Raw genomic sequence first — 55,637 nt, forward strand, 5'->3', positions numbered from 1 at the left:
ACCCGGCCTACGCCGACGACGCCGGCTACGACGGGGATTCCGCCTATGCCGACGACGGCGGGTACGGCGGCGGGTACGGGGACGACGACGGCGCGGGCCGCCGGGGAGGCCGCGGGCATCCGGAGGCGTCCGGTGGGCACCGGCCGGCGCGGGCGCTGCCGAAGCTGATCGGTGTCCTCGTGGTGGTCGCCGCGCTGCTCGGCGCGGGCATCTTCGGCATCGGCAAGGTCATCGGCCGCGTCGGCGGGGAGCCCGCCGCCGACTACTCGGGCATCGGTGAGGGCATCGTCGTCGTCCAGATCCCCGCCGGCGCCACGTCCTCCGACATCGGCACCGCACTGGCGAAGGCGGACGTCGTCGCCAGCGGCCGGGCGTTCGTGAACGTCGCGACCCGGGACAGCCGGGCGCTGTCCATCCAGCCCGGGACCTACCGGCTGCGCTCGAAGATGAGCGCGGCGTCGGCGCTGGACGCCCTGCTCGACGACGCGTCCTCCGCGCTGTTCCGGTACACCATCAGCCCCGGGGACACGGTCCGCACGGTGCTGCTGGCGCTGTCCGAGCGGACCGGCACTCCGTTGGCCGAGCTCGAGGAGCTGGCCCGGGACCCGAGCTCGCTGGGTCTGCCCGACTACGCCGGCGACAACCTCGAGGGCTACCTGTTTCCGTCGACGTACGACGTGGCGCCGGACACCGACCCGGTCGACATCCTGAAGGAGGCCGTGGCCCGCTTCGGCGCCTACGCCGACGAGCACGACCTCGAGGGCCGCGCCCGTGCGATGGGCCGGGAGCCGGGCGCCATCGTGATCGTGGCCTCCATCATCGAGAAGGAGGTGGCGAACGAGAGCGAGGGGCCCAAGGTGGCCCGGGTCATCTACAACCGGCTGGCGGACGACAGCGGCCGGTTCCGCCGCCTCGACATGGACTCGACCACCCGCTACGCCACGAACGAGTACGAGGGGCCACTCACCCGGGAGCAGCTGGACGACGAGAATCCGTACAACACCCGCGCCGTCCCGGGCCTGCCGCCCGGGGCGATCGCGAGCCCGAGCCCGTGGGCGCTGGAATCGGCGTTGAACCCGGCGGACGGGCCCTGGTTCTACTTCGTCTCCATGCCGCAGACCAGGGAGACCGTCTTCGCCGCCAACCAGGCGGAGTTCGACGAGGCGATGGCGGAGTACTACCGCCAGGGAGGATCGGAGTAGGCCGTGGCGATCAGCTCAGGCGACCACACGGAGCCGGTCGGGCCGGGTCCGGCCGTCCGGCGTGCGGCGGTGCTGGGCGCACCGGTGGGGCACTCCCTCTCACCGGTGCTGCACATGTCCGCCTACGCGCGCCTGGGGTTGGCCGACTGGAGCTACACCGCGATCGAGTGCGACGAGGCCGGGCTGCCGGCGATGCTGGACCGGCTGCGGACCGAGCCCGGCTGGGCCGGCGTCTCGCTGACCATGCCGCTCAAGACGGCCGTCGTCGACCTGCTCGACGAGACCGACCCGACGGCGGCGCTGCTCGGCGCCGCGAACACGGTGGTGGTCCGGCCGGGCGGCCGGCTGGCCGGCTTCAACACCGACGTCGACGGCGTCGGCTACGCGCTGCGCCGGCTGCTGGGCCGCGCCGTGCCCGTCCAGCCACTGGTGCTCGGGGCGGGCGGGACGGCGCGGGCGGCGGTCGCGGCCCTCGCCCGGGCGGGTGCCGGCCGGGTCGCGATCGTCGCCCGCCGCCCGGGCTCGGTCTCCGAGCTGGTGGGGATCGGCGCCCGGCTCGGGGTCTCGGTCACCGCCCTGCCGTGGGGGATCCTCGCCGGTGGGATGCCCGCCGGTCCCGACCTGGTGATCTCCACCACGCCGGCCGGGGCGACGGACATCCTGGCCCGGCATCCGTGGCCGGTCACCTGCCCGCTGCTGGAACTGCTCTACCACCCCTGGCCGACGGCCCTGGCCGCCGGCGCCTACCGGTCCGGCGCCCGGGTGGTCGGTGGCCTGGAGGTCCTGGTGGGGCAGGCGGTCGGGCAGGTCCGCCACTTCACCGGGCGCGCGGTGGACGAGGGCGCGCTGCTCGCCGCCGGACTGGCGGCACTGTCGTCGCGCCGCACCGGCCGCGTGGAGCTCGTGAGCGGCCCGGCCGCGGCGGGGGCGACGGGGTCGGCGGTGGATCCCGTGGTGACGGGACCCGGCGGATGAGCGCCGGCGGATGAGCCTGGTGACGGCCGCGGTGACTGCCTTGGCCGTCGGCTGTGCGGCGCTGCCGGTCGCGGCGCTGCCCGGGGTCGTCGGTTCCTTCGAACCGGCGGACGGCCGGCCGCCCCGGCGGGCGGTGCCCTCAGGTCCCGCGCTGGCCGCGATCACCCTGGGCCTGCTCGCGGCCGTGGCCGCGGTGATCTACCCGCATACCGGCCGGCTGCCCGCCTACCTGTACCTGACCGTCGTCGGCGTGCTGCTCGCCGCCGTCGACCTGCGGGTGCACCGGCTGCCCGACCGGATCGTGCTGCCCTCCTACGCCGTGCTGGCCGTCCTGCTCGCGCTGCCCACGCTGGGCGAGGACGCACCGGGGCGCTGGTCGCGGGCGGTGGTCGCCGGAGCGGTGGCCTGGCTGTTGTACGGGGGGCTGCGGCTCCTCCCGGGCGCCGGGCTCGGGCGCGGGGACGTGAAGCTCGCCGGGTTGCTCGGCATGGCGGTGGGCTGGCTGGGCTGGCCGGCCGTCGCGGTCTGGTTCGTCGCGACGACCCTGCTCTCCGGGCTGGTGGCGATGGCGCTGCTGCTCCTGCGCCGGGTGTCCCGGCGTGATCCGATCGCCTACGGCCCGTTTCTGCTCACCGGTGCTCTGGTCGCGGTGCTGTGCACGGGATGAGTGAGGGATGAGCGAGGAATCACCGGGATGACCGGGATGGCCACGACCGCCGCTGGCCCGCTGTGGGTGGGCCTGGGTCGGTTTGGGCTGGCCTGGCCGGTCGATCCGCTTCGGTGCGAGGTCCGGCGGTCGTGCGGGGGCTGCCCGCCGTGAAAGACTGGGTGACATGGTGCGCTGGTTGACGGCGGGGGAGTCGCATGGTCCCGCTCTGGTCGCGACGGTCGAGGGGCTGCCCGCGGGCATCGCGGTGACCCGGGCGGAGATCGGTGCCGAGCTGGCCCGTCGCCGTCTCGGCCATGGCCGCGGCGCGCGGATGAAGTTCGAGCGCGACGAGATCGAGCTGCTCGGTGGAATGCGCCACGGCGTGACCATCGGCGGCCCGGTCAGCATCGTCGTCCGCAACACCGAGTGGCCCAAGTGGGATCGGGTCATGTCGCCCGATCCGGTCGACGCCGAGGAGCTGGCGGGGCTCGGCCGCAACGCGCCGCTGACCCGCCCGCGGCCCGGCCACGCCGACCTGGCCGGCATGCAGAAGTACGGCTTCGACGACGCGCGGCCGGTCCTGGAGCGCGCGAGCGCACGGGAGACCGCCGCCCGGGTGGCGCTCGGCACGGTCGCCAAGGCGTTCCTGCAGCAGGCGTACGGCATCGAGATCGTCTCGCACGTCGTCGCGATCGGCGCGGCCGAGGTGCCCCCGGGCACGCCTGCGCCGGTGTCGCTGGCCGCGGTCGACGCCGATCCGGTGCGCTGTGCCGACCCGGCCGCGAGCGCACGCATGATCGCCGAGATCGACGCTGCCCACCGCGACGCGGACACGCTCGGCGGCATCGTCGAGGTGCTCGCCTACGGCTGCCCGCCAGGGCTGGGGAGCTACGTCCACGGTGACCGCCGGCTCGACGCGCGGATCGCGGCCGAGCTCATGGGTATCCAGGCGATCAAGGGCGTCGAGTTCGGCGACGGCTTCCTCACCGCCCGGCGGCGCGGCTCGGTCGCGCACGACGAGATCGAGCCCCTCGACGGGCCGGGCATGCGGGTGCGGCGGTCCAGCGACCGCGCCGGCGGGGTCGAGGGCGGCATGACGACTGGTGAGCCGCTGCGCGTCCGTGCCGCGATGAAGCCGATCTCCACCCTGTCACGGCCGCTCGCGACGATCGACGTGGCCACCGGCGACCCGGCTGTGGCCATCGCCCAGCGGTCCGACGTCTGCGCCGTTCCCGCGGCCGGAGTCGTGGCCGAGGCCATGGTCGCCCTGGTGCTCGCCGGCTCGGCGCTGGAGAAGTTCGGCGGCGATTCGGTCGAGGAGTCCCGGCGCAACTGCGAGGCCTACCTCAAGTCGTTGGCGGTGCGCTGACCATGCGGACCGGAAACAACGCGCCGCACGCGCCGCACGCGCCGCACGCGCCGGGCGAGGCGCTGCACCCGGTGGCCGACTCGTCGCGTCCGGTCGACTCCGCGCCGCGGATGCCGCGGCCGGAGGCGGGAGTCGGCCCGGCCGCCGTGCTGGTCGGCGCGCCCGGGGCGGGCAAGAGCACGGTCGGCATGGCCCTCGCGCAGCGCCTCGGGGTGGCGTTCCGCGACACCGACGCGGACGTCGAGGCGACCCTCGGGATGAGCGTCTCCGACGTCTTCCTCGAACACGGCGAGGAGTACTTCCGCGCGGCTGAGCGCACCGCGGTGCTGGTCGCCCTCGACGAGCACGCGGGAGTGCTCGCTCTCGGCGGCGGCGCGGTGCTCGACGCCGAGGTACGCGCGGCCCTGGCCCGGCACTGGGTCGTCTATCTCGATGTCAGCGCGTCCGACGCCGCGCGGCGGGTCGGGCTGGCCCGTGACCGGCCGCTCCTGGTGGAGGGCCCACGCACGCGGCTGGCCGCCCTGCTGAAGGCCCGCCGCCCGCTCTACGAGGAGGTTGCCGCGATCACGGTCGACACCGGCGCCCTCGGCGTCGAGGAGGTCGTCGCCCAGATCCTGGTCGAACATGCGGGAAGGGCGAGCCGCTGATGTCGGCGACGAAGGTTTCCGACGTGGTCCGGATCCGGGTCGCCCCGGCCGGTGACCGACCGTACGAGGTTGCGCTGGGTGAAGGCGTGCTCGGCGAGCTGCGGCCCCTGGTGGCGGGGCGGACCCGTGTGGCGGTCATCCATCCGCGGGCGCTGCGCACCACCGCTGCCTCGGTCGTCGCCGAGCTGCGCGGCGACGCCGGCGTCGAGGCCCACGTGATCGAGGTCCCCGACGGTGAGGAGGCCAAGCAGCTGCGGATCGCGGGCACCTGCTGGGACACGCTCGGCCGGCTCGGTTTCACCCGGGACGACCTGGTCATCGGCCTGGGCGGCGGCACCACCACCGACCTCGCCGGCTATGTCGCCGCCAGCTGGCTGCGAGGCGTCGACGTCATCCAGGTGCCGACAACGCTGCTCGGGATGGTTGATGCCGCCGTCGGCGGCAAGACCGGGATCGACATCGACGCCGGCAAGAACCTGGTCGGTGCGTTCCACCAGCCGCTGGCCGTGCTCTGCGACCTGGCCGTTCTGGGCTCGTTGCCCGCGGTGGAGGTCCAGGCCGGTCTCGCCGAGGTCGTGAAGGCCGGGTTCATCGCCGATCCGCGCATCCTTGACCTGCTGGAGGCCGATCCCACCGGGGCGGCGCACCTGCCGGAACTGGTGGAGCGCTCGATCAGGGTCAAGGCGGAGGTCGTCTCCGGCGATCCGCGCGAGGCGGGCCGTCGCGAGATCCTCAACTACGGTCACACGCTGGCCCACGCGATCGAGAAGGTCGAGAAGTTCACCTGGCGGCACGGTGCCGCGGTGTCTGTCGGCCTGGTGTTCGCGGCCGAGCTCTCCCGCCGGGTCGCGGGCCTGGACAACGCCACCGCCGCCCGGCACCGCGACATTCTGCGGGCGATCGGCCTCCCCGTGGAATACCGCGAGGACCGCTGGCCACAGCTGCTCGACGCCATGCGGGTGGACAAGAAGACGCGCGGGCGGCGCCTGCGGTTCGTCGTCCTGGAGTCGCTGGGGCAGACCCGCGCCTTCGACGGCGCGGAGCCGGACCTGCTGCTCGCCGTGTACGCCGCCGCCGTGGCTCCCGGCGGCGGCGTACACGCGGCTGGCGCCTGACCTTCCTGCTCTCCTGCCTCCACCCGCCGGTGGATCCGGCGGGTGGAGGCAGGAGAGCGGCTCAGGTGAGCGAGCGGGCCAGCTCGGCGTCGTACTCGGCCACCGATGCGGAGATCATCACCGTGTTCTGTTCCTCGGTGGGCCCACTGCCGCGGAAGGCCTCGACCGCCTCCCGCGTCTCCCAGCGTTCGAAGACGTTGATGCGCCCCGGATCGGTGAGGTCGGGGGAGATGGCGAAGTCGAGGCACCCCGAGGCAGCGCGCGCCTGCCGCACGATCTCGGTACAGCCGGCGAGATAGCGCTCTCGCCGGGCGGGGTCGACGAGGAGCTGTCCGGCCACAATGATCATGGTTTCACCCTCCTGGTCGTGAAGGTCGACGACCTGTGAGTGCAGACTCTCCACCGTGCCGGAACTCATCCCTGGCGGGGACTGCAGTGGGCCCGGGACGCGACCGCCCGGGCTGTCGAGCGGTCGCGGACGGGATCTGTAGACTTTGCCGCGGCCTGAAACGGTGACGAGCGACGGCTGGCAGGCGAGTACGGATCGATCTGCCGGGCGGCGACCGGAACGGAGAGACACGCGCAGTGGCGACAACGAACGACCTGAAGAACGGCATGACGCTCGATATCGACGGGGTGTTGTGGAACGTCGTCGGATTCCAGCACGTCAAGCCGGGCAAGGGCGGGGCGTTCGTCCGGACGACGCTGAAGAACGTGCTGACCGGCAAAGTCGTCGACCGGACCTTCAACGCCGGGATCAAGGTGGACGTCGCGACCGTCGACCGCCGAGAGATGACCTATCTGTACCGGGACGGCGCCGACTTCGTGTTCATGGACAGCGAGTCCTACGACCAGATCCCGGTTCCGCCGGGCGTGGTGGGCGGCGTCGCCGACTACATGCTGGAGAACACGATCGCGACCGTGGCGCTGCACGACGACGCGCCGCTCTACGTGGAGCTCCCGGCCAGCGTCGAACTGACGATCTCCGAGACCGAGCCCGGCGTCCAGGGCGACCGGTCGACCGGCGGGACGAAGCCGGCGACCCTCGAGACGGGCGCCAGCATCCAGGTGCCGCTGTTCATCACGACCGGTGAGAAGGTCAAGGTGGACACCCGCGACGGTCGTTATCTCGGTCGGGTGACGAGCTGAGCGCCAGGTCCAAGGCGCGGAAACGCGCTCTTGACATTCTGTATGAGGCGGACCTGCGTTCGGTGCGGCCGATGGAGACCCTGGCCGCCCGGCGGGCACAGTCGGATCCTCCAGTCCCCGACTACGCATCCGACCTGGTCGAGGGTGTGGTCTCGCACCTGGCGGAGATCGACGGCCATATCGCCCGTTTCGCGCAGGGCTGGTCGCTGGACCGGATGCCTCCGGTCGATCGCAACATCCTGCGGATCGCAGTCCTGGAACTGTTCTGGCGTGGGGACGTACCGGACGGCGTCGTGATCGACGAAGCGGTGAGGCTGGCCAAGACCATCTCGACCGACCGCTCACCGGCGTTCGTGAACGGCCTGCTGGCCAGCCTGTTGCAGGAGAAGCCGGCGGCGGGCGGCCCGGCGACCGGGTACGGAAGTGCCCCCGGCCCCGCCGCTGCCGATCCGGCTGGCGACGGTGACGCCGCGGCCGGAGACGACCGGGATGCGGCCGGCGGCACGGTGCTGCGGGCGGAGACTGCCGAGGGCTGAGAGACTGCCGCGGGCTGATCGGCGGCGGGGCTCTGACAGGCGACGCGCTCTGTAGACGGGCCTGCCTGCCTGTCTCGCGGTGTCCCGGTACGTCACCGTGGTGACGTACCGGGTCCCCCCCAGAAAACCTGTGCTGTGCTGATACGGCGGTGCTGTGCTGGTCGGGCAGTGGTGCTGCTCAGCGGAGCTGTCCCGGTGGGCCGGCTGCTCCCGGTGCGTCGGGTGCGTCGGGTGCGGCTGGCCTAGGCGTCCGAGGCGGCGGGCTCGCTGCCCTGCTCGGGCGAAAGCACACCCCAGGACACGAGCTGCTCGGTGAGCTTGCTCGGGGACGTGTCGTAGATCACCGCGAGGGACCGAAGGTCCTCGTAGCGGATGGAGAGCACGCGCCCGTTGTAGTCGCCGCGCTGGCTCTGGATCGTGGCCGCGTACCGCGCAAGCGGGCCGCCCTGCTCCTTCGGGACCTGCGCGAGGCGCTCGAGGTCGAGCACGATGCGCGGCGACTGCTCGAGAGGAGCGACGGTCGAGCCTTCGGGAAGGAGCTCACCGACCGGTACGCCGTAGAACTCGGCCAGCTCGGAGAGCCGCTGGACGGTGACGGCACGGTCACCCCGCTCGTAGGAGCCCACCACGACGGCCTTCCACCGACCGTGCGACTTCTCCTCGACGCCATGGAGCGAGAGCCCCTGCTGGGTGCGTATCGCGCGCAGCCGAGCACCGAGCGCCTTCGCATAGTCGGACATCGAAGTGCCCACTCCTGTCGTGGTCGATCACTTGGAACCGGGGCTCGTGCCGCCGGCGGTTACCGATAGTAGTGCCCGCCAGGTTGCGACTCGACACCCGGGGGGTCGTGTCGCCTCTTTCTTTGTACCACTTTCTGTAGCCCTCTGGTCGCGGCTGGCATTAGCGCCGTCGGTACTTCCTGGCTGAAGAGTGAACGGGTGCGCGTCGTCTAACTGTGGTGACGTGTAGTGACGATTAGCGTCCTCGGTATGCGGAGCATCGTGATTCGAGTCACTCTCAGCGACGATCGGCCGTGGCCGACGGATGGCGAGGACGAACCCGTCCGTATTGGGACGACGTCCGTCGCAGTCGCGGCCCTCAGGCCTGCCTGACCCGCTTCGCGGCCCCTGACCTGGCTGGTACCGTCGCGTTGACCGCTCCTTTAAGGACCGTCCCGTGAGGCGGGGAAGGAGGGACACCTCGTGGCTGCGGCCGCGCAAGGCGACCCTGCCCGGAACACGTCCGGGCGACCGGCGGGGAAGGCAGCCCGCCCCCGGGACGGGGCCGGCGTCGATCCGGGTGTCGCACCTGTCGCAACCGGCGCACCCGTCGCAACCGGCCGGCCCGGTGACAGTGAGCAGCCGGGCGCCATCCGCACCGTGCTCTCCGCCGCCGACATGAACCGTGTGGTCAGCCGGATGGCCCATCAGGTGCTGGAGAAGACCTCCGGTGGTGACGGAGTGGTGCTGCTCGGCATCCCGACACGGGGGGTTCCCCTCGCCCACCGGCTTGCCCGCCGGGTCACCGACGTCGAGGGCGTGAGCCTCCCCGTCGGCTCGCTGGATCCGACGATGTACCGGGACGACCTCCGGCTGCGGGGCGTGCGCCCCCTGGAGGTGACCGAGATCCCCGACTGCGGTGTGGACGGGATGGTCGTCGTTCTTGTTGACGACGTCCTCTATTCCGGCCGCACCGTGCGGGCCGCGCTCGACGCACTCTCCGCCTACGGAAGGCCCCGCGCGGTACAGCTTGCCGTCCTCGTCGACCGGGGTCACCGCGAGCTGCCTATCCGCGCCGACTACGTGGGGAAGAACATGCCCACCTCGCGCCGTGAGTCGGTGGCTGTCCGCCTCCGTGAGGTCGACGACCTGGACGCCGTGTGCATCGTCTCTCCGGACGCACCGTGACGGCACGGGGCTGGGCTCACCCGGGTGCCGGGAGGTGGCTGTGAAACGCCATCTTCTCTCGACCGCCGACCTGGAGCTGGCCGACGCGGTGCTGGTGCTCGACACCGCGGACCGGATGGCGCGGATTGCCGATGCCCCGGTCCGCAAGCTGCCGACGCTGCGTGGCCGGACCGTCGTCAATCTGTTCTTCGAGGATTCCACCCGTACCCGCACGTCCTTCGAGGTAGCCGCCAAGAGGCTGTCGGCCGATGTGATCAATTTTTCGGCCCGGGGGTCAAGCGTGTCGAAGGGCGAGAGCCTGAAGGACACGGCGCAGACCCTCGAGGCGATGGGCGCCGACGCGGTGGTCTGCCGGCACCCGGCCAGCGGCGCGCCGCACCGCCTCGCCTCCTGGGTACAGGGCAGCGTCGTGAACGCCGGCGACGGCACGCACGAGCACCCCACCCAGGCCCTGCTGGACGCCTTCACGATCCGCCGCCGGCTCGGCCGTCTCGAAGGCCTCGCCGTCACGATCGTCGGGGACGTCCTGCACTCGCGGGTGGCGCGGTCCAACATCTGGCTGCTGACGACCCTGGGCGCGCACGTCACCGTGGTGGCCCCGCCGACCCTCATCCCGCTGGGTATCTCCGGCTGGCCGGTGGAGGTCTCCTACGACCTCGACGCCGTCCTGCCCAAGAGCGACGTCGTCATGATGCTGAGGGTGCAGCGGGAGCGGATGTCCGCGGCCTTCTTCCCCTCCGAGCGGGAGTACAGCCGCCGGTACGGCCTCGACGCCGACCGCGCGGCGCTGATGCCCGACCACGCCCTGGTCATGCACCCGGGCCCGATGGTCCGCGGAATGGAGATCGCGTCCTCCGTGGCCGACTCGCCGCGCTCGACGGTGGTCGAACAGGTGGCCAACGGGATCAGTGTGCGGATGGCGGTCCTCTACCTGCTGCTGGGCGGCAGCGGCACCGAACGGGAGTCCTCATGACATCGGTGATCGTGCTGCGCGACGTCCGCCCGCTCGGCGGCGACCCCCGCGACCTGGTCCTCGCGCAGGGCGTGGTCGCCGCGGTCACACCGCCCGGCGGTGGCGAGCTCACCGGCGTGGTGGCGGACGCCGCCGAGGGCGCGGCCGGCGGCACCCGCCGCGGCCCCCTCGTCGTCGACGGCAGGGACCTGATCGCGCTGCCGGGGCTGGTCGACCTGCACACCCATCTGCGGGAACCCGGCCGTGAGGACGCCGAGACCGTCGAGTCGGGCACCCGCGCCGCGGCCCTGGGCGGCTACACCACCGTGTTCGCGATGGCCAACACCGATCCGGTGGCGGACACCGCGGGCGTGGTGGAGCAGGTGTGGCGGCTCGGGCAGGACGCCGGCCACTGCGACGTCCGCCCGGTCGGCGCCGTGACCAGGGGGCTCGCCGGCACCCAGCTCGCCGAACTGGGCGCGATGGCCTCGTCCGCCGCGGCTGTGCGGGTCTTCTCCGACGACGGCCACTGCGTGTCGGACGCCCTGCTCATGCGCCGGGCACTGGAGTACGTCAAGGCCTTCGACGGGGTCGTCGCCCAGCACGCGGAGGAGCCGCGGCTCACCGTGGGTGCGCAGATGAACGAGGGGGCGACGGCCGCACGGCTCGGTCTGCCCGGCTGGCCCGCGGTCGCCGAGGAGGCGATCATCGCCCGGGACGCGCTGCTGGCCGGCCATGTCGGGTCGCGCCTGCACATCTGCCACGTGTCGACGGCCGGTTCGGTCGACATCATCCGCTGGGCCAAGGCGAAGGGGTGGCAGGTGACCGCCGAGGTGACCCCGCACCACCTCCTGCTCACCGAGGAACTGGTCGCGTCCTACGACCCCGTGTTCAAGGTCAATCCGCCGCTGCGGACGAAAGCCGACACAGAGGCACTGCGCGCCGGCCTGGCGGACGGCACGATCGACTGTGTGGCCACTGATCACGCTCCGCACGCCTCCGAGGACAAAGAAACCGAATGGGCCGCGGCCCGGCCGGGAATGCTCGGCCTGGAGACCGCCCTGTCCGTCGTGATCCAGACGATGGTCGCGACCGGGCACCTCGGCTGGGCCGATGTCGCCGAGCGGATGGCCTTCGCGCCGGCGCGGATCGGTGGTGTCACCGACACCGTTCCCGACCCCACGGGGTTCGCCCAGGTCGGAGCCCCCGCCACACTGACGCTGCTCGACCCGCAGGCGAGTCGCGTCATCGACCCACACGCCCTGGCCAGCCGGAGCGGCAACACGCCGTACCGGGGCCGCAACCTGCCCGGCCTGATCCGGGCGACGTTCCTGCGGGGCCGCCCCACCGTGCTCGACGGGAAGATCGTATGACCTCCTTGCCCCGATCCGTCCGTCTGTCTCCGGTCAGCTCAGGCGCCCCGGCCGCGCCGCTCGCCCTCGCCGGGCCGGTCGTCCTCGCCGCCGGCCGGCCGAGCGGGGCGGTGCTGAACCTGCTGCTCGCCGTCGGTCTGCTGCTGATGGCGGTTGCCGTCATCGGCGCGATGCGGCGCGCCTGGCGCGACCGTGACCAGCAGCAGGAGGACGACCTGCCCGACCTGCCCGAGCCGCCGGAGGAGACGGGGAACGTCCTGGCCGCGCCGCTGCGCGGCCGGTACCTCGGCACGGTGGACGCCGGCCACTGGCGTGAGTGGATCACCGCCCGTGGGCTTGCCGGCAAGGACGGCGACTACATCGCCGTCTACGAGATGGGTGTGCGGGTCGACCGGGACGGGCAGCCGTTCTGGATTCCACGGGAGGCCGTGCGGGGGGCCCGGCTGGAACGCGGCCACGCCGGCAAGGTCGCAGCACCCAGCCGGCTGATCGTGGTGGCCTGGTCCTTTGAGGGCAGAGAGCTGGAGGCAGGCTTCCGCGGCGAGGACCGCGCCCGCCAGCCGAAGGTGGTTCGCTCCGTCCACGACCTCATCGGTCCGATGCCGACCGCGCCGATGTCCGGTGACATCACCTCGCCGCATGCCGTCCCTCGTCCGCGAGCCCGCCTGCGACCCCGCGTCCCGGGCCCGCCGAGGCCGGCCGCCCCGGCAGGGCGACCGGCTGACGGCGGTGCCGTCCCCTCCGGGGGGCCCGCGACCATGCCGATCCCGGTGAACGGGCGGCAGCCCCGGTGGCGCCGTGGCGACCCGCGTCCGGCGGGCATCCCGGTCGGCGGTCCGCACGGCGGGGCGCCCGCCGGCCCCACGCCCGGTCTGGACGAGTCGGGCCTCCCGGTGCCGGCGGCTGCCTCCACCCACGAACTGGAGCAGACCACCGGCATTCGCCGGACGGGCTCGTTCGTGGTGAGCTCGCGCGGTGGGGAAGCCCGGAACACGGGGGCTCACGAGGTGGACCACCGTGGCACCGGAGCGCATGCCCCGGCGCCTTTCGTCACCGGCGCCTACCCGACCGGCGCCTACCCGACCGGCGGCCACTCGACCGGCGGCCACCCGACGGGTGGCTACTCCACGGGCAGCCATCCGACAGCGGGGCATCAGACCGGCGGCTACCGCACCGAAGCCCACAGCACCGGCGCCCACAGCACCGGGGGCTACAGCACCGGGGGCTATGAGGCCGGCGCCCTCGAGGCAGGCTCGTACGGCACCGGCTCGTACGGCACTGGTTCCTCCGGCAGCAACGGTCACGAGACCGGTGCACACCCCGCCGGCGGGTATCCCACCGGTGCCTACGGCACGGGTGCGTACAGCACGGGTGCCCACGACACGGTCGGGCGGGGCGCCACGGTCCATGGTGGCGGGTCGCCGGGCACGGGTGCCTACGATGTGGCCGCGTTTCCGGAGCGGGAGGCCTATCCCGGGACGGCGGAGGCCGGGTACCAGGGTGATCCGGCGGTGTCCGGCGCGCATCACCCGTGGCCGGTGGTTCCGGTCGCAGGCCGGTCCCGCGACGAGGATGTGCACACGTTCGCCCTGCCACCCGGCGAGCGCGGACCGGGCTGGGAGGGGCGCCGATGACGGCACGACCCGGCCCGGGAGATCAGCGACACCGTGAGGGCCGAGGGCGGCTCCGGGGCAGCGCGCTGCGCCCTGTCGGCGGCCACCGCCACGGCGGGCGAGACAACGGGCGAGACAGTGGGGCCGGGCCGATGGCCAGGCCCGGCAGGCACCTGGCGGACGGCCAGGCGGCAGGGATCATCAGGGTGGGAGTGGGCCGGTGAGCGGCTTGGACAGGCAGCCTGCGCCGCTGGAGCACGAGCGGCCGGGGCCGGGCGCGCCCCGGCGGGCGGTGCTCATGCTGGAGGACGGCAGGAGCTTCGCGGGTGAGGCGTTCGGGTCGGTCGGCGAGGCTTTCGGCGAGGCTGTCTTCTCAACCGGGATGACCGGCTACCAGGAGACGATCACCGATCCGTCGTACCACCGACAGATCGTGATCATGACGGCGCCGCACATCGGCAACACCGGTGTGAACGACACCGACTACGAGTCGGAGCGCATCCAGGTGTCCGGCTTCGTGGTGCGTGACCCGAGCCGGATCGCGTCGAACTGGCGGGCCCAGCGCACCCTCGACGAGGAGCTGGAGAACGCCGGCGTCGTCGGCATCAGCGGGCTCGACACCCGTGCGCTCACCCGGCACCTGCGTGAGCGCGGGGCGATGCGGTGCGGGATCAGCAGCGCCGACACGGATCTGGACTCGTTGCTCGAGCGGGTGCAGGCGTCACCCGGCATGGTCGGTGCTGACCTGGCACCCGAGGTCAGCACGGCCGAGCCGTATGTCGTCGAGGCGCGGTCCGGGCTGCCGGTCTACCGGGTCGCGGCGCTCGACCTGGGCATCAAGCGGAACACACCGCTGTCCATGGCGGAGCTCGGCTGTGAGGTGCACGTACTGCCGGCCCGCAGCACCGCCGCGGACCTGCTGGCCCTCGCGCCGGACGGTGTCTTCCTCTCCAACGGGCCGGGCGACCCGGCGAGCGCCGACTACGCGGTGGAGACGCTGACCGGTGTGCTCGACGCGGGTGTCCCGGTCTTCGGGATCTGCTTCGGCAACCAGGTGCTCGCCCGCACGCTGGGCTTCGAGACCTACAAGCTGACCTACGGGCACCGGGGCATCAACCAGCCGGTCGCCGACACCCGGTCCGGCCGGATCGCGGTGACCAGCCACAACCACGGCTTCGCGGTCCGCGCACCGCTGACCGGTCTCAGCGACACGCCCTACGGGCGGGTCGCGGTGAGCCATGTCGCTCTCAACGACGACGTGGTCGAGGGGCTGACCTGCCTGGACGTACCGGCGTTCAGTGTCCAGTTCCATCCCGAGGCGGCGCCTGGCCCGCACGACGCCCAGGGACTGTTCGACCGGTTCTGTGGCCTGATGGCGGCCAACCGGCAGATGCGGGGGGACGGCTGATGCCCAGGCGCGAGGACCTGCGGTCCGTGCTGGTGATCGGGTCGGGGCCGATCGTCATCGGCCAGGCGTGCGAGTTCGACTACTCCGGTACCCAGGCCTGCCGGGTGCTGCGGGCCGAGGGCCTGCGGGTGATCCTGGTCAACAGCAACCCCGCGACGATCATGACTGATCCGGAGATCGCCGACGCTACCTACGTCGAGCCGATCACGCCCGAGATCGTCACAAAGATCATCGAGCGGGAGCGGCCGGACGCCATCCTGGCGACCATGGGCGGCCAGACCGCGCTGAACACCGCGGTCGCGCTGCATGACGCCGGGGTGCTGGAGCGTTTCGGCGTGCGCCTGATCGGCGCGAACATCGACGCCATCCGCTCCGGTGAGGACCGGCAGGCGTTCAAGGACATCGTCGCCTCGGTGGACGGCGAGACCGCGCGCAGCGCGATCTGCACCACGGTCGAGGCCTGCCTGGCCGCGGCCGAGGAGTTCTTGTACCCGGTCGTGGTCCGGCCGAGCTACACCCTCGGCGGCGCCGGCAGCGGCTTCGCGCACGACGTCGACGAACTGCGGCGGATGGCCGCGGACGGCCTGGCGGCCAGCCCGTCCACCGAGGTGCTCGTCGAGGAGTCCGTGCTCGGCTGGAAGGAGTTCGAGCTCGAGCTCATGCGCGACCGTGCCGACAACGTGGTCGTGGTCTGCTCGATCGAGAACATCGACCCGATGGGCGTGCACACCGGCGACTCGGTGACCGTCGCCCCGGCGATGACGCTGACCGACCGCGAGTACCAGCGGATGCGCGACATGTCGATCGCGGTCATGCGCGCCGTCGGCGTGGACGCCGGCGGCTGCAACATCCAGTTCGCGGTCGACCCGGCCACCGGGCGCCAGGTCGTGATCGAGATGAACCCGCGGGTCTCCCGGTCCTCCGCGCTGGCGTCCAAGGCGACGGGTTTCCCCATCGCCAAGATCTCGGCGAAGCTGGCGCTGGGCTACACCCTGGACGAGATTCCCAACGACATCACCCGAACCACCCCGGCGGCCTTCGAGCCGACCCTCGACTACGTGGTCGTGAAGGTGCCGCGCTTCGCCTTCGAGAAGTTCCCCGGGGCGGACACGACACTGACCACGACGATGAAGTCCGTCGGCGAGGCGATGGGGGTCGGCCGCAGCTTCGCCGAGGCGCTGCAGAAGGCGCTGCGGTCGATGGAACAGGCCGACCTCGCGTTCACCTTCACCCCGTCGGTGGCCGGCGCCGACGAGTTGCTCGCCGCGGCCCGCGTGCCGCACGACGGGCGGCTGCGCACGGTCCAGCAGGCGCTGCTGGCCGGTGCCGAGCCCGCCGCGGTCACCGCCCAGACCGGCATCGACCCGTGGTTCGTGGACCAGATCGTCTTCCTCAACGAGATCGCCGCCTCGGTGACGCGCAGTCCGGAGGGGATCCGCCGCGCCAAGCGGGCCGGGTTCTCCGACGCCCAGCTCGCGGACATCCTCGGCACGAAGGAGGACGTCGTCCGGTCGTTCCGCCACCGGGCGGGCATCCGTCCCGTCTACAAGACGGTCGACACCTGCGGCGCCGAGTTCGCCTCGGAGACCCCGTACCACTACTCGTCCTATGACACCGAGACCGAGGTCGCGCCCAGCGACCGCCCGCGGGTGATCGTGCTGGGCAGCGGCCCGAACCGGATCGGTCAGGGCATCGAGTTCGACTACGCCTGCTGCCACGCGGTGATGGCGCTCTCCGCCGCCGGCTACGAGGCGGTGATGGTCAACTGCAACCCGGAGACCGTCTCGACCGACTACGACACCGCGGACCGGCTGTACGTCGAGCCGCTGACCGTCGAGGACGTCCTGGAGGTCGTGCACGCCGAGTCGCAGGCCGGGCCGCTGGCCGGGGTGATCGTCTCGCTGGGCGGGCAGACCCCGCTGGGTATCGCCGCCGCGCTCGCCGACGCCGGCGTCCCGGTCGTCGGCACCCCGCCGAAGGCGATCCACCTCGCCGAGGACCGTGGGCAGTTCGGCCAGGTCCTGGAGGCGGCGAACCTGCCCTCGCCACCGCACGGCGTGGCCACGTCGTACGCCGAGGCCCGGACGGTCGCCGAGCGGATCGGCTATCCGGTGCTGGTGCGGCCGTCCTACGTGCTGGGCGGGCGCGGCATGGAGATCGTCTACGACGACGCGATGCTGCGCGACTACATCGAACGGGCGACCAAGATCTCGCCCGAGCACCCGGTCCTGGTCGACCGCTTCCTCGACGACGCGATCGAGATCGATGTCGACGCCCTGTACGACGGATCGGAGCTCTACCTCGCCGGCGTGATGGAGCACATCGAGGAGGCCGGCGTGCACTCCGGTGACTCCGCCTGCGCGCTGCCGCCGATCACCCTCGGGCGCTCCGAGCTGGACCGGATCCGCGAGTCGACCCGCCTGATCGCCGAGGGCGTTGGCGTGCGCGGCCTGCTCAACGTCCAGTACGCACTGCAGTCGGACGTCCTGTACGTCCTGGAGGCCAACCCGCGGGCCTCGCGCACCGTGCCGTTCGTCTCGAAGGCGACGGCGGTGCCGCTGGCGAAGGCCGCGGCCCGGGTGATGCTCGGCGCCACCGTGCCCGAGCTGCGAGCCGAGGGCCTGCTGCCGGCCTACGGTGACGGCGGGACGCTGCCGCTGGACTCGCACATCTCCGTGAAGGAGGCGGTGCTGCCCTTCGGCCGGTTCCGTGATGCCGGCGGCCGCGGTGTGGACACCGTGCTCGGCCCGGAGATGCGGTCCACCGGTGAGGTGATGGGGATCGACGACGCCTTCGGTACGGCCTACGCCAAGTCGCAGTCGGCTGCCTATGCCTCGCTGCCGACGTTCGGACGGGTCTTCGTGTCCGTCGCAAACCGCGACAAGCGTGCGATGATCTTCCCGATCAAACGCCTGGCGGATCTCGGGTTCGTTGTCTACGCGACAGCCGGGACGGCCGACGTCCTCCGGCGCAACGGGGTCAAGGCTGTGGTCCTGGGCAAGCATCGGGCTCCCAGCGATAACCTCGTCGACTGCGTTGAAATGATCATGTCTGGTCAGATCGATCTGGTCATCAACACCCCGTGGGGTGTCGGGCCGCGGCTGGACGGCTACGAGATCCGTACCGCCTGCGTCAGCGCCGGGGTGCCCTGCATCACGACGATCCAGGCGGCCGGGGCGTGCGTGCAGGGTATCGAGTCCCTGGTCCGGGGTGAACTCGGGGTGCGGCCGCTGCAGGAGTACCACACGGCACTTCGGTCGGCCTGGGGCTCCGTGCCCGAGGACCCGTCCGGAGCGACGGCGGCGACCGCGTCGGAGCGGTGAGGATGGCGTCCCGATGACCGCGTCGACACCCGGCGGGCCGACACCCGGCGGGCCGACACCCGGCGGGCCGGCTGGGCTGCCTGCGGCGGCAGCGCAGCCCGCCACCGCCACCACTTCCGGGCTGCTGTCCGGCCCGGCGGAGCGCCCGTGGGTGCCGCCGGCCGGCCGGCCGGCGATCGCTGTCGCACTGGACGCCCCCGACGGTGCGACAGCGCTGCGGTGGGCACGCGCGGTCGCGCCGCACGCCGCCGTCCTGAAGATCGGGCTGGAACTGTTCCTCCGTGCGGGTGCCGCGGTGGTGACTGCGCTGCGTGACGAAGGACTGCTCGCGCCGGGTGGCCGCCCGGCCGTCGGAGTGCCCTCGAACCTGACATTTTCCCTCACTGACGGTGACGGGAACAGCAGGGTGGCGCCCGAGCTCTTCCTGGATCTCAAGCTCCACGACATCCCGGCGACGGTGGCCGGCGGGATGCGGTCGCTGGCCCTCCTCGGGCCCCGTTTCGTGACGGTGCACGCCGCCGGTGGTGCGGCGATGGTGCGTGCCGCCGTCGACGCGGCGCCCGAGGTTCACGTCACCGCGGTCACGGTTCTGACCTCTCTCGACGATCGCGCGCTCGCCGCGACCGGGCTGTCCGGGTCGCCGTCGGACGCCGTCCGCAGGCTCGCCGTGCTCGCTGTGGAGGCTGGCGCGAGGGCGATCGTCTGCAGCCCGAAAGAGGTCTCCATGGTCCGCGCAGAGCTCGGCGAAACTGTGACTCTCATCACACCTGGGGTGCGTCCAGGGGGTGCGGAGCGGGCCGATCAGGCCCGAGTCGCCACCCCGGAACGGGCACTCTCGGACGGTTCGGATCTTCTCGTCATCGGTCGCCCGATCACCTCCGCGGCCGATCCGGCCGTGGCCGCCGCCACACTCGCCGCCAGGGTTACTCCACTCCGGTAGGCCGTTGACCTGCGAAAACGCCAGTAGGTGCAGGTCCGGGGCACTCTTGGTGTCCGCGGGCCGGTACGGTGGGGCCGCCAAGGACCGAATGCGTCCGGCGCATGCGACGCAGGTCATTCATCCAGTCAAAGGCTGTGTCTTGTGGGGACAATGCTTCGTGACCCCGTGATGCGGCTCGGCTGGACCGAGGAGCCTCTTCCTCGCTAGTTTGCGCGGCGCGATCACCACATTGAGGAGGCGTACCCGTGACCCTGCCGCCCCTGACGCCCGAGCAGAGGGCCGCCGCCCTCGAGAAAGCTGCGCTGGCTCGTAAGCAGCGCGCCGAACTCAAGGAGCGGTTGAAGAAGGGGGAGATCAGTCTTGCCGCCGTTCTCGAGCTGGCGGATGGCGATGAGGTCGTCGGCAAGATGAAGGTTTCCGCGGTTCTGGAGTCGCTTCCCGGAGTGGGCCGTGTTCGGGCCCAGAAGATCCGGGAGCGACTTGGTATCAGCCCGACCCGCCGTCTGCGCGGGCTCGGGGCCAAGCAGCGTGCCGCACTCCTGGAGGAGTTCGGTGCCGGAGCCTGAGTGAGGCGGGAGCGTTACGTGACGCATAGCCGTTGCCGGGATCACCGGTAACGGCCCGTGACGGGAGTCGCCTGAAGGTGTTGATGCCGCGAGGTGTCGACACGTTCCGGTGCCGTGACCGTTCATTGCGTCGCCGAATCGCTTCGGTCACTCAATCGCCGGCCGGATGCGACAAGTTCACATCGAATGCTGGGACCAAAGTCCCGGGCATGCCGATGGCGAACTGCATCCGTTTGGCGCGCGGTCGGGCGTCCTCCGTCGGACGGCCGGCCGGGATCCCATTGGGGTCCCGCATACCACCCAGGTGAGTGCGGGAACCCGTAGTTAGATGGCATCTTGATGACGATCCTCCGTTGACTGACGGCGGGACCGGCACGGATGCCGCGGCGCGCGGGACCGGCCGCGGTCGGGGGGCAGGCGCGCCCACGGCCGGACCTGCGCGGCTCCGCTGACGGGCTCTAAGGTGTCGCAATGGGACTGACCGTGTTGTCGGGGCCGTCCGGCGTCGGAAAGGGAACGATCGTCGCGGCCGTCCGTCGACTCCACCCCGAGGTCTGGGTGTCTGTCAGCGTGACCACGCGGGCGCCGCGCCCGGGCGAGACCGACGGCGTCGAGTACCACTTCGTCGATGCCGAGGAGTTCGCCCACATGGTCAAGGTGGGCGACTTCGTCGAGCACGCGATGTTCGCCGGGCACGCCTACGGCACGCCCCGGGGGCCGCTGGAGGAACGGGTCGCAGCAGGCGCGCCCTGCCTGCTGGAGATCGAGCTGCAGGGCGCACGCCAGGTCCGTTCGTCCATGCCGCAGGCCAGATTCGTCTTCCTGGCCCCGCCCACGTGGGACGAGCTTGTCCGCCGGCTCACCGGGCGGGGCACCGAGAGTGACGAGGTGATCCGGCGGCGCCTCGACCGGGCCCGGATCGAGCTGGCCGCCGAGACGGAGTTCGACGAGGTCATCGTCAATGACGATGTGACGGCCGCCGCGGCGAGGTTGGTACGCTTGATGACTGCGTGACCAGCAGGGCCCGGCCCGTGCCATCGGTACGGGCTGTTCATGGCGCGGCCGGCGCCGCGTCACCGCCCCACCCCGGAAGGACACCGTGTCCGGTACCGTCGCCCAGCCTGAGGGCATCACCAACCCGCCGATCGACGAGCTGCTCGAGGCCACCGACTCCAAGTACAGCCTCGTCATCTACGCAGCCAAGCGGGCGCGCCAGATCAACGCCTACTACTCCCAGCTGGGCGAGGGCCTCCTGGAGTACGTCGGCCCGCTGGTCGAGACGACGAGCGCCCAGGAGAAGCCGCTGTCGATCGCGCTCCGCGAGATCAACTCCGGTCTCCTCACCCACGAGACCATCACCGATCCGCTGCCCCCGGTCTCCTGAGCCGGCCGGCCCGCGGGTGTTTCGCGTGACGCGCGGTGCCGGGGCTGCCGGGGCGCGGGCGGTCGCCCTCGATGGGTGACGACGCGAGCGGCCCGGGCCCGGCGGCGCCACGTCCGGCGCCACGTCCGGCAGCACCACCGGTGGCGCAGGTGCCACCGGTGGCCGGGCCCGTCCGTCGGCCCCGGGTCGTCCTCGGGGTGTCGGGGGGCATCGCCTCGTACAAGGCCGTCGAGGTCCTGCGGCAGCTCACCGAGACCGGCCACCAGGTCCGGGTCGTGCCGACCGCGGCCGCGCTGCGGTTCGTCGGTGAGGTGACCTGGGCGGCGCTGTCGGGTCAGCCGGTGGCCACCGACCTGTTCACCGACGCGGAGGATGTGGCCCACGTCCGGATCGGCCGGGAGGCCGACCTCGTCCTGGTCGTGCCGGCCACCGCGGACCTGATGGCCCGGGCCGCTGCCGGCCGCGCCGACGATCTGCTCACCGGCACCCTGCTCACCGCCACCTGCCCGGTGGTCTTCGCACCGGCCATGCACACCGAGATGTGGCTGCATCCGGCGACCCGGGCGAACGTCGCGCTGCTGCGGGAGCGGGGCGCGGTCGTCGTGGAGCCGGCCGTCGGGCGGCTCACCGGCGCCGACTCCGGCCCGGGCCGGCTGCCCGAGCCCGTCGAGATCGCGGCGGTCGCCCGGGCGGTGCTGGCCCGGGGGAGCGAAGGAGTGCGGCCGGATCTCGCCGGCCGGCACGTGCTGGTCACCGCGGGCGGCACCCGCGAGTACCTCGACCCGGTCCGCTTCCTGGGCAACGCGTCCAGCGGGCGGCAGGGCTACGCGCTGGCCCGGGCCGCCGTGGCCCGCGGGGCCGCGGTCACCCTCGTCGCGGCCAACGTCGCGCTCCCGGACGTCGCGGGCGCGGCCATCCTGCGGGTGGGTTCCGCCGCCGAGCTCCGGGCCGCCGTGCACGAGCGGGCTCCCACCGCCGACGTGGTGATCATGGCGGCGGCGGTGGCGGACTTCCGGCCGGAGACGAAACATCAGTACAAGATCAAAAAAGAGTCCGGTGTCCCGGAGAGCATCCCGCTGGCCAGGAATCCCGATGTTCTCGCCGAGCTCGTCGGAAGCCGCCGGCCCGGCCAGGTGCTGGTGGGCTTCGCCGCCGAGACCGGCGGCCCCGACGCCGGGGTGCTGGACCTGGCCCGGGCGAAGCTGGCCCGCAAGCCGGTGGATCTGTTGGTGGTCAACCAGGTGGGCGCCGGGCTCGGGTTCGAGGTGGAGCAGAACAGCGCGGTGCTCCTCGACCGGGCGGGTGACGCCACCGAGATTCCGCTGATGAGCAAGGACCTCCTCGCGCACCGGGTACTCGACCAGGTGGCCGGCATCCTCGCAGCTCCCGGCCGAATGAGTGGTCCGGGCGGTGCATCGCGCACTGAGTGAGGCTCGGTAAACTGCGTCGGTATCAGTCCTGATCTCCCAGGGGGTAGTCCAGTGGCGACGCGCCTTTTCACGTCCGAGTCCGTCACGGAGGGGCACCCGGACAAGATCGCTGACCAGATCAGCGATTCCATTCTCGATGCGATGCTCAAGGACGACCCGAAGAGCCGGGTCGCCGTGGAGACACTGATCACCACCGGCCAGGTGCACGTCGCCGGTGAGGTGACCACCAAGACCTACGTCGACATCGCCTCGGTGGTCCGGGAGCGGATCCTGGAGATCGGCTACGACTCCTCGAAGAAGGGCTTCGACGGCGCGTCCTGCGGCGTGAGCGTCTCCATCGGCGCCCAGTCGCCCGACATCGCCCAGGGTGTCGACACGGCGCACGAGGCCCGCGTCGAGGGCACCGAGGACGACCTCGACCGCCAGGGCGCCGGTGACCAGGGCCTGATGTTCGGTTTCGCCTGTGACGAGACCCCGGAACTGATGCCGCTGCCGATCGCGCTGGCGCACCGCCTCGCCCGTCGGCTGTCCGCCGTCCGCAAGGACGGGCAGGTCGGCTACCTGCGGCCGGACGGCAAGACCCAGGTCACCATCGAGTACGACGACGGCAAGCCGGTCCGGCTCGACACCGTCGTGGTCTCCTCGCAGCACGCGGCCGACATCGACCTCGACACGCTGCTCGCGCCCGACGTGGCCGAGTACGTCGTCGAGCCCGAGCTGGCTCTGCTCGAGATCTCCACCGAGGGCCGCCGCCTGCTGGTGAACCCGACCGGCCGGTTCGAGATCGGTGGCCCGATGGGTGACGCCGGCCTCACCGGGCGCAAGATCATCGTCGACACCTACGGCGGCTACGCCCGGCACGGCGGCGGCGCCTTCTCCGGCAAGGACCCGTCCAAGGTCGACCGCTCGGCCGCCTACGCGATGCGCTGGGTCGCGAAGAACGTCGTGGCCGCTGGCCTGGCCAGCCGGTGTGAGGTGCAGGTCGCCTACGCGATCGGGAAGGCGCACCCGGTGGGCCTCTTCGTGGAGACCTTCGGGACGGGCACGGTGCCCGACGCCCAGATCCAGGACGCCGTGACCCAGGTCTTCGACCTCCGTCCGGCCGCGATCGTGCGCGACCTCGACCTGCTGCGCCCGATCTACGCGCAGACGGCGGCGTACGGGCACTTCGGCCGTCCCGAGCTCGACTTCACCTGGGAGTCCACCTCCCGCGCGGATTCCCTCGCGGCGGCTGTCCGGGGCTGAGCCCGGCACCACCCGTCGCACGTCCCCCCGGGGCCGGCTGCCCGAGCCAGCCCCGGGGGGAGCGACACACCAGCGGTCGCTCTGCCATCCCGGACAGCACACGAGACGCCTCGCATCCTGTCCGGGATGGCAGAGCGACCGCTGTCGTTGTGACGTCGGGCGGAGACGGCCGGCGATGCTCCGTGGCCGTTCGGTGATCCGCCGCGAGGCGGGGCGCCACCGCGAGGCGGAACGGACGGCGGCGGCTGGTACGAATGCGGCATGGACGACGGGAGCACGGTGATCCCGGGCCTCGACGACGACAGCGTCGGCATCGGCGCCAGAAGCAGCGCAGGCAGCGCAGGCAGCGGAACCGGTGAGGCCGCGAAGTCCGGGCGCGGTGGGCGCACGCGGGCGGCCGGCACCCGCAGACCAGGAGCCGCGGTCATGGCGGACGAGCTTCCGGTCGCCCGGGTCGTGATCGACACCCCTCTCGTCCATCTCGACCGGCCGTTCGACTACCTGGTGCCGGTCGGCATGGCCGACGACGTCGTCGCCGGCTCGCGGGTCCGGGTCCGGTTCTCCGGTCGCCTGGTGGACGGCATCGTGCTGGAGCGGGCCGCGAGCTCGGATCATGACGGGCGCCTCGCACCGCTGGCCCGGGCGGTGTCCGGGGAGTCCGTCCTCTCCGAGCCGGTCGCGCGGCTGGCCCGCGCCGTGGCCGACCGTTATGCCGGAACCATGGCCGACGTGCTGCGCCTGGCGGTCCCGCCGCGCCACGCCCGTGCCGAGGCGGCGCCGCCGGGGAGGGGCGGAGACGTCGAGCCCGCTGCTCAGCCCCGCCCCGTGGGCGGGGCCCCCGCCGAGGGGGGCGAGCCCGGCCCGTCGGACCGGGCTGACGGGGGTGACCCGGTCGATCAGGGTGCGGGGGTCTGGTCGACCTGCGCTGACGGGCCCGCCTTCCTGGCCGCGCTCGCCGGCGGCGGGGCGCCTCGCGCGGTCTGGTGGGCGCCCCCCGGCCCGTCCTGGCCAGCGATGATCGCTCGCGCCGTCGCGGCGGCGGCGGCGTCGGGCCGAGGCGCGCTCGTGGTGGTGCCCGACCACCGGGATGTGGACCGGGTCGGCGCGGCCCTGGCGTCCGTGCCGGCCGGCCGGGCGGTGCCGCCCCTGCTCCTGCGGGCCGACCTCGGCCCCGAGGAGCGGTACCGGCGGTTCCTTGCCGTCCGCCGCGGTCAGGCCCCGGTGGTGGTGGGCACGCGGGCGGCCGTCTTCGCCCCCGTCGAAAGGCTCGGGCTCGTGGTGGTGTGGGATGACGGCGACGATCTGCATGCGGAGCTGAGGGCGCCCTACCCGCACACCCGTGACGTGGCGGTCCTGCGGGCCCGGACGGAGCGCTGCGCGGTCCTGATCGGTGGGTTCTCGCCGTCGGTGGAGGCGGAGGCGCTCGTCCGGGTCGGGTGGGCCGGCCGTCTCGCCCCCACCCGGGAGGCTGTGCGCGGGCTCGCGCCGCGGGTGGAGCCGGTCGGTTCCGACTTCGAGGCATCGATCGATCCGGCCGCCAGGGCGGCACGGCTGCCCTCGCTCGCTGTCCGCGCCGCGCGGGCTGCCCTGACGGCCGGCGAGCCGGTGCTGGTCCAGGTACCCCGGCGGGGTTACCACCCGTCGATCGCCTGCGCCCGGTGCCGTCGTCCGGCGCGTTGCCGTGCCTGTTCCGGGCCGCTCGGTCGCACCTCGGCCGCGGCGGCGCTGGCCTGCCGCTGGTGCGGCCGGCCGGTGCCCCGCCCGGTGGACGCCCCCGGCCGGGGCGGGGGGGAGGCCACCGGCTGGCACTGCGCCACCTGTGGCGGCAACCAGCTGCGGGCGTCCGTGACCGGTGACCGCCGGACGGCCGAGGAACTGGGCCGGGCCTTCCCCGGAGTGCCCGTGCGTACCTCCGGGCGGGACGCCGTGCTGGCCACGGTCCCCGCGGAGCCGGCGCTCGTCATCTCGACGCCCGGTGCCGAGCCGGTCGCCGACGGAGGGTACGGGGCAGTGCTGCTTCTCGACGGATGGGCACTGCTGGGGCGACCCGACCTGCGGGCTGGCGAGGAGACCCTGCGCCGGTGGCTGGCCGCGGCCGCGCTCGCCCGGCCCGGGCCGGGCGGCGGGCGGGTGGTGGTGGCGGCCGACATCGGGCTCGGGCCGGTCCAGGCCCTGGTCCGTTGGGATCCCGCGCTGTTCGTCGGGCGGGAGGCGGACGAGCGGGCCGAGCTCGGCTTTCCGCCGGCCAGCCGGGTCGCGGCGGTGGAGGGGACCCCTGCGGCGCTCGACGAGCTGCTCGCGGTCGCGACCCTGCCGGAGGGGGCCGAGGTGCTCGGCCCGGTACCGGTCCCCGCCCGCCCGTCCGCCCGTGACCGGGAGCCCGCCCGCGAGGGGGCGGCGGGCGGCCGCGCGCGGGCGGCGCGGAGCAGCTCGGGAGTCGGGATCGGTGCGCAGGAGCAGGAACCGGAGCGTCTGATCATCCGGGTCCGGCGGCAGCAGGGCGCCGAGCTGGCCCACGCACTGCGTGCCGCGCGGGGCGCGCTGGACGCCCGTCGCGCCGGCCGGGTGCGGGTTCAGCTCGACCCGCTGGCGATCGGCTGATCCGGCCGCCCTGCCGGTCGGGTTCCGCATCGCGCGCCGCGCCGTAGCATGGGTGTATCCGATCTCGCCGGGCCCGTGTCGGTCAGGTGACGACATTCTGGGAGTGGCCGTGTCTGTCCGTGACATCCGCCTCTTGGGGGATCCGGTGCTGCGCACGGTCGCCGACCCGGTGGCGACCTTCGACCGGGAGCTGCGCCGCCTCGTCGACGACCTCGCTGACACCATGCGCGAAGCGGGCGGTGTCGGGTTGGCCGCACCCCAGCTCGGGGTTTCCCTGCGTGTCTTCACCTACCTGGACGACTCCGACGAGGTGGGCCACCTGATCAATCCGGTGCTGGGGCCGTTCAGCGAGGACATGATGGACGGAGAGGAGGGATGTCTGTCCCTCCCCGGTCTGGCGTTCGAGCTGCGCCGCCCGGAGCGGGTGCTGGCTGTCGGCCAGAACGCCCACGGTGACCCGGTCACGGTGGAGGGCAGTGGCATCCTGTCCCGGTGCCTGCAACACGAGACCGATCACCTCGACGGGATCCTCTTCATCGATCGTCTCGACAGGGAGACGAAGCGGGCGGCGATGAAGGCGATCCGCGAGGCGGAATGGGCGAACGAGCCGAAGCCGACGGTGAAGGTCTCGCCGCACCCTCTGTTCGGCCGAGGGCGCTGAGCCGGAACAGCAAGATCGTCGCTCTGGCTCTCCTGGCGGCGATGGCGGGTGGTTCGGTGGTGGGCGCGGCTGTCGGCTCCACACTAGGGTCGGCCGCCAGTTCGATGATCGTGATGATGGTCGGAACGATCGGATCGGCAGCGGCGGATCCGGGCCGGGACCGGCGCTGAGGAGCTGCTGCATTCATGCGTCTTGTCTTCGCGGGTACTCCGGAGGTCGCCCTCCCGAGCCTGCGCGCTCTGCTGGACAACCCACGCCACCAGGTGGCGGCGGTGGTGACCCGGCCCGACCGGCCCGCGGGCCGGGGCCGGCACGTCCGTTCGTCGCCGGCCCGTGAGCTGGCCGCCGAGCAGGGCATCGAGGTGCTGGCGCCCGCACGCGCCGGTGATCCCGACTTCCTGGGCCGGCTCGGCGAGATCGCGCCGGACTGCTGCCCGGTCGTCGCGTTCGGCGCGCTGCTGCCCCCGTCGGCCCTCGACATCCCGAAACACGGCTGGGTGAACCTGCACTTCTCGCTGCTGCCCGCGTACCGGGGCGCGGCGCCGGTGCAGCGGGCGGTACTGGCCGGAGATGACATCACCGGCGCGAGCGTGTTCCAGATCGAGCCGTCTCTCGACTCCGGCCCGGTCTACGGGGTCCTCACGGAGCAGGTCCGCCCCACGGACACGTCGGGGGACCTGCTCGATCGGCTGGCGGTCGCCGGCGCGCGGCTGCTGGTGGCGGTGCTGGACGGCATCGAGGACGGCACCGTCGAGGCCCGCCCGCAGCCGTCCGACGGCGTCACCCTGGCGCCGAAGCTCAGCGTGGACGAGGTCCGCGTCGACTGGTCCGCACCGGCGCCGGCGGTCGACCGGCTGATCCGGGCGGCCACCCCCGCACCTGGCGCCTGGACGACCCTGCGCGGCAGGCGGGTGAAGCTCGGCCCCGTCCGGGTCGGGGCCGACCCGGTGGACCCGGTGGACCCGGTGGACTCTGCCAGGGTGTCGCTGCCGCCCGGGCGGATAACGGTGCCCGAGCGTGGCGTCGTCGCCGTGGGGACGGGCACCGGGCCGGTGCTCCTCGGCGAGGTCCGGCCGGAGGGCCGGGGCCCGATGGCCGCCGCCGACTGGATCCGCGGCCTGCGCCCGGCCGCGGACGAGGCGTTCGCGTGAGCGTGGCGACCCCCCGCCGTGGTGGGGCCGCGGACCCGGCCCGGTTGCTCGCCTGGGAGGTGCTGCGCGCGGTCGACGAGCGCGGTGCCTATGCGAACCTGATGCTGCCCGCGCTGATGGCGGGCCGGCGGCTCTCGTCCCGCGACCGCGGGCTGGCGACCGAGCTGACCTACGGCTCGCTCCGGGCGATGGGCACCCTGGACGGGGTGCTCGGCACGGTGACCAGCCGACCGGTCGACACGGTGGATCCCCCGGTCCGGGACGCGCTGCGCCTCGGCACCTACCAGCTGCTGTCGACGCGGGTGCCCGCCCGCGCGGCCGTCGCGTCCACCGTCGACCTGGTCCGGGCCACCTGCGGCGAGCGTCCCGTGCGGTTCGCGAACGCGGTGCTCCGGCGGGTGGCGGCGCGTATCGAGGAGACGGAGGGCGACATTGCCGTGCTCCTGTCCGCCCCCGATGTGAATGTCGACCCGGCCGGCCATCTCACGGTGGTCACCGCGCATCCACGCTGGATCGTCGACGTGGTGCTCGAAGCGCTCGGCGGCGACGCGGCGGCCGCGCGGGCGGCGCTGGTGGCGAACGACACCAGGCCGACCGTTCACCTGGTCGCCCGGCCTGGCCGGATCAGCGCCGACGAGCTCGTCGAGCAGGCGGCGGCGGTCGGCCTGCGAGCGCGCCGCAGTGTGTTCTCCCCGTATGCCGTCTATCTGGACGGCGGCGACCCCGGGGCGCTGCCGGCGGTCCGGGCGGGTGCGGCGGCCGTGCAGGACGAGGGCAGCCAGCTGGTCGCCCTGGCGCTCGCGGCGGTCCCGACCGTCGGCCGGCTCACCGGGCTGACGGTGGACCTGTGCGCCGGCCCCGGCGGCAAGGCCGCCCTGCTCGCGGGGGCCCTCGCTGCCGACCAGCCGCCTGCCTTCGGTCAGCCGCCTGCCGCCGACCAGCCGTCGCCGTCGCAACCCGGGCAGCCGCCACGAGCGGAGCGGCGCCCGCGGCTGCTCGCGCTCGAGCCGCGGGCGGCCCGGGCCGGCCTGGTCGAGGCGTCGCTGGCCGGGTTCCCCGACGCATGGACGGTTCGGGCGGACGGCCGGCTCCCTCCGGTCCGGCCCGGCACGGCCGACCGGGTGCTGGTGGATGTGCCCTGTTCCGGTCTCGGTGCGCTGCGCCGCCGGCCCGAGGCCCGGTGGCGACGCACGCCGGCCGACGTCGCGGCCCTGGTGCCGTTGCAGCGCCAGCTGCTCGTCGCCGCCCTGGACCTCGTGCGGCCGGGCGGTGTGGTCGCCTATGTGACCTGTTCGCCGCATCCTGAGGAGACGTCCGAGGTGGTGATGGCCGTGGTCCGTCAGCGGGCGGACATCGCGATCCTCGACGCCCGACGTTCGGAGGCCCTTGCCGGCGCCCTCGCCGGGACGTCCGCCGAAGGCCCGTTCGTCCAGCTGTGGCCGCACCTGCACGGTACGGACGCGATGTTCCTCGCGCTGCTGCGGCGCCGGAGCGATTGAACCGGACGCGGGCCCGGCGGCCCGGCGGTCCGGCGCCAGCAGCAGCGGTCGCCGGGCCGCCGGGCCGCCGGGCCGTTCCGGCTCACCGCGGCGCCACGGCGAGCGGCGCTCCTGGATACGCTCGCGACGTGGCACTCGCGCAGATCTATCCCAGCATGCTCGCCGCCGATTTCGGGCGAATCGCGGACGCGGCCCGTGCCGTCGACGGGCACGCGGACTGGCTGCATGTCGATGTCATGGACTACCACTTCGTGCCCAACCTGGCGTTCTCCCCGGACACGGTGGACGCGCTGCGCAAGATCACCGAAACTCCGCTCGACTGCCACCTGATGATCGACGATCCGGACCGGTGGGCACCGGGCTTCGCCGAGCGCGGCGCGGCGAACGTGACGATCCACGCCGAGGCCGTCGATGACATCGCCCGCACCACCGACGCGATCCGGGCCGCCGGCGCGCGCACCGGCCTGGCGGTGAAGCCGGCGACGCCGGTCGAGCACTACCTCGACGATCTGCACCGCTTCGACCTGCTGCTGCTCATGACCATCGAGCCGGGCTTCGGTGGCCAGACCTTCATGGACGAGGTCCTGCCGAAGATCGCCGCGGCCCGCCGGCTGATCGACGAACGCGGGCTGGACCTGTGGCTCCAGATCGACGGCGGGGTCAACAGGGAGACCATCGAGCGGTCCGCCGAGGCCGGGGTGGACGTCTTCGTGGCGGGAACCGCGGTGTTCGGTCTGGACGACCCGGCGGCGGCGGTCGAGTCGCTGCGTGCGCTGGCGGTGGCCGCGGCACCGCGGCTGACCGGCGGAGCCGCGCGGACCCAGCCGGCGTCCCCGATGATCTGACCCAGGCGGATCCCGGCCGGAGAATGACGAGGATTACGGTCGCTGGCCCGAGCGTCCGCAGCGTCCGTATGCCACACTTGAACGCGTACTGACAAATGCACGCGCGCTCCGGGGTCGGTGAAACTCCGAGCCGGCGGTGACAGTCCGCGACCCGTCCACCCTCGTGGTGGCCGGTGGACCTGGTGGAATTCCGGGACCGACGGTGAAAGTCCGGATGGGAGGACGCGCGCGGGGCACCGCCGTGTCGACCGTGCGACTGGGCCGTCCCGGCGTGGGTTGGCGCCAGCGTGCCGACTCGGACCCGCGCGATTCTTCTGTGTCCTGGACGTGCTGCCGGGACCGGAAGGTGCGGGATCGGATGTTCACCGGCATCGTCGAAGAACTCGGCGTGGTGACCGCGATCGAGCCGCGGCAGGACGCGGCGTCGCTCACCGTCGAGTGTCGAGGTGTCCTCGACGACGTGGCGCACGGAGCCTCCGTCGCGGTCAACGGGGTGTGTCTCACCGTGACCTCCTTCGCTCGTCCCCCTGACAGCCCCGGAGACGGGCCGGCGGCTCCGGCGGCTCCGGCGGGAATGTTCACCGCCGACGTGATGCTCGAAACGCTGAACAGGTCCTCGCTCGGCGGCCTCGCCGTGGGCGACCGGGTGAACCTCGAGCGCCCCGTCCGCCTCTCCGACCGCCTCGGCGGCCACCTGGTCCAGGGCCATGTCGACGGGGTCGGCGTCGTCCTGGAAAGGGCGCCCGCCGAGCACTGGGAGGTGGTTCGGATCGCACTGCCACCGCGGCTGGACCGCTATCTCGTCGAGAAGGGCTCGGTGACGGTCGACGGCGTCAGCCTGACTGTCGTGGATGTCCGGCCGGCGGCCGGCGCCGAGCCCGCAAGCTTCACTGTCAGCCTCATTCCGACCACCCTGGCCGACACCACCCTGGGGAGCCGCGCGGTCGGCGACAAGGTCAACATCGAGGTGGACGTCCTGGCCAAGTACGTCGAGAAGCTCCACGCGGATCTGAACGGATCACATTGATGACCACATACCTGGCCGGCGACTCCGCGGCCACCTCGCAGCCGACCGCCACCTCCGTGACGGCGACCGCCCACGCTCCGCAGGCCCGCCGGCCCGAGGAGGACCCGACCCCGCCGCCGGCCGACGGCGGGCGGACACCGTTCGCCACGATCGAGGAGGCCATCGCCCAGATCGCGGCCGGCCGCCCGATCGTCGTCGTCGACGACGAGGACCGCGAGAACGAGGGCGACCTGATCTTCGCGGCCGAGGTCGCGACGCCGGAGCTGCTCACGTTCATGATCCGGCACACGGCCGGCGTCGTCTGTGTTCCGCTCGACCCCGCCGAGGTCGACCGTCTCGAGCTCGACCAGATGGTGCCGCAGAACACCGACCGGATGCGCACCGCGTTCACCGTCTCGGTGGATGCCCGGACCGGCGTCTCCACCGGCATCTCCGCGGCCGACCGGGCCCGCACGATCCGGTTGCTGGCCGACCCGGCCACCGAGCCCGGTGACCTCACCCGTCCCGGCCACGTCTTCCCGCTGCGCGCACGGGAGGGCGGCGTGCTGCGCCGTCCCGGCCACACCGAGGCCGCGGTGGACATCGCCCGGCTGGCCGGTCTGCGCCCGGTGGGGGCGATCTGTGAGATCGTCAACGAGGACGGCACGATGGCCCGCCTGCCGGAGCTGACGGTCTTCGCCCGGGAGCACGACCTGGCACTCATCTCGATCGCCGACCTTGTCGCCTACCGCCGCCGGACGGAGCCGCGTATCGAGCGGATGGCGGAGGCCCAGATCCCGACCCGGCACGGCGTGTTCCGCGCGGTGGGGTACCGGGACACCTTCGACGGTGTCGAGCACATCGCCCTGGTCCGGGGTGAGGTCGGCGACGGCGAGGACGTCCTGGTGCGGGTGCACAGCGAGTGCCTCACCGGGGACGTCTTCGGCTCCCGGCGCTGCGACTGCGGCAACCAGCTCGACGCGGCGCTGCGCGCGGTCGCGGCCGAGGACCGCGGCGTCGTGCTGTACGTGCGGGGCCACGAGGGACGCGGCATCGGCCTGCTGGACAAGCTGCGCGCCTACCAGCTGCAGGACGCCGGCCACGACACCGTCGACGCGAACCTCGCCCTGGGGCTGCCGGCTGACGCCCGGGACTACGTCACCGGCGCGCAGATCCTGCTGGACCTCGGTGTCCACGGGCTGCGGCTGCTCTCCAACAACCCGACCAAGCGGGCCGGGCTGGAGCTGTACGGCCTGCGCGTGGTGGGGCTGGTCGGCCTGCCGGTGGCGCACACGCCGGAGAACCTGCGCTACCTGACCACCAAGCGCGACCGGATGGGCCACGACCTGCCGGGTCTCCCACTGGCCGTCGGGGGAGACCCGCACGGGAACGGCGCCCGCGAGGTCCGGCCCTGGTCCGTGACGGGCGCCGGTGCCGGCGCCGACTGGGCGGATCGTGCGGACCGCGCCGACGACCGGGCCTGCGAGGAGGCCCGATGAGCGGGGCGGGCGCGCCGGCCGAGGAGCTTCCCGACGCCGGCGGCCTGACCCTGGCGATCGTCGCCACCCGGTGGCACGCGGAGATCACAGACTCGCTGCTCGGAGGCGCGCTGCGTGCGGCGAAGGACGCCGGGGTGCCGCACGCGCCCACCGTGGTCCGGGTGTCGGGCGCTGTCGAGCTGCCGGTGGTGGCCGCCGCGCTGGCGTCCCGCCACGACGCGGTGGTCGCGCTCGGCGCGGTGATCCGCGGTGGCACACCGCACTTCGACTACGTCTGCAGGTTCGTGACCGACGGCCTGGCGAGGGTCACTCTTGACTCCGGTGTGCCGATCGGTTTCGGGTTGCTGACCTGCGACACCGTGGAACAGGCCAGGGACCGGGCCGGGTTGCCCGGTTCGGCGGAGGACAAGGGGCGCGAGGCCACCCTGGCCGCGCTGGACACGGCCGTCGTCCTGCGCGGCCTCGCCGCGCGCACCACGGCCGGCTTCGCCTGACCAGGTTCCGTCTGACCGCGACCGCCAGGCCGGCGGTCCTGATGTGGCCCACCGGTGGGCCGGGTGCGACTGTGACGTCATGGTCACAGTTCTGTCGGCCTGGCGTACTTGTGACGCCGTACCTTCCGCGAGAGTGTGGTTTCGAACCGTATCGGTGACCTCGCGCAGTGCGGGGTCCGCGCAGGTGGGCGCCGGTCGGGGCGTACGGTGGCCGCACGGTGGTCGCGGTGGTGGGTCGAGGGGGGCCCACCGAGCCCGCGTCACCTCATGCGAGGTTCCGGTGCGACAGGCCGGCCGGCGGTGGACGGGGGATCCACCGGCGTGCCGATCTTTCGACGGTCGACACATGGGGTGGGCACATGCAGGTGACGGGCCACGGATCTGAACGTGACGGGGCCGCCGGGGCGTCCTCCCGCGGCTCCGGCTCCGAACGGTCCGGCTCCGAACGGTCCGATCCCGGGGCCGCGGCCTGGGAGCGCCACGACGCGGAAGCCGGATCGAGGCCGGGGGAGCCGGACACGGGCGACGGCCCCGCTCCGGAAGTCGACGCCGAGGGCGACGCCCGCCCGGTCTCGCTGCTGGGGATGCGGATGAGTCAGGAGACCCAGCCCGGTCGTGCCACGGTCAGCCGCCGCCAGGCCCGCAGTCGCCCCCGAGCACCGCGGCCCGAGCTCGCGACCCGCGGTGATTCGCCGCCGGGCCCGCCGGCCGTGCGCCGCAATACCCCCACCCCCGGCCCCACCCCCGCCCGCGCCCCGGCGCCCGGCGTCCCGCCCGTTCCACCGCCCGCCTCACCGCCTCCTGCTTCCCAGCGACCCGCTGCGCCGGTCTCGTCCGCACCCGTCGCTCCGGCGCCTGTCACGCCTGCTCGGCCGCAGGCGGCGGACGTGTCGCCTGGTGCTTCCGGACCGGACCCGCGCGGGGGCGGTGGGTGGGTACCCGACATTCCGGCACCGGCACCGGCACCGGGCCAGGCCCCGGCTCTGGGGCCAGGACCGGACCCGGCATCGGCTTCCGCCTGGGAGCCCAGCGTCTCGTTCGGGTCACTGCCGACCCACCCGTCACCCGCGGCTCGACCGCCAGCGTTGCCCGCCGGCGCCCCAACCGAGGGCTATGCGGCCGTCCCGACAGGACCGACCTCCCCGCCCCCGGCCGTGCCGGCCGAGCTGGCCGGGCCGGTCACAGCGCCCGGTCCGGCGTCCGATCGGCTGCCGGTGCCTGCTCCGGCGGCGCTCCCCATCGCCCGCCAGGACGTGGCGCGTGCCCGCCGTGTGCTGGTGGGTGGCTTCGGTGGGGGTGGCGGCCGCACGACGGTGGCCGCGGGCCTCGGCCTGGCGCTGGTGGCGCGCGGTCAGGCGCGGGTCGCCGCCGTCGACGCCTGCCCGGACCAGTACGGGATGCTGACCCAGCGGGTCGGACTGCGGGCGCGGGGGAGTGGGGTCCGTGAACTGGTGACCGCCCGGCCGCCGGTGGAGTCGCTGACCGATGTGCGGCGCTATCTGAGTGCCGACGGTCCTGGCGGGCTGGAAGTGCTCGGCGGGGTGCACGACCTCGCCGCTCCGGGTCTGACCGGGGAGGAGTTGGCCGCGGCGCTCGGCCTGCTCGCCCGCTGGTTCCGAGTCGTGATCGCGGATGGCCCGCCCGGGTGGAGCCAGCCGGTACCCGCAACCCTGCTCGCCCGCAGTGACCTGGTCGTTCTGGCGAGCCGTGCCGGGGAGGCCGATCTGGCGGCGGCGGACCACGCCCTCACCGCGCTGGCCGCGGCCGGGCGCGCCGACCTGCAGGCCTCCGCGGTGCTGGCGGTGGTGGAGACCTACCCGACCCGGCTCACCCGGGCGGCCCGCCAGCGGCTGGATGATGTAGCCGCGCGGGTCCGCCATGCGGTGACCGTTCCGTTCGACCCCGGGCTCACGGACGGCCGAGCTCTTGCCTGGCAGCGTCTTCGCCGTCGAACCCGCGCGGCCTTCGAGGAACTGGCGGCCGCGGTGGATCCCCCCGACGGGTGACGGACGTCGTGCGAGGCCCTGACCGCAAGGCACTACAGTCGATGCGATGTCTCCTGACCTGCTGACGCCACCCGGGCAGGGTGATGACGGCCGCGCCGACTCCGCTCTGCTGACGGCGCTGCGCTCGGGCGACCGATCGGCGCTCACCGCGGCGCTGCCGGGTGCGCGGGTGTTCGTCGGCGTCGAGGCCCGGTCGTTGGCGACCGATGTGGTGACCGGCGCCGACAAGCAGAGCGACATGGTCCTCGTCACCCTGCGCACGCCGTCCGGTTCCGGGGCGCTGCCCGTCTTCAGCGCGGTGGATGTGATGGCGGCCTGGCGCCCGTCCGTGCGCCCGGTCGCGGTGACGTTGCCGGACGCGTGCGCGGAGGCCGTCCGGATGGGCCTGGCGGCGGTGGTGATCGACCTGGGTGGGCCAGCTCCGGTCACACTGGATGTCCGCCCGACCGCCGGGGAGGGCTCCGGGGGCGCCGGCTGCCGGATCCCGCGGCCGTTCGGGCGTGGCGAGGGGATGTGGATCTCCTCCTCCGCGACGGACGGTGTCGGGGCCGCCCGTGGCCGAGGTGTCACACGGGCGGTGGCGATGTCCGGAGCGGACGGCCTGGACGAGGTGGTCGTCGCGGACGACACGGGTGGTGGTCTGCTCCGTCCCCGCCCCGTGCCGCTGGGTGCCCGTGGGCGGCGGCGGATCCGGGCGGCGCTGGCCGGCCTGCCGGCGGCCACGGAGGTCTGGCCGGCGGAGCTCGCGCCGCCGGCCGGGCGGGAGCAGGCGGCACGCCCGGTGCTCGCTGTGGCGGTGAGCGGCGTGGCCGCCGGCGCCGCGGGCAGTGCCGCGGTGGACGGTGTCGACACGGTGGACGGTGTCGACGAGGCGACCGCGGAGATCGTGCGGCGGCTGCGCCTGGTGATCGAGGCACCCGTCGTTCGTGGGGCGGCGACCGGGGCCGATGACGGCCAGGGATCCGACGAGACGGTGGCCGCGGTGCTCGTGGTCGACCCCACCGAAGTGCCGGCGGTACGGGCGCATCTGGGGCGGGGTGTCCGTCCGCCGCGGCGGTTCGCGCTGTGGCGGCCGGGGGCGCGGTAGCAGTCGCGTGTGGTCTGGCTGCGGGAGGAGTCTGTCCGGCGTCGGGACTGTTCCTGGGCCTGCCGTGGGTGCGGTCCTGGTGAGTTCGCCCGCTGGGCAGGGGGGTGAACGCCGGCCGTGGCACCGTGCCGGGCCGGGTTCGGGGTGCCGCCTGGCACGGCCCGACCGGCGCTGTTGATCGTCCCTTCCGCGGAGCTCTGCTACGCTGGGCTGCAGACCACCTGGTGGCAGGTCGTAACGGCGTTCTCGGGTACGGTATGTCCCTTTCGGGGCGCCGGGCCCGCGCGGCGTTCGGGCCGGTCACCAGGTCAAAGCGGGGGTTCGCCCTCCACCCGTTGCCGCCGTCGGAGTAGATCCGGCCGGTCGCCAGCCCAGGCGGTTGGCGTGCGGTAGCCGGGTCGCCGGTCGGTCGAGCCGTTCCCACGGCATGTCGGCCGGGAGTCTGGGATGTCCCGGGCTTGGTGCTCCGCTGCGGTGAGGTCGTGCCCGCGCGTCGAGCCACGGAGGAAAGCACATCAGCACAGAGTCACGTATCAATGACCGGATCCGCGTCCCGGAGGTTCGCCTCGTCGGTGCGGAGGGTGAGCAGATCGGCATCGTCTCCATCGGCGAGGCCATGCGCCTGGCGCAGGAGGCTGACCTCGACCTCGTCGAGGTGGCGCCGACCGCCCGTCCGCCGGTCTGCAAGTTGATGGACTTTGGCAAGTTCAAGTACGAGTCCGACCAGAAGCGTCGCGAGGCTCGCAAGAACCAGGTCCAGACGGTCATCAAGGAGATGAAACTCCGACCGAAGATCGATCCGCACGACTACGAGACCAAGAAGGGTCACGTCGTGCGCTTCCTCAAGGCCGGCGACAAGGTCAAGATCACCATCATGTTCCGTGGCCGTGAGCAGTCACGGCCCGAGCTCGGCATCCGGTTGCTGCAGCGGCTGTCGACCGACGTCGCCGATCTCGGCTACGTCGAGGCCCAGCCCAAGCAGGACGGGCGGAACATGACAATGGTCATGGCCCCGCACAAGGGGGCCAAGCCGCAACGGCTGCCGGAGCCTGCCCAGGTCTAGGCCACGGCGCCGGGCACGTCGACACCACGTCACGTGTCCGGCGGCACAGGTACCCGGCGGTACGGGTACCTGGAACAGGCGCGCCCAGGCGCGCACCCGCACTCACCACAGGGACACGATCATGCCCAAGATGAAGAGCCACACCGGGACCGGGAAGCGGTTCCGCGTCACCGGGACCGGCAAGGTGATGCGCAGGCGCGCCAACCGTGCCCACCTGCTCGAGCACAAGTCGAGCCGGCGCACCCGGCGGCTGTACGACGAGGTCGTGGTGAGCTCCGCGGACGATCGGCGCATCAAGCGTCTGCTGTCCCGCTGACAGCTCCGGCCCGGCAGCCGTCCTGGGCGGTGCGCGGGCCGGAGGCTAACGAACGAAGGAGACAGGTGCCCTCATGGCACGCGTGAAGCGGGCGGTCAACGCCCAGAAGAAGCGCCGCGAGGTCCTCGAGGCCGCCAGCGGCTACCGGGGTCAGCGGTCCCGGCTGTACCGCAAGGCCAAGGAGCAGATGCTCCATTCGATGACCTACTCCTACCGGGACCGTCGCGCGCGCAAGGGCGACTTCCGGCAGCTGTGGATCACTCGGATCAATGCCGCCGCTCGGGCGAACGGCATGACCTACAACCGGTTCGTCCAGGGCCTGCGCCTGGCCGGGGTCGAGGTCGACCGCAAGATCCTCGCCGATCTCGCCGTCAACGACGCGGCCGCCTTCGCGGCTCTCGTCGAGGTCGCGCGCGCCGCGCTGCCGGCGGCGGCCGAGACCTCGGCGGCCTGAGAGTCTCTGGCGCCGGCCGGTGACGTCGCGCCGTCCGCAGGGCCGTTCCGCGGGCCGGCCGGCATCCGCTGCCGGCCGGCGCCCCGGCGGCACGGGTGTCCGGCCCGCGGCAGCCTCACTCGGGCAGCCGGAGGGGATCCGTTCCTCCCGGGTCGCCGCCGCCCGCCGGCTACGGCGCGCGGCGGCACGCCGCGACGAGGGCTTGTTTCTCGTCGAGGGCGTTCAGGCGGTCACCGCGGCGCTGGTCGCCGGCGCCCTGGTGGAACTGTTCGTCGGTGAGTCGGCGGCCGTGCGGCACGCGGACCTGATCGCCGGGACGGATGTCCCGGTCCGCCTCATGACCGACGCGGCGGCGGCGGCGTTGTCCGAGACGGTGACGCCGCAGGGGCTGGTTGGTGTCGCCGAGCTTCCCGGGCACCGGCTCGCCGATCTGGGCAGGCCCCGGCTGGTCGCGATCTGTGAGGGTGCGAACGACCCGGGGAACGCCGGCACGGTGATCCGCTCGGCGGACGCGGCCGGTGCCGACGCCGTGGTCTTCGTCGGGGACAGTGTCGACCCGTTCGGCGGCAAGTGCGTCCGGGCCTCGGCCGGCAGCATCTTCCATCTGCCGGTGGTGGTGGCCGAGGATGCGCTCGCCGTGGTGGCGTCGGTGCGTGAGGCCGGGTGCCGGGTCCTCGCCGCGTCCGGCCATGCCGCCCGCGATCTCGACGACCTCGCGTCCGAGGGCATTCTCGCGGTGCCGACGGCCTGGGTCTTCGGTAACGAGGCCCGGGGCCTCACGGAGCGGACGGTGGCGTCCGCGGACACGGCGGTGCGGGTGCCGGTGTACGGTCAGGCCGAGTCACTGAATCTTGCGGTTGCGTCGGCACTGTGCCTGTATGCGTCAGCGCGGGCGCAGCGGGTGGTGGGGTCCGCGACGTCCGGTGTCAGGGGAGGTGGGGCGCATTGACGCGCATCGTCGCGTCCACCCCTGGGCAGGCTGTTCCCGGGCATCCGGTCCCGGAGCCCGTGGCGGCCCCGGGGCACCCGGTGACTCCGGAGCACGAGCGCCCTGCCGGGCAGGACGGCGTCACCGTGTACCACGGCACGACTGAGTACGACGACATACCTGAGAAGTACGACGACATACCTGAGAACGACGGCGCGACCGGGGCGTACGGCGCACCCGGAACCGGTGAGTCCGAGACCACGGAGGAGTCGGTGGACGTGCTTTCTCCGGCCACCCTCGACCTGCTGCCCGACCCGGTCGTCGTCACCGACGCCACCGGCACCGTGGAGATGTTCAACCTCGCCGCGTCGAAGGTGACGGGGCTGGCCGCCGGACAGGCGGTGGGGCGGCACGTCACCGAGGTCATGCCTCTGCTCGACGAGCGGGGCAACGACTGGTGGGAGTGCTCGCGGCCGAGTCGCGAGCTGCCGCGGGTGACCGGGCAGCCCGAGCGCCGGCTGACCTACGCCGGTCCCGTCGCCGATCACGACTTCAACGTCACCGCCCGTTTCACCCGGGTCGAGGGCGTTCTCGTCCGGGTCGCGGTCTGCCTGCGGGACACGGTGAGCAGGGAGCGGATCGAACGTAACCGGGCGGATCTCATCGCCACGGTCGCCCACGAGCTTCGCTCGCCTCTGACCAGCGTGAAGGGGTTCACCGCGACGCTGCTCGCCCGGTGGGACCGGTTCACCGACGAGCAGAAGAAGCTCATGCTCAACACCGTCAACACCGACGCGGACCGGGTCACCCGGCTGCTCACCGAGCTGTTGGACGTCTCCCGCATCGACGCCGGCCGGGTGCAGATCCGCAAGCAGATCGTCGACATGCGGGCCGCCGTCCGGCGTGTCGTCGAGGGCAAGATCGCTGCCGGCTCGGCCGCGGCGGATCGGTTCGACGTCCGCATGGAGGGCGAGCTGCCCGAGATGTGGGTAGATCCCGACAAGATTGATCAGGTTCTCCACAACCTCATCGACAACGCGCTGCGCCACGGCGCGGGTACTGTGACCGTCGTGCTGAGCGGGACGCCTACAGGCGCCGAGGTGACGGTCACCGACGAGGGCGAGGGAGTTCCGGAGGCCAACGCGATCCGGGTGTTCGCCAAGTTCTGGCGCGGCGCGAGCCGCGGCAACGGCACGGGTCTCGGCCTCTACATCGCCAAGGCGCTCATCGAGTCGCACGGCGGGACGATTTCGGTCGGAAGAGCACCGCACGGCGGCGCGGAGTTCCGATTTTTCCTGCCCGCCGGTGGGCCCGTGTTCGGCTGAGACCACGTCTGGCTGAGGCCACGTGCGGCTGAGGCCACGCGACGTATCACCGGCGGGCGCCCCGGGAGAACCGACCCAACCGTTCGGGCGGGCCACGCCGGCCCGCCCGCCCACCGATGAGGATGATCATCGTGCCCGCCCCCAACGAGACCGCTGATCCCGTGGATCTCGGTGCCCTGGAACCGGATCGGCTGGACCGTGACGTGGCCGCGGCGCTCGCCGCGATCGCCGCGGCGGACAGCCTGGACGCGCTGGCCGCGGTGCGCACCGCGCACGTGGACGGCCAGTCCGCGCCGCTGGCGCTTGCCCGCCGCGAGCTGGGTTCGCTCCCGCGCGAGCACCGCGCGCAGGCCGGCCGGGCGCACAACGCCGCGACCGGCACGGTTCGCGCCGCCTACGAGGCCCGGCTCGCGGAGCTCACCGAGCGTCGTGACGCCGAGATTCTGATCGCCGAGCGGGTGGACGTCACCCTGCCCGTGGACCGGCGCCGCCGCGGCGCACGCCACCCGCTGACGCTGCTCTCCGACCGGCTCACCGACGTCTTCGTGGCCATGGGCTACGAGGTCGCCGAAGGCCCTGAGGTCGAGCACGACTGGTTCAACTTCGAGGCGCTCAACATGGCGCCGGACCATCCCGCCCGCAGCGAGCACGACACGCTGTACGTAGCGCCCGAGGGGTCGGGTCGCCTGCTGCGCACGCACACCTCCCCGGTCCAGATCCGCTCGCTGCTGGCCCGTCCACTGCCGGTGTACGTGGTCTGCCCCGGGCGTACCTACCGCAACGACACGATCGACGCGACGCATTCTCCGGTGTTCGGGCAGCTCGAGTGCCTGGCCGTCGACGAGGGCATCACCATGGCCGACCTGCGCGGCACCCTGGAGGTGTTCGCCCAGGCGCTCTTCGGCTCGGGCCTGTCGACCCGGCTGCGGCCGTCGTTCTTCCCCTTCACCGAGCCGTCCGCGGAGCTCGACGTCCAGTGCTTCGCCTGCCATGGCGACGCCGGCCGCCAGCCCTGCCGGGTCTGCTCCGACGAGGGCTGGATCGAGGCCGGCGGCTGCGGCATGGTCGACCCGAACGTGCTGCGGGCCTGCGGGGTCGACCCCGACCGCTACAGCGGCTTCGCCTTCGGGATGGGCCTGGAACGTGCCGCGATGACCAGGCATGACGTGCGGGAGATCCGGGACTTCGTCGACGGCGACGTCCGGTTCGGCCTGCCGTTCGGAAGCGAGGGCTGACCCGGTGCGCATCGTGATGTCGTGGCTGCGTGAGGTCGTCGGGCCGCTGCCGCCGGCGAAGGCCGTCGCCGAGGCGCTTATCCGGGCCGGTTTCGAGGTCGAGGGCCTGGAGACCGTCGGCTCGGATCTGGCGGGCGTGGTGGTCGGTGAGGTCGTGGCCATCGAGATCGTCAAGACGAAGAAGAAGGACGTCCGCTGGTGCCAGGTCCGGGTCGCCGAGCTCGACGACCCCGCGGCCGGCGGCGCGGCGGCGGTGCCCGGGGTCCGCGGGGTCATCTGCGGCGCGTTCAACTTCGAGGTCGGCGACAGGGTGCCGGTGGCGCTGCCCGGCGCCGTGCTGCCGGGCGGGTTCGAGATCACCGCACGCAGGACGTACGGTCACCTCAGCGAGGGGATGATCTGCTCGGCGCGCGAGCTCGGGCTGGGCGACGACCACGGCGGCATCCTCGTGCTGCCGCCGGACACCCCGATCGGGGCGGACGTCAACGAGCTGCTGGATGTCGGTGACGAGGTGCTCGACATCGCCGTCACCCCGGACCGCGGTTACGGCCTGTCCGTGCGGGGCATCGCCCGCGAGGCGGCGACCGCCTTCGGGCTGCCCTTCGACGACCCCGGCCGGGGGGACACCCCGCCGGCCGGCGCCGGCTACCCGGTACGGGTGGAGGACACCGCCGCCTGCGACCGGTACGTCGCGCGGACCGTCAGCGGCGTCGACCCGACCGCCCGGACGCCGCTGAGCTGGGGCCGCCGCCTCTCGCTGGCCGGGATGCGCCCGATCTCCGTGCCGGTCGACGTGACCAACATCGTGATGGTGGGCCTGGGTCAGCCGCTGCACGCCTTCGACCGGGCCAAGCTGTCCGGCACCATCGTCGTGCGGCGAGCCCGGGCGGGGGAGCGCCTGGTCACCCTCGACGGGGTGGACCGTGTTCTCGACCCCGAGGACCTGGTCATCGCCGACGACTCCGGCCCGGTCGCGCTGGCCGGGGTGATGGGCGGCGCCGCGACGGAGATCTCCGCGGCGACCACCGACATCGTGCTGGAGTCGGCCCACTTCGACCCGGTCACGGTCGCCCGGACCGCACGTCGGCACCGGCTGGGCTCCGAGGCGTCCCGGCGCTTCGAGCGGGGGGTTGATCCGGCGCTCGCGCCGGTCGCCGCCCAGCGGGCCGTCGATCTGCTGGTCGAACTGGCGCGGGCCGCTGCCGAGCCCGGGGCCACCGACATCGATCACCGCCCGCCGCCGGTGACGGTCCTGTTCCCGCTGGGCGAGCCCGAGCGGCTCGCGGGACGTCCCTACCCGGTTGAGGTGATCCGGCGTCGGCTCGCCGACGTGGGAGCCTCCGTCGTCGACGCGCCCGGCCTTGCCGACTCGTCGGATCCGGAGCCGTCCGGCCCCGCCGGCGCGTCGAGGCATCCCGGTGCGCCGGGGACGGTGCTGGTCACGGTGCCGTCCTGGCGGCCGGACCTGGCGCGTCCCGCGGACCTCGTCGAGGAGGTGGTGCGGCTGGAGGGGTACGACACGATCCCGGTGACCCTGCCGCTGCTGCCGGCCGGGCGGGGTCTGACGGAGCCGCAGCGGATGCGGCGCGCGGTCGGGCGGGCGCTCGCCGCCGACGGCTACGTCGAGGTGCTGACGCTGCCGTTCGTCGCCGAGGATGCCGCCGACCTGCTGAGCCTGCCCGCGGGCGACGAGCGTCGGGCCGCCGTCCAGGTCGCCAACCCGATCGCCCAGGACGCCTCGTACCTGCGTACCACGCTGCTGTCGGGTCTGATCGCGGCCGCCGGTCGCAACCTCGGGCGCGGCCAGGCGGATCTGGCCCTGTTCGAATGCGGGCTGGTCTTCCGCGAGCTGGCGACCGTCCCGGCCGCGGCGGTGACCCCGCCGGTGGACCGCCGTCCCAGCGAGGCGGAGATCCACGCGCTGGATGGTGCGCTGCCCGTCCAGCCGCGGCAGGTGGCAACGGTCCTGACCGGCCGGCGTGAACCTGCCGGCTGGTGGGGGCCGGGCCGCGCGGCCGACTGGAGTGACGCCCTGGCCGGCGCGCACAGCGTCGCGGCCGCGCTCGGCGTGGAGCTCACGGTCGGGGCCGGGAGCGCGATGCCCTGGCACCCGGGCCGCTGCGCCGAGCTGTCGATCGACGGCCGGGTCGTCGGGCACGCGGGGGAGCTGCACCCGCGCGTCCTCGGCGCCACCGGGCTGCCACCCCGGTCGTGCGCCATGGAACTCGACCTCGACGCGCTTGTCGCCGCCGCGCTGGAACGGCCGGCGGTGGCCGCTCCGACGATCTCCACCTTCCCGCCCGCCGATCGCGACGTCGCCCTGGTGACCGGAACCGACGTGCCCGTCGCCGCGGTGACCGGGGCACTGCGGGCCGGTGCCGGGGAGCTGCTGGAGTCGCTGTCGCTCTTCGACGTCTACGAGGGCGACCAGGTCGGGCCCGAACGCCGTTCGCTCGCCTTCGGGCTCCGCCTGCGTGCTGCGGACCGCACGCTGACGGCCGCGGAGGCCAACGAGGTCCGGGACGCGGCGGTGGCCGAGGCCGCCAGCCGCACGGGAGCGGTGCTACGCGGCTGAGAGCGTGCCGCCGCCGCAGGCATGGCCGGCGGTACGAGGGCGGAGAAGATCGGGGTGGGTGCCTGCACAGGCGCCCACCCCGACCCGTTTCCGCTCCGGGACGACGTTGTCCTGGAGTGGTGTTTAGCTGAGTCTGCCCGGTGCGTCCCGTCCTGTCATTTACTTTGGAGTAACGAGTCGGTAACGGCCGGCGCTTCGGTCGGGAATGCGCCCGGCGGCTGGCCGGCCCGGCATCCGGCCGGCCCGGCATCCGGCATCCGGTGCGTGCTGGCCGCCTCCGATCGTCATGGCGAGATCGCCCGTGGCTGCGCCCGTCGTTTCCCCGGTTCGCGAGCAGGGGCTTGAATCTTCATAGGGGTGTGTGTATAAATTCTCAGTCATGGGTGTGACTGCGGCGGTGGCGGGGGCTAGCGGGTACGGCGGCGGGGAGCTGCTCCGGCTGTTGCTCGGCCATCCCGGTATCGAGATCGGTGATCTGGCGGCGAACACGTCCGCCGGGGCGGCGGTGACGGAGGTCCATCCCCACCTCCCCGATCTTGAAGGGCGCGTCTTCGTCGACACGGAGGCGCTGGCGCAGACCAGCGCCGACATCGTGTTCCTCGCACTGCCGCACGGGCAGTCGGCCGCGGTCGCGGCGATGCTGCCGGCCGGGGTTCGGGTCGTCGACCTCGGTGCTGATCACCGCCTGCACGACCCGCAGGCATGGCAGCGGGCCTACGGCGGCGAGCACGCCGGCACCTGGACCTACGGCATGCCGGAGCTACCCGGTGCGCGGGAGGAGATCCGGGTCAGCAACCGCGTCGCCGCACCCGGCTGCTACCCGACAGCGGTCAGCCTCGCGCTCGTGCCGCTCGTCGCGGCCGGTGCCGTCGACCCGTCCGACCTCGTGGTCGTCGCCGCGAGCGGAACGTCCGGAGCGGGCCGGTCGGCGAAGACCAGCCTCCTCGGCAGCGAGGTCATGGGCGACCTGACCGCGTACAAGGTCGGTAGCCACCAGCACCGGCCCGAGATCGTCCAGACGCTCAGCCGGTACGCGGGCTCCCCGGTCTCGATGTCCTTCACGCCGGTGCTGGCACCGATGCCACGCGGCATCCTGGCCACCTGCACCGCCCGGCCGTCCGCCGAGATCGTGTCCGGCGACGACCTGGGAACCGGGCTCGGTGCGGACGCCGAGACGATCACCGGCATCCTGCGCGCCTTCTACGACGGCGAGCCGTTCGTGCGGGTACTGCCCGCCGGCCGCTGGCCGCGCACCTCGTCGACTCTGGGCAGCAACTGTGTGCACCTGCAGGCGACGGTGGACGCCGAGGCCGGCCGGGTCGTCGTTGTGGCTGCCATCGACAACCTCACCAAGGGGGCCGCCGGCCAGGCGGTCCAGTGTGCCAACCTCATGCTCGGCCAGCCGGAGACCACCGGTCTCAGCGCCCAGGGCGTGGCGCCGTGACAGCTGTGGCCATGGGCGCCGCCTCACTGCCCCCGCCCGTCCGGGCAGCCGGGCCGGCGGCGCGCGGGGAAGGAGACCAGGAATGAGCGTCACCGCCGCCCAGGGCTTTCGGGCTGCCGGCGTCGCAGCCGGGCTGAAGCCGTCCGGGCGCCCGGACGTCGCGCTCGTCGTCAACGACGGTCCCGACGCCGCCGCCGCGGGAGTGTTCACCCGCAACCGGGTCCAGGCCGCGCCCGTGCTGTGGACCCGCCAGGTGCTGACCGACGGGCGCCTGCGGGCGGTCGTGCTCAACTCCGGCGGCGCGAACGCCTGTACCGGTCCGGCCGGCTTCGCCGACACCCACGCCACCGCCGAGCATGTCGCCGCGGCCCTGGGTGTCGGCGCGGGCGAGGTCGCGGTCTGTTCGACCGGTCTGATCGGCGTCCGTCTGCCGATGGACCAGCTGCTCCCCGGGGTCACCCGGGCGGCGGGCGAGTTGTCCGCCACGGGCGGGGGTCTCGCGGCCGAGGCGATCCGCACCACGGACACCGTGTCCAAACAGGCCGTCCGGACCAGCTCAGGGGGCGGGGCCGTCACGGTCGGCGGTATGGGCAAGGGCGCGGCGATGCTGGCGCCGTCCCTGGCGACGATGCTCGTGGTCGTCACCACCGACGCCGTCGCCGACGCGGCGACGCTCGACCGGGTCCTCCGCGAGGCCTGCCGGACGACCTTCGAGCGCGTCGACTCCGACGGCTGCCTGTCGACGAACGACACGGTGCTGCTGCTCGCCTCGGGCGCATCCGGGCAGAGTCTGCCGGAGGCCGAGCTGACCGAGCTGGTCACCGCCGTCTGCGACGACCTGGCCGGCCAGATGCTCGGCGACGCGGAGGGCTCCACCAAGACCATCTCGATCACAGTGACCGGAGCGGCCTCCGAGGAGGACGCGCTCGAGGTAGGGCGTGCGATCGCGCGGAACAACCTGCTCAAGTGCGCGCTCTACGGCAAGGATCCGAACTGGGGCCGGGTCCTCGCGGCGATCGGGACCACGGCCGCCGCCTTCGAGCCCGACCAGCTGGACGTCAGCATGAACGGCGTCCAGGTGTGCCGGGCGGGTGCCCCGGGCGAGTCCCGGGACCTGGTCGACCTCTCCGGTCGGGAGATCAGCATCGTCGCGGACCTGCATGCGGGAGACGCAGAGCTGACGGTCCGGACGAACGACCTCACGGATGGCTACGTCTACGAGAACTCGGCGTACTCGACGTGAGCGCCGAGCTGAACGCGGACCTCCCTGCCGGAGCGGCTTCCCCGGCGACCGGGACCGTCCCGATGACCCGTGGTGCGGCGGCGCGGGCCCGCGGGCACGCCGCCCTGACCAAGACGACCGTGCTGATCGAGGCGCTTCCCTGGCTGTCCCGCTTCCACGGTGCGACCATGGTGATCAAGTACGGCGGGAACGCGATGACCCGCCCGGAGCTGCGGGAGGCCTTCGCGGCGGACATCGTCTTCCTGCGCTACGCCGGCATCCGGGTCGTGGTCGTGCACGGCGGCGGCCCTCAGATCACCGCACATCTCGAGCGGCTGGGCGTCGCCTCGACCTTCGTCGGCGGTCTTCGCGTGACCACGCCGGAGACCATGGACGTGGTCCGGATGGTGCTCGTCGGCCAGGTCAACCGGGACGTTGTCGGACTGATCAACAACCACGGCCCGTTCGCTGTCGGCCTGTCTGGTGAGGACGCGAACCTGTTCACCGCCCGCCGCCGGCCCGCGCTGGTGAACGGCGAGGAGGTGGACGTAGGCCTCGTCGGCGACGTGGTCAGGGTCCAGCCGGAGACCGTGAACGCCCTGCTCGACTCGGGCAAGGTGCCGGTTGTCGCCTCGGTGGCACGCGGTCTCGACGGCGGCGTCTACAACGTCAACGCGGACACCGCGGCCGCGGTGCTGGCCCTGGCGCTGGGCGCGACGAAGCTCGTCGTGCTCACCGACGTCGAAGGTCTCTACGCGGACTGGCCGGCGAGCGACGAAGTGATCAGCGAGCTGACCGTCGGCGAGCTGGAGCGGCTCCTGCCGTCCCTCTCCTCGGGCATGATCCCGAAAATGGAGGCCTGCCTGCGTGCCGTCGCGGGCGGGGTGCCGCAGGCCCATGTTCTCGACGGCCGGGTCCCCCACGCGGTGCTGCTGGAGGTCTTCACCGACGATGGCATCGGCACCCTGATCCGACCCGACCGGCCGGCCGGGCAGCCGTCAGGCGCCGGCGACCCGGGAGCGGCGGACCTCATCGGAGGAGAATCGTGAACGCCGACCTGCTCGACCGTCGTGACGCCGTCGTCATGGCCACCTACGGCCGCCCGTCGATCGCGCTGACCCGTGGGGCCGGCGCTCATGTGTGGGACGCCGACGGCCGGGAGTACGTCGACCTGATCGCGGGTGTCGCGGTGAGCGTTCTCGGCCACTGCCACCCGGCGGTGCGCGCCGCTGTCGTCGCCCAGCTCGACACCCTGGGCCACACGTCGAACCTGTACGTGAACACCCCCCAGGTCCTGTTGGCCGAGCGGCTGATCGAGCTGCTCGGCGTCGACGGGCGGGCCTTCTTCTGCAACTCGGGCGCCGAGGCGAACGAGACCGCTATCAAGATCAGCCGTCGGACCGGTCGGTCCGAGATCATCGCGGCCGAGGGCGCCTTTCACGGCCGGACCATGGGTGCCCTGTCGATCACCGGCCAGGCCGGGAAGCGGGCCCCCTTCGAGCCGCTGCTGCCCGGCGTGCGATTCGTGCCGTACGGGGATGCCCAGGCTTTGACCGAGGCGGTCAGCGAGCGCACCGCGGCGGTCTTCCTGGAGCCCACGTTGGGCGAGGCCGGCGTGGTCCCGCCACCGGCCGGCTATCTCGCCGCCGCCCGTGCCGCCTGTGACGCGCGTGGAGCCTTGCTGGTGTTCGACGAGGTCCAGAGCGGCATCGGGCGCACCGGCGCCTGGTTCGCGCACCAGACCGCCGGTGTCCTGCCGGACGTGATCACCCTCGCCAAGGGGCTGGGTGGCGGGCTGCCGATCGGTGTCTGCATCGGCATCGGGCCGGCCGGCCACCTGCTGCGCCCCGGCGACCACGGCAGCACCTTCGGGGGCGGCCCGGTCGTGTGCGCTGCCGCCCTCGCCGTTCTGGACACGATCGCCGCCGAAGGCCTGCTCGACCATGCGGTCGCTCTGGGCGGGACGCTGCGGGACGGGATCCTCGCCGCCGGTGCCCCCGGCGTCACCGGGGTCCGAGGCTCCGGACTGTGGCTCGCGATCGAGCTGGGCGGCCCGTACGCCGGCGAGCTGGAGGCCGCTGCACGCGATGCGGGTTTCCTGGTGAACGCGGTCTCCGCGGACTCGGTCCGGCTCGCACCGCCCCTGGTACTCACCCCCGCGGACGTCGACGCCTTCGTCTCGGCACTGCCGGGTCTCACCGCGCAGGTCCTGGCAGCTCGGGCAGGCGACGAAGACGGTGGCAAGCAGGGCAGAAGCTCTAAGGTCAGCGCATGACGGCTCGACACTTCCTGCTCGACACGGACCTGACCTCGTCCGAGCAGGCCGCCCTGCTCGACCTCGCCGACCAGCTCAAGGCGACGCGCCGCCAGCGCGGGTCGGGCCTTCGCCCCCTCGACGGCCGGTCGGTGGCACTGATCTTCGAGAAGCCGTCCACCCGGACCAGGCTTTCGTTCGACGTGGCGGTCGCCGAGCTCGGCGGCCACCCGATCGTGATCGACTCGGCCTCGACCCAGCTGGGGCGCGGGGAGACGATCGAGGACACGGCCGCGGTGCTGAGCCGCTATGTCGACGCCATCGTGATCCGGACCTTCGAGCAGAGCCGGGTCGAGCGGATGGCTGCCGCGGCCACCGTGCCGGTGGTCAACGCACTGTCCGACCACGCCCACCCCTGCCAGGCGCTGGCCGATCTGCAGACCATCCGCGAACTGCGCGGCCGGCTCGCCGGCCTCACCCTCGCCTACCTCGGCGACGGCAACAACGTCGCGCACTCGCTGATGCTGGCGGGCGCTCTCGCCGGCATGCGAGTCCATGTCGCCTCGCCGCCCGGCTACGAGCCGATCGGCCAGGTGGTTCGGCAGGCGAACGAGATCGGCGCGGTCACCGGCGGCGAGGCTCTGGTGATGCACGACGCGCACGAGGCCGCCGCCGACGCCGACGTGCTCTACACCGATGTCTGGGCCTCGATGGGTCAGGACGGCGAGTCCGAGACCCGGGCGCTGGTCTTCCAGCCGTACCGTCTCGACGAGAAGGCCGTCGAGGCCGCCCAGCCGGACGCGATCGTCATGCACTGCCTCCCCGCCCACCGCGACGTCGAGATCTCCGCCGGTGTGCTCGACGGCCCCCGTTCGGTGGTCTTCGACCAGGCGGAGAACCGGCTCCACGCCCAGAAGGCGCTGCTGTCGTTCCTGCTCGGCGAGTCCGTGGCAGGTGTCGGGACCCGATGACCATCCGCGCGGCCGCCCCGCTGACGAAACACGCCCGACAGGCGCGTCTCGCGGCGCTGATCGCAGCCGGGTCGGTACGTTCACAGGCGGAGCTGGCGCGTCTGCTCTCCGCGGAGGGCGTGCAGGTCACCCAGGCCACCCTGTCCCGGGATCTGGAGGACATCGGCGCCACCAAGGTTCGTGGGCCCGAAGGCGTGCTCATCTACACGGTGGACGTCAACCTGGCACCGGCGGAGACCGTGCGCATACCACTGGCCAGGCTCTGCGAGGAGCTCCTGGTCTCGGCGGAGGCCAACGGTGACCTCGTCGTGCTGCGCACCCCGCCGGGGGCCGCCCAGCTGTTCGCCTCCGCCCTCGACCGCGCCGCCCTGCCGGAGGTGATGGGGACGATCGCCGGCGACGACACGATCCTGGTCGTCTGCCGGGCGGTGCACGGCCCGCACGGCCCGTCGGCGGGCCCGCAGTTCGCCGGGCGGCTGCTGTCGCTGGCCGACGGCCGGGCCAGGGACACGGCGGCCGCCGCGCCGGCCACGCTGCCCGCGTCGGTGGGCCGGTGGCGTCTCGGTGGCACCTCGCCCCCGGCCGGAGACGACGAGACCACGACGGCAGACAGGGGCGAGGCCGGGGGCGAGGCCGGAGATGGGGCCGCGGACGAGCACTGAGCGCCCGGGGGTCGATCCGGGCGGGTCCGGCCACGAGGGCACGAGGCCGGTCACGGGGAGCCGGCGACGAGGGCTGGCCATGAGGGCCAGGCATGAGGCACCGAGCCCGAACGTGGGCATGAACCACATGAGCGTATGAACTGCGTGAACTAAGGAGAGACCCTGTGACCGAACGCGTCGTGCTTGCCTACTCGGGCGGCCTCGACACGTCCGTGGCCATCGGCTGGATCGGAGCCGAGACGGGCGCCGAGGTGATCGCCCTGGCCGTCGACGTTGGCCAGGGCGGAGAGGACCTGGAGGCGATCCGCCAACGGGCATTCACCTGTGGCGCCGTCGAGTCCATCGTCGTCGACGCCCGGGAGGAGTACGCGGCCGACTTCGTCGCGCCGGCCATCCGGTCGAACGCGCTGTACATGGACCGCTACCCGCTTATCTCCTCGCTGTCCCGGCCGATCATCGTGAAGCATCTCGTCGAGGCTGCCCGGCAGCACGGCGCGGACGCGATCGCCCACGGCTGCACCGGCAAGGGCAACGACCAGGTCCGCTTCGAGGTCGGAGTGATGGCGCTGGCTCCCGGCCTGCGCGTACTCGCCCCGGTGCGGGACTCCGGGATGACCCGGGACAAGGCGATCGCCTTCGCGGAGGAGCGCGGCCTGCCGATCGACGTCTCCAAGAAGTCGCCCTACTCGATCGACCAGAACCTGTGGGGGCGCACCGCCGAGTGCGGCATCCTCGAGGACCCGTGGGCACAGCCGCCGGAGGACGTCTTCGTCTACACCGCGGACCCGACGGTCGCGCGCCCCGCGGACGAGGTCACGATCTCGTTCACCGACGGCCTGCCGACCGGCCTCGACGGGCGCCCGCTGTCCCTCGTCGAGCTCGTCGCCGAGCTCAACAGGCGGGGCGGGGCTCAGGGCGTCGGCCGGATCGACATGATCGAGGACCGGCTGGTCGGGATCAAGAGCCGCGAGATCTACGAGTGCCCGGCCGCGATCACGCTGCTGACCGCGCACCGGGACCTGGAGGACCTCACGCTGGAGCGGGACATCGCCCGCTTCAAGCGCGGCGTCGACCAGCGCTGGGCCGAGATCGTCTACGACGGCCTGTGGTACTCCCCGTTGCGGGCGGCCCTGGATGCGTTCGAGGAATCGTCCAGCGTCGGTGTCACCGGCGACGTGCGCATCCGTCTCTCCGGTGGAGTCGCGCAGGTGGTCGGGCGTCGCAGCCCCGGCAGCCTCTACGACCACGCGCTGGCCACCTACGACGCGGGCGACCAGTTCGATCAGAGCGACGCGCGCGGGTTCATCGAGCTGTGGGGGCTGCCCACCAAGGTGTGGGCTGCCAGAGAGCAGCGGCTGCAGTCATGACGTCGACCGGGTCGGTGGCGGCGGAGGACCGTCCGCCGTCCGACAAGGAGCAGGTACAGATGGATTCCAGGCAGGCCCAGGACGAGGCGGGTCAGCAACCGGGCGCCACCGGCACAACCGCGGCGTCGGGTGCCACCGGGGCCGCGGCGCCGGACCGCGAGCGGGACGAGCTCGACTCCGGCATCGGATCCACCAGCGCCGACGGGGCGCCGCCGTTGCGGCTGTGGGGTGGCCGGTTCGCCGGCGGCCCGGCCGAGGCGCTGGCCCGGCTGTCCGTCAGCGTGCAGTTCGACTGGCGGCTGGCCCCGTACGACCTGCTCGCCTCGCGTTCCCACGCCCGGGTGCTGCACCGCGCCGGGCTGCTCGACGCGGGCGAGCTCACCGCCATGCTCGGCGCGCTCGACGACCTGTCGGAGGCGGTCACCCAGGGCCGCTTCCGGCCGACCATCGAGGACGAGGACGTCCACACCGCCCTCGAACGGGGTCTGCTGGAACGGCTCGGCGCGCTCGGCGGCAAGCTGCGCGCCGGGCGGAGCCGTAACGACCAGGTCGCCACCGACCTGCGGCTGTACCTGCGCGATCACGCGCGGCAGGTCGCAGCCCGGCTCACCGAGCTGTCGACCGCGCTTGTCGTCCTGGCGGAGCAGCACGTCGACACCCCGGCACCAGGCATGACGCACCTGCAGCACGCCCAGCCGATCTCGTTCGCCCACCAGCTCCTGGCCCACGTGCACGCCTTCGCCCGGGATACCGAGCGGCTGCGGGACTGGGACCGGCGGGCGTCGGTGAGCGCGCTGGGCGCCGGTGCACTCGCCGGCTCGTCGCTGCCGCTGGACCCGGCCGGGGTGGCCGCTGAGCTCGGCTTCGACCGGGCGTTCGCGAACTCCCTGGACGCGGTCTCGGACCGCGACTTCGCGGCGGAGTTCCTCTTCGTGGCCGCCCTGGCGGGAGTGCACCTGTCCCGTCTCGGTGAGGAGATCGTCCTGTGGACGACCCGGGAGTTCGGCTGGGTCGAGCTCGACGACGCCTTCGCCACCGGCAGCTCGATCATGCCGCAGAAGAAGAACCCGGACATCGCGGAACTGGCCAGGGGCAAGTCGGGGCGGCTCATCGGGGCGCTCACCGGGTTGCTGACCACGCTCAAGGGCCTGCCGCTGGCGTACGACCGCGACCTGCAGGAGGACAAGGAGCCGGTCTTCGACGCCGTCGACACCCTCCTGGTCGTGCTGCCGGCGATGACCGGGATGGTCGCAACGATGCGGGTGCGCCGGGATCGGCTGGAGGCGGCCGCGCCCGACGGCTTCGCCCTCGCCACCGACGTCGCCGAGTACCTGGTCCGCAACGGGGTGGCGTTCCGGGAGGCGCACGAGGCGGTCGGCCAGCTGGTCGCCTGGTGTGTGGCGCACGAGGCGGACCTCGACGAGGTGTCCGACGGCGACCTCGCCGTGATCAGCCCGCTGCTCACGCCGGACGTGCGGACCGTGCTCTCGGTGCGTGGCGCGCTGGAGGCCCGTTCCGCGCCGGGCGGAACGGCCCCGGAACGGGTTCGTGAGCAGATCCGGGCGCTGGGGCCGGTGCTGGACCGGGACCGGGCATGGGCGGGGAGCTGAGCGTCTCCCCTCCGAACCATCCTCGGGGGCCGCACGCTGACGGCGGCGGCCCCACCGGGCCCGGCCCCACCGGGCCCGGCCCCGGCCCCGGGCCCGGCACCCACGGCGGACTGCTGTCCGCCGCCCCGCCTCCGGGTGGGCTGCTGGACCGACACTTCTACGACCGGCCCGTGCTGGCCGTCGCCCGTGATCTTCTCGGGGCGACGGTTCGGCACGGGCCGGTCGCGTTGCGGGTCACCGAGGTGGAGGCCTACGGCGGGACCGACGACCCGGCCTCGCATGCGCGCCGCGGCCCGACACCACGCAGCCGCGTGATGTTCGGCCCGCCGGGACATGCCTACGTCTACTTCGTGTACGGCATGCACTGGTGTTTCAACGTCGTGTGTGGCCCGGAGGGCACGGCCGCGGCGGTTCTGATCCGGGCGGGGAGTGTCTGCCCGCCCGGGCCGGAGCGGGACATCACCGGCCCCGATGTGCCGGCCCCCGCGGGGTCCGCCAGCCGGGTGGAACTGCCGGGTGCGGCCGGCCCCGGGGCTCGCACGGGCGAGCCGAACGTGGATGGCCCGCCGCCGTCCGGCTTCGGGCTGCCCCGGTGGGCCAGCGGTCCGGGCCGCTTCGCGAGGGCTCTCGGCGTCGACGGCGGGTACACCGGGGCGGATCTGACAGGCCCGGGGCCGGTCACCATCCACCGGGGCACGCTGATCGACGATGCTGCGGTCGGGCACGGACCACGGGTGGGTATCCGGGCCGGGACCAACCTCCCCTACCGCCTGTGGCTGCTGTGCGAAGCCTCGGTCAGCAGGGCCCGGCCTGTCCGCCCGCGGTAGCGCCGCCCCAGCCCTGAGCATCACGGAGAGGGGCGATGCGCGATCGCCCGGACGGTGGGCCGGCGATCTGGACCTCGATGGAACCCGCGGCCTGGCTGTGGGGGCGGTGGGGAGGGCCCGGAGCACCGGTCGGCCTGACCGTGCCGCTTCCGGGTGACAGGCCGCTGGCCTGCGCGGACGCCGGCTACAGACCCCGCTCATCTGTTCGAGCGCAGAACCTCAAGCCTCCCATACCAGACAGCCCCGTCAAGCTCCCACTGGGTGGCTGTGACATAGGTCACACTATCTGGGACCCGATTGATTTGACGGCTCCCGACATCCACCCGTAATGTTCTGTCTGTCAGCGAGACACGGCAGACACCGAACAGGGTGGCTCCACTCGGGACATGGGCCTAGCCGAAAGGTGAGGCCCGGCGGGCCGGATCACCATCCTCTCGGGGGATGTTCGTGATGAACCGGACCGAACGAAGCAAATCGCCTGGATACGGCGTCTCGCGGCGCGGTTCCAGAACGCATCTGCTCCTTGAGAACTCAACAGCGTACCGAATAGTCAGTGCCATATTTTTTAACCCCCGTCCATGGCCAGGGCTTGTTTGTTCTGGTGATGGTAGGGAAATTCCTTTGGCAATGATAGACGATCTTACGAGGATCTGTCTTGCCAGGATTGGTTGGGCTTGGCGGCCCGGCCATCTCTTTCAAGCATTGATGGAGAGTTTGATCCTGGCTCAGGACGAACGCTGGCGGCGTGCTTA

Annotated in this window: 49 protein-coding genes and 1 riboswitch (1 of these 50 cut by a window edge); of the genes, 46 read left to right on the forward strand and 3 right to left on the reverse strand. The window is 72.9% G+C overall.

Annotated elements, in window-relative coordinates; translation table 11 throughout:
* The 6 genes from mltG to aroB all read left to right on the forward strand — a co-directional run.
* Window positions 1-1,202, forward strand: partial view of an endolytic transglycosylase MltG gene (gene mltG / locus B207_RS0105770; RefSeq protein WP_018635578.1) — the 3' portion only. Its footprint begins 280 nt before the window's first position; only the last 1,202 of its 1,482 coding nucleotides appear in the window; the start codon falls outside the window, past its left edge; the stop codon is at window positions 1,200-1,202.
* Between the two features lie 3 nt (window positions 1,203-1,205).
* Window positions 1,206-2,177 carry a shikimate dehydrogenase gene (locus tag B207_RS0105775; RefSeq protein WP_018635579.1) on the forward strand — a complete coding sequence of 324 codons (972 nt, stop codon included), beginning with the start codon at window positions 1,206-1,208 and terminating at the stop codon, window positions 2,175-2,177.
* A gap of 10 nt (window positions 2,178-2,187) precedes the next feature.
* Window positions 2,188-2,844: a prepilin peptidase gene (locus B207_RS0105780; RefSeq protein WP_018635580.1), complete on the forward strand. Its 657-nt coding sequence runs from the start codon at window positions 2,188-2,190 to the stop codon at window positions 2,842-2,844.
* A 166-nt stretch (window positions 2,845-3,010) separates the two neighbouring features.
* Window positions 3,011-4,195, forward strand: coding sequence for a chorismate synthase (gene aroC, locus B207_RS0105785; RefSeq protein WP_018635581.1), 1,185 nt, complete (start codon window positions 3,011-3,013; stop codon window positions 4,193-4,195).
* A 110-nt stretch (window positions 4,196-4,305) separates the two neighbouring features.
* Window positions 4,306-4,842 carry a shikimate kinase gene (locus B207_RS0105790; RefSeq protein ID WP_035740075.1) on the forward strand — a complete coding sequence of 179 codons (537 nt, stop codon included), beginning with the start codon at window positions 4,306-4,308 and terminating at the stop codon, window positions 4,840-4,842.
* On the forward strand, window positions 4,842-5,957 hold the full coding sequence (gene aroB / locus B207_RS0105795; protein ID WP_018635583.1) for a 3-dehydroquinate synthase: 1,116 nt from the start codon (window positions 4,842-4,844) through the stop codon (window positions 5,955-5,957). The genes B207_RS0105790 and aroB overlap by 1 nt, the downstream gene beginning before the upstream one ends.
* A 61-nt stretch (window positions 5,958-6,018) precedes the next feature.
* On the opposite strand, the gene B207_RS0105800 is transcribed toward aroB, so the two are convergent.
* On the reverse strand, window positions 6,019-6,306 hold the full coding sequence (locus B207_RS0105800) for a putative quinol monooxygenase (RefSeq protein WP_026310725.1): 288 nt from the start codon (window positions 6,304-6,306) through the stop codon (window positions 6,019-6,021).
* Between the two features lie 236 nt (window positions 6,307-6,542).
* On the opposite strand from B207_RS0105800, the gene efp reads away from it, so the two are divergent.
* Entirely contained in the window at window positions 6,543-7,106 is a 564-nt protein-coding gene (efp, locus tag B207_RS0105805; protein ID WP_018635585.1) for an elongation factor P, read from the forward strand.
* Complete coding sequence (gene nusB, locus B207_RS32705) at window positions 7,103-7,642, forward strand: transcription antitermination factor NusB (RefSeq protein WP_084692009.1); 540 nt, start codon at window positions 7,103-7,105, stop codon at window positions 7,640-7,642. Before efp ends, nusB begins: the two co-directional genes overlap by 4 nt.
* Before the next feature lie 242 nt (window positions 7,643-7,884).
* Here nusB and bldD read toward each other — a convergent pair whose 3' ends face one another.
* Window positions 7,885-8,382, reverse strand: a complete 498-nt coding sequence (bldD, locus tag B207_RS0105815) for a transcriptional regulator BldD (protein ID WP_006540108.1) — start codon at window positions 8,380-8,382, stop codon at window positions 7,885-7,887.
* A gap of 462 nt (window positions 8,383-8,844) precedes the next feature.
* On the opposite strand from bldD, the gene pyrR reads away from it, so the two are divergent.
* From pyrR to B207_RS0106010, 38 genes are all read left to right on the forward strand, one after another.
* Entirely contained in the window at window positions 8,845-9,549 is a 705-nt protein-coding gene (pyrR, locus tag B207_RS0105820) for a bifunctional pyr operon transcriptional regulator/uracil phosphoribosyltransferase PyrR (RefSeq protein WP_018635587.1), read from the forward strand.
* 40 nt (window positions 9,550-9,589) lie between these two features.
* Entirely contained in the window at window positions 9,590-10,522 is a 933-nt protein-coding gene (locus B207_RS0105825; protein ID WP_018635588.1) for an aspartate carbamoyltransferase catalytic subunit, read from the forward strand.
* Entirely contained in the window at window positions 10,519-11,874 is a 1,356-nt protein-coding gene (locus B207_RS0105830; RefSeq protein ID WP_018635589.1) for a dihydroorotase, read from the forward strand. Before B207_RS0105825 ends, B207_RS0105830 begins: the two co-directional genes overlap by 4 nt.
* Entirely contained in the window at window positions 11,871-13,508 is a 1,638-nt protein-coding gene (locus B207_RS0105835; protein ID WP_018635590.1) for a PH-like domain-containing protein, read from the forward strand. Before B207_RS0105830 ends, B207_RS0105835 begins: the two co-directional genes overlap by 4 nt.
* 199 nt (window positions 13,509-13,707) lie before the next feature.
* Window positions 13,708-14,895 carry a glutamine-hydrolyzing carbamoyl-phosphate synthase small subunit gene (gene carA / locus B207_RS0105840; protein ID WP_026310726.1) on the forward strand — a complete coding sequence of 396 codons (1,188 nt, stop codon included), beginning with the start codon at window positions 13,708-13,710 and terminating at the stop codon, window positions 14,893-14,895.
* The gene (gene carB, locus B207_RS0105845) at window positions 14,895-18,218 is read left to right on the forward strand and encodes a carbamoyl-phosphate synthase large subunit (RefSeq protein ID WP_018635592.1); all 3,324 of its coding nucleotides are present in this window, start codon (window positions 14,895-14,897) and stop codon (window positions 18,216-18,218) included. The genes carA and carB overlap by 1 nt, the downstream gene beginning before the upstream one ends.
* Before the next feature lie 13 nt (window positions 18,219-18,231).
* Entirely contained in the window at window positions 18,232-19,158 is a 927-nt protein-coding gene (gene pyrF / locus B207_RS0105850) for an orotidine-5'-phosphate decarboxylase (protein ID WP_018635593.1), read from the forward strand.
* Window positions 19,159-19,403: 245 nt separating this feature from the next.
* A complete protein-coding gene (mihF, locus tag B207_RS0105855; protein WP_006540116.1) occupies window positions 19,404-19,724 on the forward strand; it encodes an integration host factor, actinobacterial type in 321 nt (106 codons plus the stop codon).
* Window positions 19,725-20,195: 471 nt separating this feature from the next.
* Entirely contained in the window at window positions 20,196-20,738 is a 543-nt protein-coding gene (gmk, locus tag B207_RS0105860; protein WP_018635594.1) for a guanylate kinase, read from the forward strand.
* A gap of 85 nt (window positions 20,739-20,823) precedes the next feature.
* Window positions 20,824-21,108 carry a DNA-directed RNA polymerase subunit omega gene (rpoZ, locus tag B207_RS0105865; protein WP_018503033.1) on the forward strand — a complete coding sequence of 95 codons (285 nt, stop codon included), beginning with the start codon at window positions 20,824-20,826 and terminating at the stop codon, window positions 21,106-21,108.
* Window positions 21,109-21,266: 158 nt separating this feature from the next.
* Window positions 21,267-22,538 (forward strand): bifunctional phosphopantothenoylcysteine decarboxylase/phosphopantothenate--cysteine ligase CoaBC, encoded by a 1,272-nt coding sequence (gene coaBC, locus B207_RS32710; protein WP_018635595.1) that lies wholly within the window; start codon window positions 21,267-21,269, stop codon window positions 22,536-22,538.
* Window positions 22,539-22,589: 51 nt separating this feature from the next.
* Entirely contained in the window at window positions 22,590-23,783 is a 1,194-nt protein-coding gene (metK, locus tag B207_RS0105875; protein ID WP_018635596.1) for a methionine adenosyltransferase, read from the forward strand.
* 261 nt (window positions 23,784-24,044) lie between these two features.
* Window positions 24,045-26,384: a primosomal protein N' gene (locus B207_RS0105880; RefSeq protein WP_018635597.1), complete on the forward strand. Its 2,340-nt coding sequence runs from the start codon at window positions 24,045-24,047 to the stop codon at window positions 26,382-26,384.
* A gap of 109 nt (window positions 26,385-26,493) precedes the next feature.
* Window positions 26,494-27,045: a peptide deformylase gene (gene def, locus B207_RS0105885; RefSeq protein WP_026310728.1), complete on the forward strand. Its 552-nt coding sequence runs from the start codon at window positions 26,494-26,496 to the stop codon at window positions 27,043-27,045.
* Window positions 27,046-27,230: 185 nt separating this feature from the next.
* Window positions 27,231-28,196, forward strand: coding sequence for a methionyl-tRNA formyltransferase (gene fmt, locus B207_RS0105895; RefSeq protein WP_018635600.1), 966 nt, complete (start codon window positions 27,231-27,233; stop codon window positions 28,194-28,196).
* Entirely contained in the window at window positions 28,193-29,695 is a 1,503-nt protein-coding gene (locus B207_RS0105900) for an RsmB/NOP family class I SAM-dependent RNA methyltransferase (protein ID WP_018635601.1), read from the forward strand. Before fmt ends, B207_RS0105900 begins: the two co-directional genes overlap by 4 nt.
* A gap of 128 nt (window positions 29,696-29,823) precedes the next feature.
* Window positions 29,824-30,540, forward strand: a complete 717-nt coding sequence (gene rpe / locus B207_RS32715; protein ID WP_018635602.1) for a ribulose-phosphate 3-epimerase — start codon at window positions 29,824-29,826, stop codon at window positions 30,538-30,540.
* 99 nt (window positions 30,541-30,639) lie between these two features.
* A riboswitch (FMN riboswitch) is annotated at window positions 30,640-30,770 on the forward strand.
* Window positions 30,771-30,898: 128 nt separating this feature from the next.
* Window positions 30,899-31,567: a riboflavin synthase gene (locus B207_RS0105910; protein WP_018635603.1), complete on the forward strand. Its 669-nt coding sequence runs from the start codon at window positions 30,899-30,901 to the stop codon at window positions 31,565-31,567.
* Complete coding sequence (locus B207_RS0105915) at window positions 31,567-33,045, forward strand: bifunctional 3,4-dihydroxy-2-butanone-4-phosphate synthase/GTP cyclohydrolase II (protein WP_018635604.1); 1,479 nt, start codon at window positions 31,567-31,569, stop codon at window positions 33,043-33,045. Before B207_RS0105910 ends, B207_RS0105915 begins: the two co-directional genes overlap by 1 nt.
* Complete coding sequence (ribH, locus tag B207_RS0105920; RefSeq protein ID WP_018635605.1) at window positions 33,042-33,539, forward strand: 6,7-dimethyl-8-ribityllumazine synthase; 498 nt, start codon at window positions 33,042-33,044, stop codon at window positions 33,537-33,539. The genes B207_RS0105915 and ribH overlap by 4 nt, the downstream gene beginning before the upstream one ends.
* 1,085 nt (window positions 33,540-34,624) lie before the next feature.
* Window positions 34,625-35,545 carry a MinD/ParA family ATP-binding protein gene (locus tag B207_RS41090; protein WP_230204856.1) on the forward strand — a complete coding sequence of 307 codons (921 nt, stop codon included), beginning with the start codon at window positions 34,625-34,627 and terminating at the stop codon, window positions 35,543-35,545.
* A gap of 46 nt (window positions 35,546-35,591) precedes the next feature.
* Window positions 35,592-36,632, forward strand: a complete 1,041-nt coding sequence (locus B207_RS0105930; protein ID WP_018635607.1) for an SseB family protein — start codon at window positions 35,592-35,594, stop codon at window positions 36,630-36,632.
* Between the two features lie 544 nt (window positions 36,633-37,176).
* Window positions 37,177-37,695 carry a translation initiation factor IF-3 gene (gene infC, locus B207_RS0105935; RefSeq protein WP_321572594.1) on the forward strand — a complete coding sequence of 173 codons (519 nt, stop codon included), beginning with the start codon at window positions 37,177-37,179 and terminating at the stop codon, window positions 37,693-37,695.
* Window positions 37,696-37,816: 121 nt separating this feature from the next.
* A complete protein-coding gene (gene rpmI / locus B207_RS0105940; RefSeq protein ID WP_026310729.1) occupies window positions 37,817-38,011 on the forward strand; it encodes a 50S ribosomal protein L35 in 195 nt (64 codons plus the stop codon).
* Window positions 38,012-38,084: 73 nt separating this feature from the next.
* The gene (gene rplT, locus B207_RS0105945; RefSeq protein WP_018635610.1) at window positions 38,085-38,465 is read left to right on the forward strand and encodes a 50S ribosomal protein L20; all 381 of its coding nucleotides are present in this window, start codon (window positions 38,085-38,087) and stop codon (window positions 38,463-38,465) included.
* A gap of 19 nt (window positions 38,466-38,484) precedes the next feature.
* Window positions 38,485-39,414 (forward strand): TrmH family RNA methyltransferase, encoded by a 930-nt coding sequence (locus B207_RS0105950; RefSeq protein WP_018635611.1) that lies wholly within the window; start codon window positions 38,485-38,487, stop codon window positions 39,412-39,414.
* Window positions 39,411-40,718 (forward strand): sensor histidine kinase, encoded by a 1,308-nt coding sequence (locus B207_RS0105955; RefSeq protein WP_407671371.1) that lies wholly within the window; start codon window positions 39,411-39,413, stop codon window positions 40,716-40,718. The genes B207_RS0105950 and B207_RS0105955 overlap by 4 nt, the downstream gene beginning before the upstream one ends.
* A 122-nt stretch (window positions 40,719-40,840) precedes the next feature.
* Window positions 40,841-41,953 (forward strand): phenylalanine--tRNA ligase subunit alpha, encoded by a 1,113-nt coding sequence (gene pheS / locus B207_RS0105960; RefSeq protein WP_018635613.1) that lies wholly within the window; start codon window positions 40,841-40,843, stop codon window positions 41,951-41,953.
* A 4-nt stretch (window positions 41,954-41,957) separates the two neighbouring features.
* Window positions 41,958-44,528 carry a phenylalanine--tRNA ligase subunit beta gene (locus B207_RS0105965; protein ID WP_018635614.1) on the forward strand — a complete coding sequence of 857 codons (2,571 nt, stop codon included), beginning with the start codon at window positions 41,958-41,960 and terminating at the stop codon, window positions 44,526-44,528.
* Window positions 44,529-44,907: 379 nt separating this feature from the next.
* Window positions 44,908-45,972, forward strand: coding sequence for an N-acetyl-gamma-glutamyl-phosphate reductase (gene argC, locus B207_RS0105970; RefSeq protein ID WP_018635615.1), 1,065 nt, complete (start codon window positions 44,908-44,910; stop codon window positions 45,970-45,972).
* Window positions 45,973-46,054: 82 nt separating this feature from the next.
* Window positions 46,055-47,215, forward strand: coding sequence for a bifunctional glutamate N-acetyltransferase/amino-acid acetyltransferase ArgJ (gene argJ, locus B207_RS0105975; protein ID WP_018635616.1), 1,161 nt, complete (start codon window positions 46,055-46,057; stop codon window positions 47,213-47,215).
* Between the two features lie 62 nt (window positions 47,216-47,277).
* The gene (gene argB, locus B207_RS0105980) at window positions 47,278-48,243 is read left to right on the forward strand and encodes an acetylglutamate kinase (protein WP_035740082.1); all 966 of its coding nucleotides are present in this window, start codon (window positions 47,278-47,280) and stop codon (window positions 48,241-48,243) included.
* The gene (locus tag B207_RS0105985; protein ID WP_018635618.1) at window positions 48,240-49,469 is read left to right on the forward strand and encodes an acetylornithine transaminase; all 1,230 of its coding nucleotides are present in this window, start codon (window positions 48,240-48,242) and stop codon (window positions 49,467-49,469) included. The genes argB and B207_RS0105985 overlap by 4 nt, the downstream gene beginning before the upstream one ends.
* A complete protein-coding gene (gene argF / locus B207_RS0105990) occupies window positions 49,466-50,419 on the forward strand; it encodes an ornithine carbamoyltransferase (RefSeq protein ID WP_018635620.1) in 954 nt (317 codons plus the stop codon). The genes B207_RS0105985 and argF overlap by 4 nt, the downstream gene beginning before the upstream one ends.
* Entirely contained in the window at window positions 50,416-51,081 is a 666-nt protein-coding gene (gene argR, locus B207_RS32725; protein ID WP_018635621.1) for an arginine repressor, read from the forward strand. Before argF ends, argR begins: the two co-directional genes overlap by 4 nt.
* A 164-nt stretch (window positions 51,082-51,245) precedes the next feature.
* Window positions 51,246-52,448: an argininosuccinate synthase gene (locus B207_RS0106000; protein ID WP_018635622.1), complete on the forward strand. Its 1,203-nt coding sequence runs from the start codon at window positions 51,246-51,248 to the stop codon at window positions 52,446-52,448.
* Complete coding sequence (gene argH / locus B207_RS0106005) at window positions 52,445-54,058, forward strand: argininosuccinate lyase (RefSeq protein WP_018635623.1); 1,614 nt, start codon at window positions 52,445-52,447, stop codon at window positions 54,056-54,058. Before B207_RS0106000 ends, argH begins: the two co-directional genes overlap by 4 nt.
* Window positions 54,043-54,885 (forward strand): DNA-3-methyladenine glycosylase, encoded by an 843-nt coding sequence (locus tag B207_RS0106010; RefSeq protein WP_018635624.1) that lies wholly within the window; start codon window positions 54,043-54,045, stop codon window positions 54,883-54,885. The genes argH and B207_RS0106010 overlap by 16 nt, the downstream gene beginning before the upstream one ends.
* Window positions 54,886-55,416: 531 nt before the next feature.
* Here B207_RS0106010 and B207_RS41095 read toward each other — a convergent pair.
* A partial coding sequence (locus B207_RS41095; protein WP_230204857.1) for a hypothetical protein occupies window positions 55,417-55,637 on the reverse strand: 221 nt, incomplete at its 5' end.

Origin of the sequence: Parafrankia elaeagni (genome assembly GCF_000374165.1) — a bacterium.
Taxonomy (GTDB): domain Bacteria; phylum Actinomycetota; class Actinomycetes; order Frankiales; family Frankiaceae; genus Parafrankia; species Parafrankia elaeagni.

What these genes read in the sequence shown, in the direction of transcription:
- argF (WP_018635620.1), top strand. Translation starts at nt 49,466, where the DNA reads ATGACGGCTCGACACTTCCTGCTCGACACGGACCTGACCTCGTCCGAG.
- argJ (WP_018635616.1), top strand. Translation starts at nt 46,055, where the DNA reads ATGAGCGTCACCGCCGCCCAGGGCTTTCGGGCTGCCGGCGTCGCAGCC.
- argB (WP_035740082.1), top strand. Translation starts at nt 47,278, where the DNA reads ATGACCCGTGGTGCGGCGGCGCGGGCCCGCGGGCACGCCGCCCTGACC.
- B207_RS0105880 (WP_018635597.1), top strand. Translation starts at nt 24,045, where the DNA reads ATGGACGACGGGAGCACGGTGATCCCGGGCCTCGACGACGACAGCGTC.
- fmt (WP_018635600.1), top strand. Translation starts at nt 27,231, where the DNA reads ATGCGTCTTGTCTTCGCGGGTACTCCGGAGGTCGCCCTCCCGAGCCTG.
- argH (WP_018635623.1), top strand. Translation starts at nt 52,445, where the DNA reads ATGACGTCGACCGGGTCGGTGGCGGCGGAGGACCGTCCGCCGTCCGAC.
- B207_RS0105835 (WP_018635590.1), top strand. Translation starts at nt 11,871, where the DNA reads ATGACCTCCTTGCCCCGATCCGTCCGTCTGTCTCCGGTCAGCTCAGGC.
- B207_RS0105780 (WP_018635580.1), top strand. Translation starts at nt 2,188, where the DNA reads ATGAGCCTGGTGACGGCCGCGGTGACTGCCTTGGCCGTCGGCTGTGCG.
- B207_RS0105800 (WP_026310725.1), bottom strand. Translation starts at nt 6,306, where the DNA reads ATGATCATTGTGGCCGGACAGCTCCTCGTCGACCCCGCCCGGCGAGAG.
- argC (WP_018635615.1), top strand. Translation starts at nt 44,908, where the DNA reads ATGGGTGTGACTGCGGCGGTGGCGGGGGCTAGCGGGTACGGCGGCGGG.
- B207_RS0105915 (WP_018635604.1), top strand. Translation starts at nt 31,567, where the DNA reads ATGACCACATACCTGGCCGGCGACTCCGCGGCCACCTCGCAGCCGACC.
- B207_RS0105790 (WP_035740075.1), top strand. Translation starts at nt 4,306, where the DNA reads ATGCCGCGGCCGGAGGCGGGAGTCGGCCCGGCCGCCGTGCTGGTCGGC.
- B207_RS0105910 (WP_018635603.1), top strand. Translation starts at nt 30,899, where the DNA reads ATGTTCACCGGCATCGTCGAAGAACTCGGCGTGGTGACCGCGATCGAG.
- rpmI (WP_026310729.1), top strand. Translation starts at nt 37,817, where the DNA reads ATGCCCAAGATGAAGAGCCACACCGGGACCGGGAAGCGGTTCCGCGTC.
- B207_RS0105830 (WP_018635589.1), top strand. Translation starts at nt 10,519, where the DNA reads ATGACATCGGTGATCGTGCTGCGCGACGTCCGCCCGCTCGGCGGCGAC.
- aroC (WP_018635581.1), top strand. Translation starts at nt 3,011, where the DNA reads ATGGTGCGCTGGTTGACGGCGGGGGAGTCGCATGGTCCCGCTCTGGTC.
- gmk (WP_018635594.1), top strand. Translation starts at nt 20,196, where the DNA reads ATGGGACTGACCGTGTTGTCGGGGCCGTCCGGCGTCGGAAAGGGAACG.
- pheS (WP_018635613.1), top strand. Translation starts at nt 40,841, where the DNA reads ATGATCATCGTGCCCGCCCCCAACGAGACCGCTGATCCCGTGGATCTC.
- argR (WP_018635621.1), top strand. Translation starts at nt 50,416, where the DNA reads ATGACCATCCGCGCGGCCGCCCCGCTGACGAAACACGCCCGACAGGCG.
- carB (WP_018635592.1), top strand. Translation starts at nt 14,895, where the DNA reads ATGCCCAGGCGCGAGGACCTGCGGTCCGTGCTGGTGATCGGGTCGGGG.
- ribH (WP_018635605.1), top strand. Translation starts at nt 33,042, where the DNA reads ATGAGCGGGGCGGGCGCGCCGGCCGAGGAGCTTCCCGACGCCGGCGGC.
- B207_RS0106010 (WP_018635624.1), top strand. Translation starts at nt 54,043, where the DNA reads ATGGGCGGGGAGCTGAGCGTCTCCCCTCCGAACCATCCTCGGGGGCCG.
- pyrF (WP_018635593.1), top strand. Translation starts at nt 18,232, where the DNA reads ATGACCGCGTCGACACCCGGCGGGCCGACACCCGGCGGGCCGACACCC.
- B207_RS0105930 (WP_018635607.1), top strand. Translation starts at nt 35,592, where the DNA reads ATGTCTCCTGACCTGCTGACGCCACCCGGGCAGGGTGATGACGGCCGC.
- rplT (WP_018635610.1), top strand. Translation starts at nt 38,085, where the DNA reads ATGGCACGCGTGAAGCGGGCGGTCAACGCCCAGAAGAAGCGCCGCGAG.
- bldD (WP_006540108.1), bottom strand. Translation starts at nt 8,382, where the DNA reads ATGTCCGACTATGCGAAGGCGCTCGGTGCTCGGCTGCGCGCGATACGC.
- aroB (WP_018635583.1), top strand. Translation starts at nt 4,842, where the DNA reads ATGTCGGCGACGAAGGTTTCCGACGTGGTCCGGATCCGGGTCGCCCCG.